Genomic DNA, 44,871 nt, shown 5'->3' with positions numbered 1-44,871 from the left:
TTGATGTAACCGGGCAAAGAACACCCGGTAACATCAATTTCACCACGACCATCAAGGCGCCTCTGTTGCGCTAACATTGGTCGTTGGCTATAACGATTAGGCCGTTAAATGGTCACCTAACGGATTCTACTTCAACGTGATAAGTTATCTTAATCATCGCAAAAGACCGCTTAAATCGCCTGAGAGGACGGTTTAAACGGCCTTTTGTGTCTCTTGAGATGGAAAACTGTCTACGAGTTCAATCATCCTCAGTGGGACAGACAACCAGAACCGGTCAAACCGAGATAGTTGCTTGGTTTGACCGGTTCTGGTGGGTTAAAGAACTGATTTAAGGGATGCTTGTGGGGTTGTCCAGTGGTGATGATGACTCTCGACGCGAGCGGTGTTGCCAGTTGCTCAATTTGGTGGGCGGATCACTAGTGAACCACCCGGAGGCGAGCAGGGGCTCAGCCAGCGAAATTATCCTTAGCCAGCGTCTTTTGCTGGCTTAGGATAAGGCCGAGTTTTGAAACGCGCGATTTGGGCGCGGTTCAAAATCGTGCCCGCAGGCGTCACGGCCCCTGAGCGCCGGAGGGTGACCAGCCTTATTCCAGCTTGTTCGCCGGCGTGCAGCGCCCATCAACGACCAGCTGAAAATTTAGCTGTCCGCCACCACCGTTGCCTTGTCCAGCTTAAAGTTGCGCAGGGCCAGGGCGTTGTAAGCAGCCTGGGTCATCTGGACCTCCTGGATGTACTGGATGTCGTTGTTCAGGATGCCCAGCAGGTTGCCCCGAATCTCGCCCTGTTCGTCGAACGGATTTTCGCAGAGCCGCAGGATGTTGTGCGACTTGGTGTAGCGCAAGGCCATCATCTCGACACCCATGTAGCAGACCGTGACCTGGTCTTGGACCGTCAAGAGGTTGGCGACCTGGCGGCACACGAACTCGTTTAAGTTATCGTAGTGCTCCAGAACTTCCTGGGTCTCGGGGTCCTCGATGGTGATGTAGTTCAGGACGTTTTCGTAGTAGTAATACCGGATGATTGGCTGGCCCTTTAGGTTCAAGAAGTCGAACTCCTGGGGCTGCCCCTCGTTATAGAACAGCTGGGTGTATTGCCGGCCGTCCGTGGCGTACTCTTCGATCAGGTCGTTGGTGCCGTCCGGGTTGAAATAGTCGATCTCCTTGACGGCCCGGTTGGTCCCGGGGTAGAGCTTCATTTGGCCGATGGGTGCGCCGTCGTATTCGAGCGCGAGAAAGCCATCGCTGTTCATTAAAATGTTGGTGCCGTCCGGAACCGGCGCCCGGTTGAAGAACAGGTAGTCGTCGGGGTCGTAGGCGGTCCGCTTGGTCAGCCAGTCGTACAGGTTGACGCTGTGTTTGATGGCTTCCTGCCGCATGGTGCCGGCGAAGTTCGGGGCCGACCCGATCGACAGAAGGTGCAGGTTATCGGCCAGCAGGATCTTTTTTTCCTGTTGCCAAACGTCCGTATTGGTGTGGACGCCGTTTACAAGTTCATAGCGCATCGATTAACTTCCTCCAATCTTCTGCAATCACGTGGTCCTGGTACCGTTCGACCTTGGCCTTGGTGTGGGCGACTAGGTCATGGTAATTGGCGGCCATGAACCGCTTGAGGGCCTGGTGCAGCTGCTCGACACTGTAGTCGGCGTCCGTCCGGTTGAAGTCGGCGAGGAAACCGTTTTGCCCCTCGTCGACCAGCTCCTGGGCCCCGAACCGGGCGTTGAACGTGACGATCGGCAGACCAGCGTTCATGGCCTCGATGTAGGTCAGGCCGAACCCTTCGGAGTAGGACCCGGAAATGTAGGCGTCGTACTGCGGGTAGAGCTTCTCTAGCTCGGCGGACAGGCCCTTGACGTGGATGTAGTCGCCGGCGTGGCCGTCCTCGATGGCGGTTTTGATGCGTTTCTCTTCCTCACCAGCCCCGTAAATGTCGAGGGTCAGGTTGACGCCGTCCTCGTCGTGCAGCTTGACGAGGGCCTTGACGATGAAGTCCACGTGCTTTTCGATGGCCAACCGGGACGCGGTGATGAACTTGATCGGGTCACCCGGTTGTTTGTTCGGATCGATCTGCGGGTTGTCGCGGACCCCGCCGACCGGAATCGTGACGATCTGGTCGCCGCGGTCGGGGAAGTCGACCAGCATATCTTGGCGCTGCCGCTCGGTGGCCACGACCATCTTGTCGACCTGGTCGAGGTGGGTCAGCAGGTACTCGTTGTAGTTGTTAAACAACGGGTAGCGGGGATCCTTGCGGTTGTTGAGCTGGTCGGCGTGAATCACGTCGATGACCTTCAACTTGTCGGAGTGCATCGCGAAGAGGGCGACTTCGGGGTCGATCCCCCGGTCGATCATGTAGACGTTCTTTTCGTGATAGGCGATGTTCAACCGCTGGAAGAAGTAGCGGATCAGCTGCATCCCGTTGCTGAAGAATAGGTGCCGGCCGCCCGCCTGGTGATACAGGTGGATGTTGCGGATGATGACCTTACGGTGGGGGTCATCGTAGAACTGGAAGTCGGCCATCTTGAGACCGGTGTTCATGTTGAAGAGCTCCACGTGATTGGAGCCGACCATCAAGATATTGGTCTTCTTATGTTTGTCGGGATGCTTGATCATGTGGTCGATGACGTGCAGGCCACTGACGGTGTAAGTATCGCGTTTGCGGTGGGTGTTGGTCGAGTCGATGACCAACTTGGTGCTGTGCTCATAGAAGGTCTGGACACCGTGCTTCAGGTAGTCCTCGCCCAGGGTGAAGTACTCCCACATGTTGATGACCTGGTCGTTCGCCAGGCCCCAGCGTTTCATGGGGGCTTGGAGGTCCCGGTTCAAGCGGTAAAAGAGGTAGCGGAAAGGCAGGCCGGCTTGGGTCAGGACCTTTCCCCGGTAGAATTCGGCGTGTTCGACCCCGGAATTGCCCATTCCGATGGTCCCGTTAACAAAAAATATCATTTTGGTTCCTCCCGAAGCATGAGTGATTGCCAGTGTGCGAGCTTGGCTTGCCAGGCGGCCAGTCCCGAGTCTTCCCGGGACGTGGCGGGGTGGTCGGCCAAGAAGGTCATCAGCTCTTGATTGATTTTATCGATCCAGTGAATGTTTCCCAGCTGGTGCGGGGTGACGTAGACCACCAGGTTATCCCGGTCGGGGGCCAGCAGTAGCGGCTTGGTCGCGCCCTGCCGGACGACCAACGCGACGTGCGGGGCCGTGGCGTCCTTGGCCGTCGCGGTGACGCTTCCGGCGAAGGGGTCCACGGAAAATTGGTAGGCCGCTGCCGTGGCGGCGTCCATCAGCAGGAGGTTGTGGAAGACGACCTGCTCGTGGTGGGTGTTGACCAGTTCGATCGTGTAGTCGGTCGCCTCCGGGGGCATGGTGAAGGTGCCCTCGGTGCCGTCGAGAATCGTGTTATCGAGGGTGTGGCCGTCCTCGTCCAGAAACTGGATGCGCAGGTAGACCCCGCCGCCGGTGACGCTGATGTGGCCCTGGAGAAAGTAGGGCGTGTTCGGCTGAATCACCGGTAGCTCGTTGGTCAGGTGTTGGGCGGCGAAGTTGCGCTTGGAGCGCCACTGGTGGATTACCTCGCCGGGCGGCATCAGCGGTGCCCGGTAGGTGACCACGCGCTCGGGTGAGACCGTGACCTGGCAGCCGTACTCGTAGGTGTTGCGCAGGTGCGTCGGCCAGAGTAGTAGGTAAGCCAGACTCATGACGACACCTCCTCAGTGACGAACTTGCGGTCGAATTCGGACGCAAGGATCATCTGGTACTGCTTGAAGAACCAGGCATTGACGGCCGGCGTATCGTCGTTATGGCGGCCCAGGATCCCCTTATGCAGGAAACGCACGTGGGGGAAGTGGGTGGTGGTCCATTCGAACAGCTGGTCGAAGGACGTGTTGTCGAAGTCGTCCTGGTACATGTGGGCGATGGCGAAGGTGGTGTGGCTGAAGTCGGCCTGGCGAATCTTTTCCCAGATGCGGTCGTTGAGCTGCTGCGCGGTGGCCGGCGTGTCGTCGCCGGTGTGGTACAACAGAAAGTCAAACGACGGCTGGAAGTCCTGGGTCCGCTTGATGCGGCCGTTGGTGGCGGTGGTCCCCAGGTTGATCAGGGGCTTGCCGGCCACGATGGCCCGCGGTTGCAGCTGGGCGCCGTAGTACAGGCACGCGGTGGTCCCTTCGGAGATCCCCGATAGGATCAGGTCGTCGGGGGCAAAACCCAGCCGCTTGAGCGTCAGGTCGATGACGTGGCGCATGCCGGTCTCGAAGGCCGGTGAGCCCAGGTAGAAGCCACCCCCGTTGAGCCGGGGATCGCTGACCAGCAGGAAGGGTGCGCCCAGCCGTTCCATCATGAAGTTCCCTTCGAAATGGTCGGCCATGTTGAACCCGCTGAAGTAGACGTTCAGGGGCGGTTTCATGTCGCCAGCGTCGAAGTAGTAGTAGAAGTTGTCGTTGAAGCTGGCGGGGGCGTGGAACAGGTGGCCGCCCGGAAAGAGCTTGCCGAAGTGTTCCCGGGAGCGGGAGATGTGAACCAGGCCGATATCGAGGTCACCCTGCCCCTTGGCCAGGACGCTCAAGGTGTAGTAGAAGTCGGTGTCCCCCAGGTGCAGGGTCTTGCCCTCCGGATAGTCCGTCGGGTCGAAGACGATGGTCCGCAGGGGCTGGGGCGATTGTTGATTGACCAGGGTCAGCTGGTAGCGGACCGAGACGTCGGCTGAGGGCAGACACTCGGCCTGAAAGGTCAGGTCGCGGTTGCGGCCGGCGTAGCCCTGGGTCTCCCAGATGGCGACGGGTTGAAAGTCCAAGCCGAAGTTCCCGGTCAGGTGCATCCGGTAACGGCCGTAGCGCTTGATCTGGCCGTCGAAGCTGGAGAGGATCCGCAGGCTGCCGTGATCGAGCTTGAAGGCGTCCTGCCCGGGGAACCAGTCCCGGTTAATGGTGGTGACCAGTGCCGCGGCGTCCGTCATGTCGACGGGGAAGGCTCCCTTGAGCGCGAACAGCTGTTGGGTGTCGGTGTCGAGGTCGACCCGCCGGTCATAGAGGATGTGGTTGGCCGGCAGGGCGGACAGGGTGGCGTAGTCGTTCCAGGTCGGATCGTCGTTGGGTAGCAGGAACAGGGCGTTGCGCCATTCCGGCGTGATGGCCCCGGTCGCTGTCAGGGTCAGTTGGGGTGCCGACTTTTCTTGCTGGTGGTCCGGATGGTAGACCCATTGATAGGCGTCGTCGAGGGCGGCCGGGTCGATGACCGGCTGGCCGCCGAGTTGCACGACCGGCATTTTACGCGTGTTCGCCATGGGTGATCACCCCTTTCCAATAAGCCAAAAGTTTCGGTTCCGCGAGGTCTTCGAGGTAGTTGATGCTCTTGACCAGGCTTTCGTTCCAGTGAATCAGGGTCGCCAGGTAGAAGTCGAGAGCGGCCGGTAGATCCGTTAAATGACTGACGATGAGGCCGTTCTCGTGGTCCGCGACGTACCCGGTGGCGACCCGGTTGATCTGCGGAATGCCGGCGCTGATGGCCGCAATCTGCAGCTGGAGGTTGGGAATCTCCCCCAGGTCGATCAGGAGCCGGGCGCCGCCGAGGATCTCCTGGCGGTCGTGGTCGGTCAGCCGGTAGCGGACCCGGACCCGTTGCAGACTGCCAATCACGGTCTGGATGGCCGCGGGAAGCTTGTCGGGCTGCATCAGGGCCTGGTGGTTTTCCAACTGGATCAGCAGGCCTTGGAGTAGCAGGTACTCGGGCGAGTCCTCCGCGATGTCGGCCGCGGCGATGATTCGTTGCCGGAACTGCTGAACCAGCCGGTCGGCGGCGACCTTTGAGGTGGCGATGATGGTGATGGTGTGCTGCTCGTCCTTGACCAGCCAATCGGTCAGTTGGCGGGTCACCAGCGCCTGCTCGTGGAGGGGCTGGTAGTTCACGGCCCAGACGATGGTGGTCTCCGGTAACTCGGTACTGTTCCCCAGGGACAGCGTGGTTGCGTAGGGCGAGACCACGTCGACGGGGACGTCCAGGTTGGCGTTGACCTGGCGGAATTTCTTGGCCATCTGCTGCGTCGGGGCGATGACCCGTTCCAGCGCGGCGAAGAGGTTGTCGGGCAACGTCGGGGCGACCCGGTTCGCCAGGAGATAGGCCACCCGGTGCTGTTGGGCGATGGGCGTCAAAATATCGGCGGTGACTGGGTCGGCGGCGCTGATGATCAGGTCGTCACGACCGGCCAAATGGGCCTGGACCCGCTCGATGATCAGGTCTTCTAAGGACGCGTAGGTCTGGGTGACCTGCCCGCCGGCCGCGAGCAGGTCGACGTGGTTGTCGGCGGCCCGGCGCATGACCGGTAGGGTGGCGGGGTTGAACCAGAGGGTCTCGACCCGGTTGTTGCGGTGGTCATAGGTTGTTTGTGTGGCGCAGAAGCCCCGGTCGTCGTAGGTCCGAATGACCCGGGTCCCGTCGGGGTTGGTCAGGGTGACCTGACTGACGAAGCCCGCGGCGTGGAAGGTCACCTCACCGGCGATGCGCTGACCCTGGACTAGCAGGACCTTGTCGGCCAGGTAGACGAACTGGGTGTCCCGGGGCAGGTCGAGGTCCTCGAGGCCTAAGGGCAGTCCCTCGGCCTGGTGGACCTGCTGGAGGTCGTCGAAGACGTTCCACCAGGGCAGCGTGGTCAGGTGATTGGCCTGCAGCTGATAGCGTAGCCAGGGCAGGGGTTGAAGTAAGAGCAGTTCGGCGCCCAATTGGTTGTGCATGAACAGCTGGGCCAACTTCACGATGGGATTATCGGTCAGTCGCAGGGCACTGCGGGACCACGCTGGAATAATGACAGTCATTGGGACATCCTCCTTAGTCAAAAATCTGGTACTGATTCTTGGTGATCAGGCCGCGGATCTGGTCGGCGACCCCGATCGTCATTCCCGCCAAAATCATCAAGGACCCTAAGTACAGGGAGTAGTTTGCGGCGACGGGCCAGATGAGCCCCACCAGCAAGGGACCGACCCCGATGATCAGGGTGATGATGCTGGAGATGAAGCTCAGACGGTTGAAATGTTGCATGATGGCGGCTTCCGTGGCGTCACCGGGATAGGTGCCCAGCAGGTAGTCGTCGCTTTCCTTGAGCGACTTGGTCTGCCGGGTCGGCTGCAGGTTGATGTAACCGAACGCGTAGTTCAGGAGCAACAGGACCACGGTGTACATCAGGATGCCCTGGGGCGTCCGGTAGGAGAACCAGGTGGCAATCAGGTGTTGCAGGGGAGTCGTCGGCCCGACCGTCTGGTTCACAAAGTACCGCGGCAGCATGAACAGCGAGCTGGAGAACATGAACGGCATCCCCGCCGAGGTCAGAACCTTGATGGGCAGGTAGGAGTTCGAGTGTTCCCGGTCGAGCATCGGCCGTTCGATGGGCAGCCGTAGTTCGGCGGCGTTGGTGATGACGCTAAATAAGAGGAAGACGGCGCCGATGACCACGGCCACGGTCAGGCTGGTGGCGGTGATCTTGAGCGGCACGGTCTCGGCGTCCCCGAACCCGCGAATCAGGTTGTTGGGGATGCCGCGGACGATGCCGGGGATGATCAGGGCGACGCTGCTCCCGATTCCGATGGCGGCGTTCATGTTGGCCAGCCAGGCGACGAAGAGCGCTCCGGCAATCAGAATCAGCATGGTGCCGATAAAGGTGATGTCAATCTGGGTCCCGGGCAGGTAGAAGGTGTCCAGCGAGCCGCGGACCAGGTAGACCAGCTGAAAGGACTGGGCGATGGCCAGCAGCAGGGTGATGCCGTACTTGCCGAAGCTGACCTGCCGCGGACTCAGGTGCCCGATGGCCTCGTCACCGATGGCTTGCACGGCCTGCCAGATGATCATGGCACTCATGAAGGGCCCCATCCCGACCGAGAAGAGCGTCTGGTTGGAGAAGTCACTCCCGGTCACGTTGCCGAAGAGCCGTAAAAAGGTCACGTGTTGGACGGCCGTCTCGGCGGACGTCAGGTCCACGTTCGGGAGGGGAATCGTTTGGCCAATAACGAAGACCGCGAGGATCAGGGCGGTCCAGCCCAGGCTGGTTAGAAATTCACGATAACGATGCACAACAAATCACCTTTCTAAGGATAGGTCACATCAATGCTCCCGTCCGCTTTAAATTGAAATTCCGATAAGAGGAGGTTCTTGACGGTCTGGTGGGCAAAGGATTGCTTCATCTCGGCGAAGGCCTTGCGACCGTCCTTCAAGTATTCCAACAGGGGGTCGTGCTGGGCCGTGCTCCGGCTGGTGGCGATCTGCCGCAGCTGTTGGAGCATGTCGACCTGGTCGATCCAGGCGTTGTCCAGCGACTTCAGTAGGCACATCCGCTCGAAGTACACCTGTTGGTCTTGGTTAATATTTTCGAATTTTTTCTGGAGTTGGTCAACCATCAGCTGTTGCAGGAACGGCGCCGTCTGCTTGGGCTGGTCGGGTCGCCAATCCTGGTCGATCACGTCGGCGACGACCAAGTGATTGTCGATGGTGTTCAGCACGTAGTCGGCCAGTTCACTTCTGGTCGGGTGGGGATGCTGCTGCATGAACGATCGGGTGGCCATCTTGAAGACGCTGGTCAGCTGGTCGTCGAGGGTCGGCGCCGTCATGATCTGCTGACGGGTGGCGTAGATGGTATCCCGCTGGACCCGCATGATCTCGGCGTACTGCAGCGTCTGGGTCCGCGACTGGCGGTCACTCTTCTCGGCGTTGTGCTGGGCCTGCGTGATGAGGCGGCGGAAACGGTACTTGCCCCAGAAGGGCATCCGGATGCGGGGATTGCCCGCGCCCGGGTGATCGCGCTTGTAGGCCGCGGCCCGACGCCGGTAGCGCCGCAGCCAGTTGGGCCCGTGTTCCAGCAGGATCGAGTCTTCGATGGAGACCAAAAAGACGGTCTTGCCGGGGGCGCCTTGGCGGCCGCTCCGGCCCCGGAGTTGGTTGTCGACCCGGGCGCTGTTCATCCGCTCGGTCCCGACGACCAGCAGGCCGCCCAGTTCCTTGACGCCCTTGCCCAGCTTGATGTCGGTGCCCCGCCCGGCCATGGAGGTGGCGACGGTCACGGCGCCGAGCTGGCCGGCTTCCTTGACGATGAGGGCTTCCTTGGCGGCACTCCGCGCGTTCAGGAGGTTGTGCGGGATCTCTTCACGCAGAAGGATCCGCGAGAAGAGGTTCGACAGGGAAACGGACCCGGTCTCGATCAGCACCGGTCGGCCCTGCTGGTACGCCTGCTTGACCAGCGCCACGGCGTGCTCGAGCTTCTCCGACGTGGAATTGTAGAGCTGGTCGGGCAGGTCGATCCGTTGCGACGGCTTGTTGGTCGGAATCGAGATGACCGACAGCCGGTAGGTCTCCTGCAGTTCGGCCGCGTCGGTCATGGCCGTCCCGGTCATGCCGCTCAGGTGGCTGAACATGCGAAAGAGGTTCTGGAAGGTGATCGACGCCATGGTCCGGGTCTGGTTGCTGACCGGCACGGCTTCCTTGGCTTCCAGGGCCTGGTGTAGCCCGGCTTCGAGCTTCATGCCGGCTAACTTCCGGCCGTTGGAGAGGTCCAGCAGCGACACGCCGTCCTCGTCGACCACGTAATCGCGGTCGCGCGTCAGCGTCTGGTGGGCCTTGAGGGCCAAGACCAGGTGCCGGTAAAGGGTCCGGTGGCGTTCACTCAAGAGGTCCTCGAGCCCGAGGTATTCTTCCATGTGGTCGATGCCGCAAGGGGTGAACCAGACCTTCTTGTGGTCGTTGCTGCGCTCGAAGTCGACGTCCTCACGCAGGAGGCAGATGACCTGGTCGGCAATCTCGAAAAGGTTGGACCGCACCCGCGGCGCCCCGGAGATGACCAGGGGCATCTGGGCCGAGTCGAGCAGAACGGCGTCGATCTCGTCCAGAAGGGCGAAGTGGAAGCCTTGGAGGAACCGTTCGTCGGCGGTCCCCGAGAGGTTGTCCATCAGGTAATCGAATCCCAGCGTGGAGTTGGTAGTGTAGACGATGTCGGCCTGGTAGATTTTATGTAAGTCGCGGTCGTGCGGGTCTTCCCCGGTCGCGGGGACCCCGGCCACGGCGGTCAAGCCCAGCCAGCGGTAGACCTTGCCCATCTCCTGGGCGTCCCGGTAGGCCAGGTATTCGTTGGCGGTGACCAGAAAGTTGCCGCTCCCGGTCAGACCGTTGAGGTACATCGGCAGGGTGGCCGTCAGGGTCTTGCCTTCCCCGGTCTGCATTTCGGCGACGTTGCCGTCCTGCATGACCAGGGCGCCCAGGACCTGGACGTCGAAGGGAAACATCCCGAGGACCCGCCGGTCGGCTTCGCGGGCGACCGCAAAGGCCTGGATCTTCAACGAATCCAGAGATTTACCGGCGGCGAGCTGCTCGCGGAAGAGATCGGTTTGTGATTTTAACTCCTCATCGGACATGTCCTGATACTTGGAAGCTAAGGCGGCCACGGCACGCATTTGGCGGACGTATCTCTCAGGAGTGCGGTGATGTGTGAACGGCATCCTTATCATTTCTTTCCTTAAAAATTGACCCAATTCATTGCTTTCGATTCTGATTGATGGTTATAATTATAGCATGACCAGTAAGACAAATAAGGAAATGTTGAAAAACGACATCTCCTCAAGAATGAAGCAGGAAGAGCACTATGTGCAGGTGCCACCGGTCGAGAAAAAGTCGTCCGGCAAGGCCCTGAACATCGTGATCTCGGTGACCATTGCCATTATCGTGTTAGCGGGAATCTTGTACCCGTTGGTAAATCTGTTTTAGGGGGAAACGGCGTCAAATGGGTCACCTTACAAGACCCCTGTAAACCGGTTCTTGAGGGGCATCCAACGGCCAAAACGGTAGCTGTAGCTGAAAAGCGGTGGGTCTGACCGACTGCCAATGCCAAGCTAGCGGCAATTTAGCCGTCTATACCGATTATACTTGTTCTAAAAGGTAAAGTGAAAGAATCAAGCAATTAAATGTTAAATATTATCGACTGTTTTGATGAGGAATCGAATCGACGGCGTCGTGACGCGGTCGGGGCGGTTCCTTTTGCGTAAGATGGTGATTGCTTTTCGGGGGGCAAGGTCGCTATAATTAAGCTATTAATAAGGTAAGTTACCAGAAAAACCAGTCGTTTTGGGAACGGTTCCGCGCGGGCAGGTCCCGTGGCGCTGAACGGGATGGGAGATTGTGTTTATGCAAAAATGGATTACGGATATTGTGCAGGGCCGGACGTTTGACGCGACCCGGCAGGCCAAGCAGGACATCGCCAACATTGGCGCGTCCATGGGCTATAAAGTCGCCAATATTTTTCGCTACAACGACGTCGGCGAGGATGACGACGCCATGCTGGCCCGCATCGACGGCATCACGGCCGCGGTCGACCGGGGCGACATGCTGGTCTACCAGTTTCCGTCTCTGAATAGTGGGCGCTTCGACGACCTGTTCGTCGACCAGATGCACCGACGCGGCGTTCGGGTGGTCTGCCTGGTGCACGACGTGGGGACCCTGCGGGATCAGCAGGCGCCGACCTGGATCGACGAGATCGGCTACTTTAACAAGTGTGATGTGCTGATCGTCCACAACCGGCTGATGGCCGACCGCCTACGCGAACTCGGCGTGACGACGCCGATGGTCAACCAGTACCTGCTGGATTACCTCGACGATAACCACGACGAGGACCGCTACGAGACCAAGCCGGAGAACTTCCAACGCGGCGTGGTCCTGGCCGGCAACATTCTCAAATCCCGCTACCTGGCCGACTGGGCCAACGAGACCCCGATTACCGTGTTCGGGGTGACCGACGCCGAGCTGGACAAGAAGCTCAACGCCAACCCGAAGATCGACTTTCGCGGGCAGCGGTGGCGCTGGGACCTGATCCAGGAGATGCCGCGCGAGTTCGGCCTGGCCTGGGACAGCGATACGTCGAGCTACAAGTACAACGACTACACGCGCTATAACCACCCGCATAAGGTGTCGATGTACCTGGCCCACGGGTTGCCGGTGATCATCTGGCGGCAGGCAGCGGTGGCCGACATCATCGTGGACAACGGCCTGGGCATCGCCATCGACAGCCTGGACCAGATCGATGACGCCATCCGCAGCATCTCGGACCAGGACCTGGCGCAGATGCTGCACAACGTCGGGCAGTTCGGCAAGTTGATCCGGGACGGCTGGTTCACCCGCCAAGGCCTGCAGGCGGCCGAGATGAAGCTGCTTTCACCGCAGTTCGAGATTCCGGATAAGTTGAAATAAGGGATTCTAAAAAGAGGACCCGCCGGTGACCTTTGTGGTCGTTGGCGGGTCCTTTTGCTATGAAAATCGTTATTTTATGCCAACAAGCTAACTGATAAAACTTGTATGCTAGCCGGCTATGCGCGCCTGGCCGGGCTTAGACGCCGGTTTAACAAGAAAGATTATATCGAATTGGGGGCCAACCATTTACGGTGTGACGAACCATGCTACTCTGAAGGTAGGTAACAGAGAACACATGGGATGGGGATGGTCTTTTTGAAGGGTTTGACGCCAAAGAAGTCGGAATTGGCTAAGGCAAATAGTCGCACACACTTTAAAATGTACAAGGCGGGCATTCACTGGGTCATCGCGGGCATTTCGACGGTCGGCGGCCTATTCGGTATGGGCACGATCGGCACGACGATCGCGGCCAAGGCGGACGCTCCCGCGGGCATTGCCCAGGAAGCGGACCCGCAGCAGGTCGCGGCCACGCAGACCAGCGGGGAGATTCCGGCGACCAGTACGTCGGTGAGTGAGAGTAGTTTGGCGGAAGAGTCGGATAGTGGGAAATCCACTTCGGAACAAGTATCGGAGACGAGTGAAAGTGAATCACGGCTGTCTGCCTCATCAGAGACAATTGATTCAGAAGACAAGGTAGTTGCCGAGAAGTTCAGTAAGTATGACCAGCCCTTACTAGTAAAATCTGGTGAGAATGGGCAGACATTGCAAAATCAGCAGCTTGAAAAAAATAAAGAAACGCCGGTATCTGGTCAAACAGTGGTGGCCCAAACCAGAAGCATGAAGAATCGGTCAATTGGTTCAACGCCTAACGTTTACCAGAGTCTTAATGACTATCAAAATGGGATTAAAGATGCCCAACAGGACCTCACCAAAATTATAAATAAGTGTTACGACAGTGGCAAAAATCTGGTGGGAGGGGCGATTGTGCAGGCTGGAAAGCATGCACTGTCAAAAATTCCGAATATTGGTTTAATTGGAAGTAATATAAAGAGAATCCCAAATACTAGTTCAATTGGAAGTAATATAAAGAAAATTTCGGATCTAATGGATAATTATTATCAAGACGATTCTTTACAGATAGACCAAGCAGATGGGAAACCAATCTGGCATGATAAACAGTATGATAACCACCCGAGTAAGCAAGGTCTTCAATTAAAAGATTACAATCAGGGATACGCCGATTACATCCGAAGTTTTGCTCAAGGAATTGCGAATTGGATAACTTCGATTAAAAGCAAGGCAACGAACACACAAACGGCGAACAGTTTAATTGATGGTGCTACCTATAACGCGAATAGTATGACGGGGGTTACCCCTGGCGGAGAAGTTGGGCTGGGAGTGGCATGGCTTATCGGTAGTAATGCGAATTACAGTAATGAGGTATTGGGATATCAACCCGATGGTAGCCCAGCCAGTGTAACAGTAGCCTTAGGTGTGAAGACCATCAACGACTACATTAAGCTGATTGCACCTAATATTATTGATGGCATTGCACATAAAGCGATGTCGGATATCCGGTCTTTGGGTGGTAGCATTCAGGATCAAGATTATGCACCAGCCACTTTGAGTGAAGCCACTAAGTTAAATGGAAACATTACTACGATGGTTCATAACTTGGGATTGGATGACGTACTAACGTCGTCACTGCTTCAAAAAGTTTATGAAGGCATTCGCGCGAACGCTATGACGGCCCTTGAAAACAACTGGACGCAAGGCGAAAACGAAGCCCTAGTGAGTTTATTAGGAGCGGGGACTTATAGGCCACAGGATTACAGTAAATCATTGAAGGCAATTAATGATCCGGGTGCGGCGTTTGACGAAGGTGGCGGTAAGCTATCGGTAATGGCCCATGATGCAGGGAAAAACTGGGCTTTAAAGGTTTTTGGCCCGTTGATTAACATGGCGAATGAAGATGCTTGGCAAGGTTCGTCTAAAAAATTAAGTGACATTGTGGAACAATTGCGACAGCAAAAAGAAATTTCGAACGATGAAGCTAACCAACTCATAATGGATAAGGGAGCAATCCACTTTTTTAACGGAAAGAGTTCGGGAATAACCTATCAACGTAATGCTTTAGGCGTTCAAGAAATGTTGGAATTGGTCTATCAGCAAGAATATAGAAATGCATGGGACGTGGTTAATGACATCCATAATTTACCGTTGTTAACACCGCAGCGGGTTCAGAATATCAGTGAAGGATTGTCGTTTAAAAGTCCAATCACTGAAAATCTCCAGGTGACACCGACGGAAATTCACATGGGAATCTATCAAAAAATTTGGCAGGACGTGTGGAGCTATGATCCCGGATATATGGGGATGCTGATGGCCGATTGGGATGCTCACAACGTAGTAGAAGGAAACTCGTCAGTATCCAGTCAAGACGCGTATCATAGTTGGGTTAAGGAAGAAACAGCTTGGATTGCGTATGGGTTTGCAATAGGGGAGCCAGAAAATATTTCGGATTTAATATTTGGGGTCTACCATGATGCGTATCAACAGGAATCAATAAAAACAAAAGCGGCCTTTGAAGCAGGTGTGGCGCTAGCCCGTTTAAATGCGCAAAAATCAGGCAATGGGACGGTAGTCTCTGTTAAGAACGCTGGCAGTTATCAACAATTTAATGCTGTTAGTGATGGTACGGGAACTGATTTTTCATCTTTCTCTGACGGAGAAGTTGCAAAAATGATGAAGTTTACCGAAGCTCCGCATCCAGGACAAGCGTTTACGGATGGTTATCAATCACAACTTCAACAAGTTCAAGTTGTAATGCAATCAGCTAGTCACAAAGACCAGGTAGCCTTTCAAAAGACCAATATGGCAATCAATAGTGGTGAAACCGTCAACGTCTTGAAGGATAAGCGGTTAGAGCTGACAGCACCGATTTTGCAATCTGGTTGGCACACTGTCGGCAAGGGTCAATGGTCAATGAATGGAAAAGTCCCGACCGTTACGTTTCAGTTTGCCTCCGATATTTCCTTTGTTAAAGGGAATTTAAGTGTTCCAACGGGAGAGTATGATGGTCGCTCAGTTAAAGAACACCTTACAACGGGCCAGTTAACGTTGCAGTGGGCTGACCATCGAGTCAATTCCCCAATTAGCATTCCAGCACAATGGTTGGAAGTTAGTCCTGACGATTCGCGCGTGGGGCGTTATACGGTACATTTGTCCCAGACTGGCGTACAACAGGTGTTACAAAAAATTAAACATGATTCAGCGTACGAGCAACCGTCAGCAAAGGATTTAAGCGCCATCGTGGGAGACTTCATTATGAAGGATTCCACCACGCGAGTCCCGATTATTCAGACGTGGCAGCCGCAAGTCATTGTAGGGCAGTCCCTTCAGACCAAAGATTTTGTTTTGAGCGCAACGGATGCGCTGGGTCATCGACTGTCGTCGGACCTTGTGACTAGCAATCTATCCCAAACGGCCATGGGACAACCGGGAAGTTATCCGGTGACCCTGACGCTGGTGGATCCGACGAGTGGTGAGACGGTCCATAAAACGGTTCAGGTGACTGTGATTAGTCAGGACACGGCCAAACAAATCGCTGATTCAGAGGCTAACTTGAATAAAGACTTGGTTAAGTCAATGACGACTCAATTCAATTTGGAATCGCAGAATGTGGCGCAGAATGATGAGCAATCTTTGACCGCGCTCGGAAACGATTTGTCATCATTATCTACTTGGATTAAGGAGACGGCATCAACGAACGATTTATTTGCTAGTGAAGCCAGTATTAGTGACTGGACCGATAGCGAAGATTCAGTCTCAACATCTATTTTGAAAGCCGAAGAAGCCTTTAGTTCGGAATCGGAGGTCTTAGAAAATGCAGACAATCAGGCATTTACGAGCTTGGGAATCGTACTAGCCACTGATTTAGCGGTTGCCAGCCAGCCTCATAAACCAAGTGGTCCGGCGACAGGCGTTATTGATGGAAATCAAGGTCAACTAAAGCCGGTCCAACCGACAACGCCAAATCAGCCGACAACCACTCACCAGTCACAAACTACGGGTGGTGTGGGTGATACTGGTCAATCGCGGCCCGCGGCTGATATTCACGGCCATCAGGGAGCCCATGTGGCACCAGTAGCGCCTGCGCAAACTGGAAATCAATACCCGGCTACTACGGGGCCAAATGCCCAGCAGAAACCGCAACCAGCGCCAACAACCAAACCGGTACCAACACCATCAGGTTCATCAACGACTGCGATTAAGAAACCGATTGATCAGGGTAATCCTTCAGTAGCGACCACAACCACGAAACCCGCGGGCCAGCCGCATCTGACAATCGATACTACAGATAACCATCAACCCCGGCCATCAGGTCAACCGGCCCCTCAACCGAGTCGACCAACGTTACCAGTTAAAACTCCTACGGATCAAGGAAAACAGCCTGCGCCAACGGCTGATCTCCACGACCATCAGGGAGCCCACGGGACACCAGTAGCGCCTGCGCAGACTGGGAACCAGCACCCGGCTACTACAGGACCGAATGCTCAGCAGAAACCGCAACCAGCGCCAACAACCAAACCGACACCAAGGAAAACAGCCTGCGCCAACGGCTGATCTCCACGACCATCAGGGAGCCCACGGGACACCAGTAGCGCCTGCGCAGACTGGGAACCAGCACCCGGCTACTATGGAGCCGAATGTCCCTCAGCAGCCGCAACCAACGCCAACAACCAAACCAGCACCATCGACGGGTTCGTCAACGTCTTCGATTAAGAAACCGATTAATCAGGGGAATCCTTCGGTAGCGACCGCAACCACGAAACCTGCGGGCCAACCGCACCTGACGACCGACACTGCGGGAAACCACCAACCCCAGCCATCAGGTCAGCCGGCCCCTCAACCGAGTCGGCCAACATCACCGGTTAAAACCCCTACGAATCAGGGAGACCGGCCAGTAACGACTCCTGTGACCAAACCGGTTGGCCAGCAACCAGGGACGATCGCAGTTGCTGGCAATCACCAACCGTCAGTTCAACCAACGCCGTCACCAGCTCAGCCAACCAGTCCTGCCGGTCATTCGGTAAGTGCGCAACCCGCAACAGGGTCCCACCAAGTACCGTCTGGAAGTCACCCAGATCAAGGGAAGGTGCCGGCACCGACGGCAGGTAGTCACCCAGCAACCACTACAGGCGCGGGCAATACTGGTCAACCAAAGCAACCAGCCGGAAGTTCTGCTGGACAGGGTGGTCAGACGAATAGTAACCAACCAGCTACAACGGTTAAGCAGCCTAATACGATAACTGGAGGCCACACAGTGCAGGGGAAGGTTCCAGCACCAACTGATCACCATTCCTCAAACACTGCGACTACGGGTAACGCCAGTCAATCGCAGCAACCAGTTCAACCAGTGATCCCTACACCGCAACCAATCCCAACAAGACCGGCGGGTCAGCAGCCAGGTCCTGCCGAGAGTGGCGGGCATGGTCAATCGCCCATTCGTCCAATCCGGCCAGTGAATCCGTTAGTGCCGTCACCAGCAGAAGGTAGTCACCCAGCAACCACTACAGGCGTGGGTGATACCAGTCAGCCGCAGCAACCAGCCGGAAATTCTGTTGAACAGGGCGGCCAAACGAGCGTTAGTCAACCAGCGACAACAATCAAGCAACCTGGCACGCCGACTGAAGTAACGGGTCATCATTCGTTACAGCCAGCACCAAGTCATCCGGCAACGCCAGGGACGCCGACAACTCACGGAAGCCATTCGGTAACGCCGATAACGCCGTTACCAGCCAACCCGGTTGGTGACCGGCAGCCCAAGCCAATGGGTCAAGTGGCACCGTCAACTGGAGGCCACGCAGTGCAGGGGAAGATCCCAGCACCAACTGATCACCATTCCTCAAACACCAGTCAACCGCAACCACCAGTTCAACCAGCGGTGCCTACACCGCAACCGATTCCAACCAGACCGGCGGGTCAGCAGCCGGGTCCTGCCGAGAGTGGCGGGCATGGCCAATCGTCTATTCGCCCAACACAGCCAGTGAACCCGGTAGGTACGCAACCAGCGGCGGGTTCCCAGCACCCAGCATCGTCTGGAAGTCACCCGGGCCAGGGGAAGATGCCGGCACCAACAGCAGGCAGTCATCCAACAACCACTACAGGCAGGGGGGATGCCGGTCACCCAGCAACGCCAGGTGAGACGCCAACAACTCACGGAAGCCATTCGGTAGCGCCAATAACGCCATTGCCGGCCAACCCGGTTGGAAAACGTCATCCTAAGCCAACGGGTCAAACGGAACCGTCAACTGGAGACCACGTAGTGCAGGGGAAGGCCCCAGCATCAACTGATCACCATTCCTCAAACGCTGCGACTACGGGTAATACCAGTCAACCACAACCACCAGTTCAACCAGTGGCACCCACACCGCAACCGACCCCAACCAGACCGGCGGGTCAGCAGCCGGGTCCTGCCGCGAGTGGCGGAAATGGTCAATCGGCCATTCACCCAACGCTACCAGCACACTCGGTAGCGCCGTCACCCGTTTCGCCAACCAAGCCAACTGGGCAGCCAACCAGCCCACGGCCAGCGACAACGGGGAACCAGCACCAGTCGCCAGCGGCAGTGCACCCGTCACTGGTACCGTCAACTGGGAAGCACCCAACGCAGGGCGGCACAGCTGGGGTAGGCAAGCCAACCGATCAGCACCAATCTCTGCTACAACCGGCCCAGCATCACGCGCCAGTGTCAAATCAGTCGACTGACTCGGGTCAGCAGCCGACGGATTCAGGCCATCCATCCGTCATCTCAACGCCGGGACAACCCGCTACTCATGGCAGTGCGGGTGGGCCTACGCAACCCGTTACGCCACATCCAAGCACGGTGGAGACGGACACGAGTCCTTCACGGCCAGCTGTTCCGGGTCAGGGGAGCCAGTCGGGAGCTCCGCAACCAACGGCGCACCACGAAACAACTAGCGGAAGCAATGCGCATCATCCAGCACCCGCGACCGGGCAACCAGCACACAATCGGTTGCCACACACAACGCCTGACGAGCAGGCTGGTCAGGGCAGCCACCTGGTAATCCCGCAGCCGGTCGCGCCGCAGCATCACGTGACTGACGGCAGCGGTCACTCCCAGCCGACGGTTCCCGCGCCTCAACCAACGCCTTCAACGGTCGTTCCGACGCCCGAGCAGCCCACAGTCCACGCTGGTCAGGGCAGTCACCTGGTACCGCGGCCAGCAACCCATCACCGGCCGATTACCGGTGCAACGTCTGTAACGCCGACGCCCGCAACACCGACCCCCGCGCCAATTCCGGCGCCTGAGCCGCTGCCCGCGGGTCCGGTGACGCCGGCGCCAAGTCCATCCAGTGTTGCCGCCCCAACGCCCGTTTCGACCAGTCCGCTGGCGCCGACCCCGCCGGTCCACCCAGTCGGTCAGTTTACGCCGGTCCTCAGTCAGGCCACCGTGGATGACGTCGTGGCCAGCCAGCAACGCGTACCGCAGCACCGGACCAAACCGGGTCACGATCACCAGACGACCCAGCGGCGGTTCCAGCGGTTTGACGTGAACGCCATTCGCAAGATTGGCCTCTACCGGACCGCGACCTTTAGCCCGCACCGGCGGATCGCGTGGTATCATCCGCAGGAGAGTGCGGTCCAGGCCCAGTTCATGGTCGTCGGCCTGTTCCTCTCCAAGCACGGGCGCCTGCGCTACAAGGTCAAGGACGTGAACCACGCCTCCAAGACCTACGGCGTTATGGGCTACATCACGGCGCGCTGGGAGTTCGTCCAGCCGACCTACTACCAGCACGTCCGCCGCGCGAAGATCGTGGTCGTAAACGCCCACGGCATCAACGGGTACCGGCGTCCCGACCTGACGGAGAAGCAGGCGCACTACGCTCAGGGCGAGCACCTGGTGGTTCGGCGGCTGGTTCATCACCGCCTGGCCATGCGCTTCCAGCTCACCAACGGGCAGTACGTGACGGCCAACCGCCACCTGGTCCGGCTCGCACCAAAGGGCCACGGCCTGGGTCTGACCGGCTTCATGACGTTTTTGCAACACCACTGGCGCTGGGCGACCACCCCGACCAACATCCCGCATTTTCTCACCGTGGGTAAGGTCCGGTCCCCCCGTCAGCGGTAAGTTTCTCCCTTATTTGTAATAAAAACGGCGTTCGTCGAACCACGACGGACGTCGTTTTTTGTTTGGCCAGCATTGGGGAAGTTTCCTTATGAAGTTAATCACCTTCATTGTTATTCGACTCATGGGCTCGGTATACTGGGGGCAACCTGAGCACAAACGAACGATTCGTGCCGGTGGGAGGAGCGACTGGCCGCCGATAGGGGAAACGGGTGGGGAACGGCGCACCGTTTGGAAGCCGCCAGTCCAGGATTCCGTCGCTGGAAAACGCAGATAATCGATGGTGAAATGGAGCGTTCATGATGAAAAAGTGGATTACGGATATTTTACAAGAACAGACCCACGATGCGACCCGGCAGGCCAAGCAGGACATTGCCCGGATCGGGCATCGCATGGGCTACCGGGTCATCGACCTTTTACGGTACGATGATTCGTACGAATCGGACGAGGCGCTTGACGCCAAGATCGCCGGTATCACGACGGGGGTGGCCCACGGTGACATCCTGGTCTACCAGTACCCGTCCCTGAATAGCGGGCGGTTCGAGGACTTCTTCGTCGACCAGATGCACCGGCGCGGGGTCAAGTTCGTGTGCCTGGTTCATGACGTGGAGACCTTCCGGGACCAGCACGCCCCAAAGTGGATCAACGAGTTCGACTTCTTGAACCGTTGCGACGTGTTAATCGTCCACAACGGGCGGATGGCGCGGAAACTCCAGGCGGCCGGGGTGACCACGCCCATGGTTTGCCAGTACCTGCTGGACTACCTGGATGATAACCACGACGCCGACTGTTACTACACGCAACCGGAGGACTTCCGCCGCAGCGTGATGCTGGCCGGCAACATCGAGAAGTCCCGCTACCTGGCCGAGTGGCACTACCAAACGCCGATTACGGTCTTCGGGGAGACCGACGCGGCCCTGGCCCGGGAACTTAACGCCAATCCCAAGGTCGACTTTCGGGGGCAACGCTGGCGCTGGCAGCTGATCCAGGAACTGCCGCGGACCTTTGGCCTGGCCTGGGACGGGGACACCTCGGTCTTTCGGTACAACGACTACACCCGGTACAACCACCCGCACAAGGTCTCGATGTACCTGTCGCACGGGCTGCCGGTGATCATCTGGCGCCAGGCCGCGGTGGCCGACATCATTACCCAGAATCACCTGGGCATCGCCATCGACAGTCTAGAGGACCTCGACGGCGCCATTCAGGGTCTGAGCGACGCGGACGTGAACCTGATGATTACCAACGTCAACCGCTTCGGCGAACTGATCCGGGACGGGTGGTTCACTCGCCAGGCGCTTCAGGACGCGGAAATGAAGCTGTTGTCGCCACACTTTGAGATTCCGGCGGATTTAAAATAATAGTGGTCAAAGGAGGTGCGAGCTCGCACCTCTTTTTGATATAGTTTGACCTTTTTGACGAAATACTCGCTTTTACGCGCAACGGTGTTAAGATGATGGTCAATAGTTGTTGACACATCGGGATAAAGAGCCCTGAATTAGCACTCTAAAAATCGAGTGCTAATTATTTGCTTTTCTGACCAATGCTGACTATTATAGAAAATGTAAAGAGAAACAAAGAACTTTGAAAGGGGTTATTGAGTATGACCAACGAAATGATGAACCGGAACGATGATTTGTTTAATCCAATGAATTTCTTTAATGAAGTGGGCAACTTGGGCCGCGATTTGTTTAACGGCGCCGATAACCCAATGAAGACCGACGTGGTCGAACACGACAAGGACTACCAAGTCACGGCGGAAATGCCTGGCTTCAAGAAGGACGATATCCACGTCGACTACCGGGACGATACGCTGCGGATCTCCGGAACCTCCAACGTTGACGAATCGACCAAGGACGACCAGGGCCGCGTCTTACGGCAAGAACGTTCTAGTCAAAACGTTTCCCGGGCCTTCTACCTACCAAACATTGACCTGAAGCACGTCAACGCCAAGTACGACAACGGTATCTTAACGTTGACCCTGCCAAAGGAAACCGAAGCGGAAGATAACCACAAGATTAGCATCGACTAATCAGCTGGCATTTAAAAAAATGGCGTTGCGTCCCAGTCTGTGAGCTGGGCGCAACGCCATTTTTTTAGTGTTCAGCAGCGGGCTGCAGGGCCAACTGTTGCGAACAGGTCGCGGTCAGGAAATGCTGGTCGTGGTCGATGATGATCAACGTCGGCTGAACCGTCTGGATTAGCGTGATCAGCTGTTCGCGAGCGACGATGTCCAGGTAGTTGGTGGGCTCGTCCCAGACCACCAGTGCGTGGGGGTGGCTGAGTGTCCGCGCCAGGGCGGCCTTCTTGGCCTCGCCCATGCTCCACTGGGCAGCCGGTGCTCGTAGCCGTTCCCGCGAGACGCCCAGTTGGTGCATCAGGTTCCAGACGCGTGTCCGTTCCTGAGCGTCACCCCAATCGGCCGGCGTCAACTGGCGAATCGGGGTGCTGAAGTCCTGGGCTAAAACGGCCACGTCGGCCGGCAACTGGTTGAGGAGGTAGCCGGTGTGGGGAAGGTCGATCTGTCCCAGCAGGACCTGAATGAGGCTGGTCTTGCCACACCCGTTGGCACCCAGAATGGCTAAGCGGTCACCCTGGTGAAAGTCGAGGTCGACGGGGGAAAAGAGGGGCTGGTGGTCGCGTTGGATGGTGACTTGACGCAGGCTGATCAGGAGGCGATGGCCCTGACCGGTCTGCAGGCTGGTCGTGAGCTCCCCGGATTGGTCGACGTCTTGCAGCAGGCCCTGGCGTTTGGCGACCACGGCCTGGGTCCGGTCCTCGAAGGCCTTGGCCCGGCGCATCAGCTTGGCAGCGGACCGGCGACTCGCCGCGTCGGAGCTCTGCGCTTCGCGTTGCTCCGCCCATTGGCGTTGGACGTTGGTGCGGGTCGTCAGCCGGTGAATGTCGGCTTGCAGCTGCTGGTTTTGGGCCTTGGCCCGGTGATCACGGTGGGCTTTGTCGGCTTTCCAGGCGTCGACGGTTCCGGCGACCAGGTCGACGCTGCTGCGGTTCAGGGACATCACGTGGTCCACGAAGCTGTTCAAAAAACTCTCGTCGTGGCTGACGCAGATGAATCCCCGTTTCTGCCGAAGATAGCGACCGACCAGCTGCCGCCCGGCGATGTCCAGATGATTGGTCGGTTCGTCGATCAGGGGAAAGTCGCGGTCGTTGACGAAGCCGCGGGCGAGCAGCACCCGGGTCTGCTCACCGCCACTCAGGCTGGTGAAGGGGCGCTGGGGGTCGAGGGTGTCCAGACCGATGCGGGCCAATTCAACGCTGGCCCGCCATTCCGGAGCCCCGGTCGCGGTCAGCACCTGCATGACGGTCGCGTGGCCCTGCGGCTGGTCGCTGGGAAAGTAGGTGAAGGGCACGCTGGCGTGCACGGCGCCATGGGCCTCCAGCTGGCCCAAGAGGAGCTTGAGAAAGGTAGTCTTACCCCGCCCGTTGCGGCCGATAAGCCCCAGCTTCCAGTGGTCGTCCAGGTTGACGGACAGGTGGTCGAACAATGGGTGATCGGCACCCGGATAGGTAAAGGATAAGTTTTGTGTTTGAATGGTTCCCATAAGCGATTCTCCTTAGTGTGTCCGCAAGCGGACGCGTGGTTCAAGGAAACGCGGTGTGGGGTGGGGACGCGGGAGACCCTAAAATTGGCCAAACAAAAAGGCGCCCACTCCCAACGACCGCGGGATGGCGCCCAAAAGGAGACTGGCAATGGCGCCAGTCTGAAAAAATGGTTGGGTGAGCGATCCCTATGCAATGTCGTCAAATAACGTGGTCGTCTTCAAGGGGTTCACCTGGCTTTCGTTTCGTATTATGAGAATCATTATAATCTTTTTTTAATGATTAGCCAATCAAAAAGTCCGGCCACTGGTGACCGGACTTCGTGAAATATCATTAGCGGGACGCATTTGGTGTTAAAGACGAGGACTGACTACCAGGAACCGGATTTAATACTGTTTCCCGGTTTCGTACACGATTTCGGGTTCGTTCCCGGTCCGCTGGTTCTTGTTCAGCAGGTCGATCATGCCCATCTCGTCTTCGGCCAGTTCGAAGTCGAAAACGTCCGTGTTTTCCTGAATCCGTTCGGCGTGCGTCGACTTGGGAATCGGGACCACGCCGTGTTGCAGCTCCCAGCGCAGGATGATCTGGGCGACCGTTTTCTGGTGGTGGTGCGCCATTTTAGCGATCATCGGGTCGTCCAGCACGGCCCGCCGTCCCAGGGGACTCCAGGCCTCCGTGACGATGTCCTTCTCCCGGTCGTAGTCGACCAGGGCCTGTTGGTTCAGGTAGGGGTGGTACTCGACCTGGTTGACCACCGGCATCTCCTTGGCCTGGGTGGCCAGCAGTTCCAAGTGCGCGATGGTGTAGTTGGAGACCCCGATGGAGCGGACTTTCCCGTCGGCCTTCAGCTGTTCGAGGGCCTTCCAGGTTTCAAAGAAGTGTTCGCGGACCGGCCAGTGGATCAGCAGCAGGTCTAAGTAGTTGGTCTGGAGCCGTTTCAGGGACCCCTCGACCGCCTTGAGCGTCTGGTCGTAACCCTGGACGATCTCGGCGACCTTGCTGGTCAAAAAGAGCGCCTCGCGGGGCAGCCCGAGTTTTTGAAGCGAGGTGCCCAGCAGGTCCTCGTTGCGGTAGAGCATGGCGGTGTCGATCAGGCGGTAACCTTGGTCCCAGGCCGCTTGGATGGTGTGGTCCATGGTCTCCTGGTCGCTGATCAGGTAGGTACCGAAGCCGAGGCCGGGCATCTGGTTGCCATCGGCGAGCTTGATGGTATCGGAAAGTTGGTTCAGTGTCATAGTTTGCGTCCTCCTTGGTGGCAACGCGCCACCAATTATCTTAACGTGGGCGGCGCATGCCGCCGCACATATAGCTTTAATTTTAGGCTATCTGGGGTGAAATGACAACGCTTACCGTCGGCGGAACTGGTCGTACAGGTTCACGCTGGCTTCGAACAGCATGCCCCCGGTCATCAGCCACATGGCGAGCATGCTGTGGTTGGTCAGCATGCACCCTAGTAAAATGAGGTACAGGACAAATAAAACGATCGCGGTCGATTTGTGATTCATCAAAAAGCCTCCCTTGAAAGTTTGGGGTCACCTCAATTTAACCACTCTTCGGCCGGCCTGTTAATGGGGGTGCCCCGGTGAACCGCTCGAGCTCCGCAGATTATGACCGGCTGTGGCGGCGGGTCACACGGGGCCAGGCCACCGTCCCGTAAGCGGCCCCGACCCAAGCCCTAGCGATTCGGTTAAGATGGTCAAAATTCAGACGGATTATAGGTGTCGTCGCCGAGTTTCTTGTACAATAAGACTAAAGCGGTTACGAAGCAAAAGGAGGAACGGGCCATGGCGCAGGAACCAAATTTAACGCCGTTAGACACGGGTTTAACGGCCGCCGATGTGCACGAACGGTTGGCCCAGGGATTGCAGAACGACCCCTTACCACCGCTCACCCGGAGCGTCAAACAGATCTTTCGTGATAACTTAATGACGCTCTTTAACCTGATCAATCTGATCTTAGCGGGGCTGGTGTTGTTCACCGGCAGCTATAAAAATCTCCTCTTCATCGGGGTCGTGGTGGTCAACACCGGCATCGGGATCTTCCAGGAAATTCGCTCCAAGCGCCAGGTCGATAAGCTGGCGCTCTTATCCGAGGGGCGGTTGCCGGTGCTGCGGGATGGCGTGGTCACCGACCGCAAACAGGAGGAGTTGGTCCAAGACGACCTCTTGACGGTGGGCCGGGGCGACCAGCTGCCCGTGGACGGGCTGATTCGGGTCACGACCGGCATCGAGGTCGACGAGTCCCAGATCACCGGGGAGTCGACCCCGATTGCGAAGCAGGTCGGCGACACCGTGGTCTCCGGCAGCGTCCTGCTGGGAGGCAAGGCCACCGTCCAGGCGACCCGGGTCGGGGCCCAGAGTTTTGTGGAACAGTTGGCCCACTCGGTCAAGCGGCAACGACGCACGGCCAGCCAACTGCTGGATATCATCAATCGCATCATTAAAAGCCTGACGTTTGCCCTGATTCCCCTGGGCATCGCACTGTTCATCGCCTCGCTGGTCAAGGGACAAAGCACCAACCGGGCCATCCTGGGGACCGTGGCCGCGGTCGGCGGGATGATTCCGCAAGGCTTGGTCCTGTTGACCTCCGTGGCGTTGGCGGCCGGGGCTTTGACCCTGGGCCGCCGTCACGTCCTGGTTCGGGAGCTGCCGGCCATCGAGGCGTTGGCCCGGGCCGACGTCCTGTGCCTGGATAAGACCGGGACCATCACCAGCGGCAAACTCAAGCTGGAACGGGTCGAGGCGTTGGGCACGGTCCCGGCAGCCCAGCTCCACACGATCCTGGCCGAGCTGGTCGCGGCGACCGGCGACGACAACGAGACGGCCCAGGCCGTTCAGGCCGTGGACGGGCATCCGACCGTGACGGCCAGCGAAGCCCTGCCATTTTCGTCCGGCCGTAAATGGAGCGGCGCGCGGTTAGCCGACGGAACGGCCTACGTGATGGGCGCCCCCGAGTTTATCTTTCGACCGGTGGCCCCCGCACTGCAGGCCCGCATCAAGGAACTGGCGGCCCAGGGCTACCGGGTCCTGGTTCTGGCGCGCGTGGACCAACTGACGACGCCGCAACCCGCGGCGCCGGAAGCCCTCGGGCTGCTCCTGATCACCGACGAGCTGCGGCCCAACGCCAAGGACACTTTCGACTTCTTCACCACCCAGGACGTGGCCCTCAAGGTCATCTCCGGGGACAATCCGGTGACGGTGGCCAGCATCGCCCAACGCGCCGGCATCCCCGGTTCCCAGCAGTTGGTGGACATGAGCACGGTCGGGGAAACGCCGGACTACCGGCACCTGGTCGACACCTACAACGTCTTCGGGCGGGTGACCCCCCAGCAAAAGGAGGGGCTCATCCGGGGCTACCAGGACCTGGGGCACACCGTGGCGATGACCGGCGACGGGGTCAACGACCTGTTGGCTCTGCGGCAGGCCGACTGCAGCATCGCGATGGCCTCGGGCAGCGAGGCCACTAAGAGCCTGGCCGACTTCGTCTTGATCGACTCGAACTTCGACGCGATGGTCAACGTTTTAAACGAGGGGCGGCGGGTGATCAACAACATCGAGCGGGTCGCCTCGCTCTTCCTGATCAAGACCATGTACTCGGTGGTTCTGACGCTGATTTTCATCTTCATGAGCCGCAGCTACCCGTTCGAACCGATCCAACTGACACCGATTTCCTCATTGATGGTCGGCATTCCGACCTTCTTCCTGGCCCTGCAGCCGAACTACGCGCGGATCACCGGGCGCTTCATGAAGCAGGTGATGGAGATCGCCGCGCCGGCCGCGACCTGCGTGGTGGGCTACATCCTGGTGATCATGGCGCTGGGGACCCAGTTCCAGTTGAGCTTTGCGACGACTTCGACGCTGAGCGTGTTGATGACCGGGCTAGTCAGCTTAAACGCTTTGACCATGGTCGCCCGGCCGCTGAACCGCTTTAAGATTGCGCTGATTGGCGCGATGGCGGCGTTGTTCGCGGTGATTTTCCTGTTCTTCGGCGACCTGTTTTCGTTGGTCGACCTCCTGAACTGGAAACTGGCGCTGATCTACATCCCCCTGATGGTCAGCGTGCAGCCCGTCTTTTACCTGGTCCAGGCCGGGTTGGGCAAACGCATTTTAAGTCGCATTCACTGGCGCTAAGAAATCCTTGCAATAAGTGGTTAGCTAGTCACTGTGACTAGCTTATATGCTACAATGTGGGTAAGAAATAGAAGGGCAGGGAATGAAATGGCTGATTTTAATCAATACACACGGTGGGAACACCAGATGCACGATATCAAACTTCCTCGGTGGGACGACTTACCGAGATTTGATTTATACATGGATCAGGTCACGGCGCTGATCAACGCTGTGTTGGGACCGCTGGGCGTCGACACCATCACGCCGGCAATGATCAACAACTACGTGAAGCACAAGGTCATCTTGGCACCGACGAAGAAGAAGTACCAGACCATGCAGTTGGCGGACATCCTGATGATCAGCTTGCTCAAGCCCATGTTCCAGACGGATACGGTCCGTTCGGGAATCGACCAGATCACCGCGGGCGACTACCCCAAGCAGGCCTATGATAACTTCATCGACCGCTTGGAGGACCGCCTCCACACGTTGGGGGAGGATCAGGTTCAGCCGGCGGCCAAGGACCTGAACGAAAAATTGATGCAGGTCGCCGTGGACGCCGTGGTCTCCCGGTTACAATCCGAAAAACTCCTGACGCTGATCAAGCGCCCCCTGCGCAAGGTCGAAAAGACCAAGTAAGCTAGTTAGACGAAATTAGCGCTTTCGGGGCCGGCAAAAATCGGGCTGGAACGGGATGGGCACGACTTTGAGCTTTTCACCAAGCCCGCGAAAAGCTCGGCCTTTCTGTAATCCGGGAAATTCACCCGGATAACAGAAACGAGGCTACTGAGCCCAATTCTGACCTCCCTCCCGGCTAACGACAACGTGGCTGATGAATTAAAATTTATCCATAAACAGCGTGGCTTCGTCTGATAGTAAACGGTCGTACGCATCCTGCCAGTTGAAATCAGTAGAAGGGGTCGATGGCTACCGATAATTGAAGCCAAGGTTTCTATGATTTTAGAACGGTCGTAGTTGCCAGCCTCATTCCGTTACGGCGCGGTGATTCTGCCAGCTAAGCGTCACAGAGGCGCCTTGTTGGTCGTGGTGAAATTGATGTTGGCGGGCGTTTTGGGCCCGCCTACATCAAGGCCGAGTTCTGGAGACCTGTGGGGGTTTCACAGGGCTTCAGAATCGTGCCCACTACGACCAGCATGCGCGCCGGCGTGGAGCGACCATTAACAACCAACTTAAACTAAAAACGTGAACCACTTGTTCCCAGCATCCATAGGGAATAGGCGGTTCACGTTTTTTTAGTTGGTCCCCGCAACTGAATAGGGTCAGTGGCGGGAAATGACCGTTATCGGGTTTAATTGAAGTGGGGTTATTGCATCTGGGTTTCGAGGCTGAGTTCGTTCATGAAGGTCAGGAGCAGGCTAGCGTAGCTCGGATGGTCCGTGTTGCTCTTGATCTCCTGTTGCATCTCGTGCAGGTTGTCGGTGATGATGCCGTTGACGCCGAGGAACATCATCTGGTCCAGCAGCGTCACGTCATCGATGTCCCAGGCATAGACCCGCTGGTGGTTCTTGGCCGCCTGGTCGATGAAGTTGTCGTTCAGCGTCGTGGCCTCCATGGTGTACGCGTTGGCGTCGGTGTACGGGAAGGTCAGGTTGTACGGCAAGATGTAGCTGACGAACTGTTGCGGGTCTTGGCGCTTGAGGGCGGTCATGATCCGGTAGCTCAGGGTGTGGACCTGCTCGTGGTTGGCCAGCAACTTATCGCCGTACTGGGCGATGAACCGCTGGGGCAGGTCGGCCGTGGTCGCCTTGTTAGTCTTGATTTCGACCAATAACTTTTGGTGGTGGGCGATGGCCGCGTTGAGGTAGGCCGTGAAACTCGGGATCTTGGCTTGGTGGCCGTTTTCGGAGACCGTGATGCGGGTCAGCTGCTTGAGCGTCAGGTCACCGACCGATTGGTTCAGGTTGGCCAGGCTCTTCAGGTTGGTGTCGTGCATCACCACGAACTGGTGGTCCTTGGTCTCCTGGATGTCCATCTCGACGTAGTCCGGGTGCTCGCGACTGGTCTTGATCAGCGCCGGAATCGTGTTTTGGACTCCGTTCCCGGCGTCGACGCCCCGGTGTGAAATGGTCAGGGGTTTACTGATGGCCATACCGTTAAGGTAGACCAGGTTAAAAGTCACCAGCAGGCCGCTGATGACGACCAGTCCCAGGGTGATGATCACCCGGGTCCGGCGTTTGGTGTGGGCCGGTTCCCGGAAGTTCAGCCGCATCATCGGCGTCGGCTCGTGGTCGACGTGGCTGCTCAGGATGACCGCCATGAACAGGATGGTCGAGTAGCAGACCACGAATTCGGTGATGACTTCCATCAGCAGCAGGTTCAGTGTGGCCGCCAGCAACGCGATTTTGGTGCCGTCGAAGTAGAGCTGCCCACAGTAGATGATGAGGTAGATGGCCGCGACCACCAGGGTGACCATGGCCAGGGTCACCAGGATACGACTGAAGTACTTCCAAAACTGGTGCCGGGTGGCCCGCCAGCTTTCCTGGATGGCGATGCGGCTGTGGTACCCGTCCAGCATCATCAGCGGTAGGACCCCGATCAGGCGGATGCCCAGGTAGATGGCGCCGACGTAGAACAGCACCAGCGCGGTCGCCCACAGGGGATTGGCCATCAGGTAGCTGGTGATGAAGGCCGGAATCTTGGCCTTGTTCAGCAGGGGCGTGGTAAATAGCACGCTGCCGAACGGGAGGACGACCAGGAAGTAGCCGATAAAGAACAGGAAGGTGCTGGGCGAGGCGCCGGTCAGACTCGACACGGTCGCCCGCAGGAGTTCCCGCGTGGTCCGGGGCCGGCCCATCCGGATGTTGCGAATCCCCAGAAGCAGAAACGCGAATTGCCAGTAGACCAGCAGCACGATGGCCAGGAGAATCGCCAGCAGGCCTAGCGCGGCCAGGGGATGCTTCAGCAGGATGTTGCCCACGTTGGTGTAGGACACGTAGGGAATCCGCTGCCACTTCAACAGGGTGGCGGTTAGCCAGCCGAAGACCGGGATGGCGCAGTAACTGATGACGATATTGGTCATGAAGACCAGGGACACGTAACTGCCCCAGTGTTGCCAGAAATGGCGGGTATTTTGCCGCCAGAAAGCCCAAGCTTGCATGTGACTCACTCCTCTATCTAGTCTAAATGTATCACAAATCGTACTGGCCGGGGGTCTGGGGAACGATGAGAACGCGGGACGGCTGGCTGGACAGCTTGAAAATAGTTATGATAGTGATTTATTTCACTTTTGATTTAATGGTGATCTTGACGAGATGGCAATGTATGCGCTTACATTAATTTTGTCAACAAATGCCGTTATATCAGGGCTAATGCCGTAAATAAAACTTTTGTGATTTTTTTAACATAAAGTTCTTGACGTTTGAAAAAAGCATGGTAAGATAGAACTCGTGAATAAGTTAACAAGACATTTCCAAGGCATAATGGAGGCATAGAGATGTTAAAAGAAACGAAACCAAAATCAAACGAACCAAAAGAAGAAACGGTTGACCAAATGATCGACCGGTTAGTTGACAAGGCCCACGACGCCCTTTGCGCCATGGACGACTTTACCCAAGAACAGGTTGACCACATCGTGCACCAGATGGCGATTGCGGGTCTGGACCACCACATGGAACTGGCCAAGGCAGCGTTCGACGAGACCGGCCGGGGCGTCATGGAAGACAAAGCCGTGAAGAACATGTTCGCGACCGAAGAAATCTGGCACACCATCAAGCACGACAAGACCGTGGGCATCATCAAGGACGATAAGGAACGGGAACTGATCACGGTGGCCGAACCACTGGGTATCTTGGCCGGGGTAACGCCGGTGACCAACCCCACGTCGACCACGCTGTTCAAGTCACTGATCGCCGTGAAGACGCGGAACCCAATCATCTTCGCCTTCCACCCGCAAGCCCAGAAGTCTTCGGCCATGGCGGCCAAGGTCGTGCGCGACGCAGCCATCGCCGCTGGAGCGCCTGAAGGGGTCATCCAGTGGATCGACAAGCCGAGCATCGAGGCCACGACGGCGCTGATGAACAACGACCGGGTCGCCAGTGTCTTGGCGACCGGGGGTCCGGGCATGGTCAAGGCGGCCTACTCGACCGGGAAGCCAGCCTTAGGGGTGGGACCTGGTAACGGTCCGGCCTACATTGAAAAGACGGCCAACATCAAGCGGGCCGTGTACGACATCGTCTTATCCAAGACCTTCGATAACGGGATGGTCTGCGCGTCCGAAAACAGCGCCATCATCGACGCCGACATCTACAACGACGTGAAGAAAGAGATGGAAGCCCGCGGCGTCTTCTTCGTGAAGAAGGCCGACCACAAGGCGTTGGCCGAAGCGATGTTCCGGCCACAAGGCGGGGTCAAGGGCCCGATTGCCGGGATGTCTGCCATCAAGATCGCGGAACTCGCTGGCATCAAGGTGCCCGCAGCGACCAAGGTTTTGGCCACGGAAATCACGGGCGTGGGGCCGAAGTACCCGATGTCTCAGGAAAAGCTGTCACCGGTCATCTCCGTTTACAAGTCCAAGGGTCACGCGGAAGCCTTCAAGCTGGCCGACGAACTCCTGCACTTCGGTGGGCTGGGCCATACGGCGGCCATCCACACCATGGACGAAGACCTGGCGACGGAATACGGCATCAAGATGAAGGCCAGCCGGGTGCTGGTCAACACGCCATCCGCACTGGGGGGCATTGGGAACCTCTATAACGAAATGATTCCTTCATTAACTTTAGGGACCGGGTCATGGGGCAAGAACTCCGTTTCCCACAACGTGTCCTCCTTCGACCTGTTAAACATCAAAACGATTGCAAAGCGGCGAAATAACATGCAATGGATTAAATTACCACGCGTTTACTTCGAAAAGACGTCCGTCCGGTACCTCGACGACATGCCCGGCATCAAGCGGGTCTTCCTGGTGACCGACCCGGCCATGGTCCAATTGGGCTACGTGGACACGGTCTTGAACGAACTGAAGCGCCAACCAAACGGGATGGAATACTCCCTGTTCTCCGACGTGGAACCCGATCCAACCACGGACACGGTCAACCGCGGGGTCGCACTGATGCGGGCCTTCAAGCCCGACACCATCATCGCTTTAGGTGGGGGCTCGGCCATGGACGCCGCCAAGAACATGTGGCTGTTCTACGAAGACCCCAAGGCCAGTTTCTTCGGCGCCAAGCAGAAGTTCCTGGACATTCGGAAGCGGGCTTACAAGTTCAACAAGCCGAAGAAAGCGCAATTCATCGCTATTCCGACGACTTCCGGAACCGGTTCTGAAGTGACGCCGTTCTCCGTCATCACCGACTCCAAGACCCACGTGAAGTACCCGCTGGCCGACTACGCGTTGACGCCGGACGTGGCCATCGTGGACTCCCAGTTTATCGAAACGGTGCCGAAGAAGACCGTCGCCTACTCCGGACTGGACGTGCTGACCCACGCCATCGAATCTTACGTCTCCGTCATGGCGTCCGACTACACGCGGCCATGGTCCTTACAGGCCATCAAGCTGGTCATGGACAACCTGACGAACTCATACAACGGCGACATCACCGCCCGGCAAGAGATGCACAACGCCTCGACGCTGGCCGGGATGGCCTTCGCCAACGCCTTCTTAGGGGTCGACCACTCCATCGCCCACAAGTTGGGTGGGGAATTCGGCTTACCACACGGTTTGGCGATTGCCATCACCTTGCCGCACGTGATCCGGTACAACTTCAAGGAACCGACGAAGCTGTCCATGTGGCCGAAGTACGAGTACTTCCGGGCTGACGAGGATTACGCCCAAATCGCGCGGTACCTGGGGCTGCCGGGGACCACGAAGGAAGAACTCAAGGAAGCGCTGGTCAAGAAGATCATCGACCTGGCGCACTCCGTGGGGGTTACGCTGAGCTTGAAGGCCAACGGGGTGGACAAGGCCCACTTCGACAAGGCCGTCGACCACTTGGCAGAACTGGCCTTCGAGGACCAATGCACGACCGCGAACCCGAAGGAACCCCTGGTTTCCGAATTGAAACAGATCATGATTGATGAATACGACGGCAAGGGTGTCGAAAAGTAACCCGGTTTGCCGACTGAAGAGCCTGGGACAAAAGTCTCAGGCTCTTTTCTAGTGTCTCCGAATATTTGGTGTCGAAACGTGCGCCCAAAGGCAGCTGGTTCCGCTTAACCCCGTAAGCCAAACAATCCAAGTTCAGGATTGTCCGTCTTACGACGTTAATGCTCACCAGCTAACCGCCTTTTGTCCCACTCTCTTTTTTATAAAAAAAATAGTCGTGAAGCTGAACGGTTTAATCCATATTCAGAAAAACGGTCGGCAATTTTGGCCGTTTGGTGGCAAAATCGGGCGGTTTTTCATGGAATTTTCATTTAAAGATGACAAATTTTACAAAAAAATGGCCGATTGTCACGGGCAAAACCGGGTAAAGATTCCGTAAAAGGGGCTAAAATGGTCCGATAAAAGCGGTTTATGTGACAGCGCCGTTACAAATATGACGAATTGTCATACTTTAAAGGTTTTCTTAACCCTGGCGTAACATCCTCCCAACTTTCGTGTAACATTCGTTGGTTATTCTGAGACCCGTTAAGCAATCGAAGGAGGATGTTCATTTTTATGAGTTTCAGAAAAGCTTTAGTCATGACGCTGGGCGCAGTTGCTGTCGCCGGCGCCGGTCTGTTCACTTCCAGTGAATCGGCCAACGCGGACACGCGGGTAACGGTCAAGCAGGGGGATTCTGTTTGGTCATTAGCCAAGAAGTACGATTCATCCGTTAAAGCCATCGAATCGGCGAACAAGTTAGCCAACAGTTCGTTGATCTTCGTCGGCCAAAACTTGGCGGTTCCAACCAAGACGGCCACGACCTCAGCGGCGAAGGTGGCGCATAAGCACTACCACCACACGGCAACGACCAGTCAGCCGGCGGCCAAGCAAACGACGACCAGTGCTGACACGGCAGTTTCCGGCTCCGAAGCCAGTGCCAAGTCCTGGATTGCCTACCACGAATCACGGGGCTCTTACACCGTGACGAACGGTCAATACATCGGTAAGTATCAGTTGAGCGCTTCCTACTTAAATGGGGACTACTCAGCCGCCAACCAGGAAAAGGTGGCCAACCAATACGTGGCTGACCGCTACGGTTCTTGGACCAAGGCCCAAGCCTTCTGGCAGGCCCACGGCTGGTACTAAACCAACCATAAACGTTTAAAGTTGAGAAGCCGTTCGGGTGCAGGTCCGAACGGCTTTTTGAGTTGGGATGCCAAACGAAACTGGTAATATGGCGGAAACTGGCGCAACGGGGCGCTGGCTCCATTTTTCCGTAGTGGACACGATTCCGAAACCTCGCAAAGGTCGCGAGTTTCCGGAAGCCGGTTTGATTGTAAGCAAGCTAAAGACGCTCGCTAACAATCATTTCACTACGGAAAAAAACGCCAGCGGCCCGTTGCGGGATGGAGAAGGTCCCTGACGGTGGCGGGTGTCTGGTAAATTGCCGATAGTCCGTTTGGTAATGACATCACCAGCAGCAACGAAGTCTCCCTTGTTTTGACGATACCCTGGTTATCGGCTATATTTTTAGATAGATAACGCGTCTTGCTAGTTGATCAGAAAGCAATGGTGGCCTTGACTGGTTGTTCTGCCAACTTTAACGAGCACTGCGCGGATAGATAGGAAAAGAGGCGTCCGTGATGGCAATGTTTATATTTGGGATTAGCATGCTGGTCCTGGTGGGACTCGACGGGGGGCTTCGGCCGTGGCTGGCGCGGCGCTGGCCGTCCCGGGTGGCCCGGATCGTGCGGTGGATGGACTTCGGGGTCATTCTGGTATCATCATTGGTCTTGCCACTGACGTTAGGCTGGACCTACAACGCCTTCTGGTGGCAGCTGGGCTACGTCCTCCTGTTCGGCGAAACCTGGATGCGGCTGACCGAGCACTCCTCCCACTAGCGCGCTACGGGCCAGCTTGCTGGTCGCGTCAGGGTTAGTTGCCACGTAAGGCGATGGGTTTCTACATATAGGTAAGGATACGATGGCAGCTGGCGCTTGCTTCCGCTCAGAGGGGCTGGTCACGACTGCGGGTATGACTTCAAGTCAAATAAAGGTTACTGTGTTTTGAAGCGCAGCTTTGTGGTCAACCAACTGAAAAACACTGATCAACCATCATTTCGTGGATTGGGTCCATTTGAGCTTTAGCAATTTGATAACCAACATTCGGCCTTAGTTTCACTGTAGCAGAGTGGGGGTCGTGAAGAGCGAAGATTGATACATCTCAATGTCCAGTTCCGTCAATCTAAGCTGGAGGGGGTGTCAAAAATGGGCTCAGGGGTGAAGTTTACCTTAGTCGGCGTTTTGGGCCGGCTTAGGTAAAGGTCGGTATTTGAGACCTGGGCTTTGGGCTCAAATCCGTGCCCACCCCGTTCCAGCCCGATTTTTGATGCCCCCGGAAGCGCTGAATCGGTGAGATAGTATTTGAGAGTAAGCGACGTGACCGTCATGGTGGCGTCGTTTTTGTCATATAAGGAGCGGAAAAAGCCGCGATGGCGGGGTTAGATTGCACGGGTGTTAAGCACGTTACGGCTTGTCACATAACCCGGTTTTTCTTAATCAGCCTGTCACCTAAGCTCAATTGGCGTGTAACGTCCCCACGGTATAGTAGTCATCGTTAAGTAATCGCGTCACAGACAAAAGATTCACCAACCAATGAGGAGGACATTTCACTTTATGAATTTCAAAAAAGCTTTAGTTTCGACCTTAGGAACCGCCGCCGTTTTAGGTGCCGGGATCTTCGCAGGAACCACTTCCGCTAACGCCGACGTCCGGGTAACGGTGCAATCGGGAGACACGGTTTCCAAAATCGCTAACCAATACAACTCGTCTGTTTCGGCCATTGAATCGGCCAACAGCTTGAAGAACGTGAACCTGATCTACGTGGGCGAATCCCTGGTCATCCCAAGTTCTGCTGCGACGAGCACCACGAGTGCCCAATCGACACAGGCAAGCCAGACCACGCAATCGGCAACGCCAAGCACGACCAGCAACACCGGTGCCACCACGCAAGCTACCACGCAAACGCAGGGCACTACCAGCAACAACTACAGCAACACCAACAACTACAGCACTACCAGCAACTCCAGCAACACGACTAGCGCCACTACGGGGACCACGAGCTCGGCTTCGACCAGCAGCTCATCGACGACCAGCAGTTCCGATGCCAGCGCTAAGGCCTGGATCGCGAACAAGGAATCCGGTGGTTCATACTCCGCTCGGAACGGTCAATACATTGGGAAGTACCAACTGAGCGCCTCTTACCTGAACGGGGATTACTCCGCCGCTAACCAGGAAAAGGTCGCCAACCAATACGTGGCTTCCCGGTACGGTTCTTGGGCCAAGGCGCAAGCCTTCTGGCAAGCTAACGGCTGGTACTAAACCAGCGCTGATCCGGTTGTTAAATCGCTGAACTTTAAAACGTCGCGCAAGGTGCGGCGTTTTTTGGCGTGGGCGGAAACGGCCACCTGGCGGGAATTACGCCCCATTCGGCAAAAAGTGGGGTGGGTTGTTACCGTTTCGTAACATTCTATCAATCGCCCTGTAACTTGGACGGGTTATGCTGGACGTATTCAATCACTAGGAGGTTATTCCCATCAAAGTTAAAAATTTATTCTTAGCCATTTTAACCGTTGTGGCCTTAGCTCTTCCTAGCGTCATGGCGGTCAAACCGGTCACGGCGGAAGCCAAGACTACGACCGTGTACGTCTGCAAGCTCTCCAAGAGCCAGCGGGCCGCCAAAGCCTGGATCGCTCAACGCGAGTCCGGCGGTAACTACCGCGCCCGCAACGGCATCTACTACGGCAAGTACCAGCTGACCATCTCCATGCTTCACGGGGACTACAGCAAGGCCAACCAAGAGAAGACGGCAGACCGGTACACCCACAGCCGCTACGGGACCTGGACCAAGGCCAAGCGCCACTGGTTGTCCCACGGGTGGTATTAATTCAATAATCTAAACGTGTCTGGGAGGTGCTTCCCAGACTTTTTTGTGCGCTCAATAGCGGTTAGTACCAGGTACGTTGGCAGGTTTCACGGTTCCAATGGGGTAAAGCCGGGCTAAAGTTGAAAATTTCATGAGAAAAGGCCAACTCTTCTTGAAAGCGGATACATTATTCTTTACACTAGGAGATAACCGACAAACATAGGATTGGGAGGAGAAGCACATGACCAAGATATTAGCTGTTAACGCTGGGAGTTCGACCCTGAAATGGAAGCTGTTTTCCATGCCTGAGGAGACCGTCATCGCCTCGGGGCTGGTCGACCGGTTGAACCTGCCCGGCTCCATTTTTAAAGTCAAACTGGCCGACGGGACCAAGCACGAGGAGACGCAGGACAACATCACCAACAAGTTGGCCGCCGCCATGGTACTGACGCGCCTCAAGAGCTACGGTATCCTCAAGCACCTGAGTGAAATCTCCGGGGTGGGTCACCGCATCGTAGCCGGGGGCGAGATTTTCAAGGATTCCGCTGTCATCACGCCGCTGGTCCTGAAGCAGATCAAGGCGCTGAAGGACTACGCGCCGCTGCACAATCCGGTGCAAGCCTACTACATCGAGGTCTTCGAACAGCTCCTCCCGGACGCCCAGGAAGTCGCCGTCTTCGACACCTCGCTGTACGCGCAGATGCCCGAGATGAACTACCTGTACGGGATTCCTTACGAGTACTACGAAAACTTTGGCGCCCGGAAGTACGGGGCTCACGGGACCAGTCACCGCTACGTGGCACACCGCACGGCCGAGATTTTGGGTAAGCCGCTCGACCAGCTCAAGCTGATTACGTTGCACCTGGGGTCCGGCTCGTCCGTGACCGCCTTTAAGGACGGCCACGCGCTGGACACCTCGATGGGCTTCACGCCGCTGGCCGGGGTCATGATGGGCACCCGTTCCGGGGACATCGACCCGTCGCTGGTGGCCTACCTGGCCGAGAAGCTGGACGTGAAGATGGACAAGATGATCGACATCTTGAACCACAAGTCCGGTTTGCTGGGCGTTTCCGGCCTGTCACCCGACCAACGGGACCTGGAACAGACGCAAGACGAGCGGCCGCAGTCGAAGCTGGCCCTCGACATGTTCGTGAACCGGGTCGTTCAGTACGTCGGCAGCTACACCGCCGAACTGGGTGGCCTGGACGCCGTGGTCTTCACCGCGGGCTCCGGGGAAAACGGAATTGCGATGCGTCAGGCAATCGCCGATAAGTTGGGCTACCTGGGCATCGCCATCGACCCGGCCAAGAACGACTTCCGGGGCGAGGAACACATCGTGAGTCCGGACGACAACCGGGTCAAGGTCCTGGTCGTGCCGACCGACGAAGAGCTGATGATTGTCCGCGACGTGATGCGGTTAAGCGCGCATTAAGGTTCGGTGACGGAAGATGTCAAACCCGTCACAAATATGACGATTTGAGATAAAGAACGACTTTCTTTAATGGAGGCGTCATCGACCGTTAACCGGTCTGTGACCTGGCAGCGGTAAGCTGGTCCCAATCAATAAGGAGGTCGTTTTTTTTATGACAATCAAACAAACCCTGGTGTCGACCCTTGGATTAGCAACGGTGCTCGCGGGACTCGGTGTCTCGACCGTGACGGCGAATGCGGCCACGGGGGCGCCTACGACCGCGGGGGCGCCGCGCGTGACGCAAACGGCACCGACCGCCTTTAGCCAGTCTGGGATTGCCCATCGTGGCAGCACCACGACCACCGCTACGACCAGCAGTGCCACAACCAGCACCTCCAGTACGACCAGCAAGGCCACGGGAGCCACGATTACCGAGGCTCAATTTGAGAGCCAGGGGGTCGTATACCTGAACGGCAACAAGTGGACCTACTACTCCGGGAGCCAAACCGCTGATGGGACCACCATCAGTTCGAACGGGTTAGACCCGAACGGTTACCGGGTCGTGGCGGCGCCGTCGAGTGTGCCGTTCGGGACCAAGATCATGACGCCGCTGGGCATGGGGGTCGTGCATGACCGCGGGACGGCCATCACCGGCAACCATTACGACGTGGTGATTCAGTAAATTTTAAACAAGACAGTCAAAAGCTGTCACCTTCGATCATGCGCGAAGGTGACAGCTTTTTTAGCTGGTCAGTCATCAGTTAGTTCATTCTCTAATGGGGTAAAGCTTTGATCGATGCGCTCAACGTCAGCGTTTAGTTTTTCGCCAGGCTGGAGCTGGGTGCCAAGGTCGGCGTACAAGTTGTTTTTTACCCGTGGAACCAACAAGAGTGCACCATTTTCTTTGGGAATCAGCAAGTATTCGTCAGCAAGGTTGGCTTCAGACGAACTTTCACGATGAATCCAATCGAGTTGTAGTGTGTTTCCTTTGCGATGAGCGCGTCCTTTAACCGTGTCCATGATTGGACCACCTCTCTAATAGTATGTTTCGTGTAGACATTGTAGCAGAAATCGGGGAAATCTTTATGATTTTAGAACGTAGGCTGATCGGCGAATAGCAAAAAGGCCTAACGTAAGGAGCGTTGGGCCTTTGGGGTTCACTAAATGAAATGATGATTTGAATGGGGGATGGCTGGCCATCCCGTTTGGTGGCAATATTCATACAATGTCAGCGGAACAGAGGCGACTTGATGGTCGTGGTGAAATTGATGTTGGTCGGGGTTCTTTCCCGACCTACATCAAGGCCGAGTTCTGGAGACCTGTGCGGTTTTCACAGGGCTTCAGAATCGTGCCCACCACGACCATCTTGCTCGCCGGCGTGAAGCGATGGCTACCGCTTGGTGTTAGTGGTATCGTTGCTTTTTTAACTTAACGCAATTGCAAGTCCCGCCGCGTGTAACGCCACCAGCCCAGCAGCGCCAGGACCGCGGCGAGGGCCAGGAGTCCGGTAAAGGTCGGCCAATCCACGGCGTGTTCCGGCACGGACTTGATCCAGCCGAACGGCGTCAGCTGCTTGGCCCAGTGCGGCAGGTGCAGCAGGTTGCCCATGTACTGGCTGAGAAAGCCGTACGCTAGGTACAGCCACACCGCGACCCGGCCGCGGGGCCACCAGCCGACCAGTAGGATCCCGAGGGCCACGAAGAGCCAGATCACGGGGAGCTGGCCCCAGAAGCCCTGCCAGAACTCAAAGGCGGTGATGCCGTCCTTGGCGTGGGTCAGGCTGGCGTTGCCCGTGAGGACCAGACCCGCCCAGCCGCCGAGAAACAGCGTGGTACTGGTGAGAAGTCCCAAGCCGCTGTAGGTCAGCAGCAGGCGCGTGCGGCTCACGGGCCGGGCGTAGAGGCTTTCCAGCCAGCCGCTGGTTTCGTCGGTGTAGAGTTTTAATACCAGTTGAAGCCCCGGGATCACGGCGATGGCCGCCAGGACCACGGTCAGCAGCGAGGAGAAGCCGACCAGCAGGTGGTGGTTGGCCGCGTGGACCATGGCCCCGCCGAAGACCTGCTGCATGGTCGGGTTGGTCTTGAGGATGTCGCCGATCGTGTTAAAGACGGTCCCGTAGGCCGCCCCCAAAACGATGACGCCCACCAGCCATCCCAGTAGGATGGTGCGCTGGCGCCGCCACAGCAGGGAGAGCGGGCCCCGCAACCAGGCACTGGCGGTCCGACGGCCGGGCCGCGTCGCAATTGCCCCGGCGCCAATGTCGCGGCGTTGGGCGATCAGCAGGGCGACTGCGGCCAGGACCAGGCCGGTCAGGAGCATCAGGAGCAGTGGCCGCCAATTGGGTGTCTGATAGGGTGTTAACTTTTCGATCCAGCCCAGCGGCGACCACCAGGTCAATCGGGGCCGTTGCACGTCGGTGATCATCCGGACCAGGTAGCTGAGGCCGAAGAGAGCGTAGGCCATGCCGGTCGCGCTGGCGGCGTGGTCGGCCAGTTGGCTGGTGACCAATCCCAGCATGCCGAACAGCCAGCCGGTCGCGGCGAGTCCCAGCCCAATCAGCCAGTTACCGGAAACGGTGGCGCCGGGCATGCTCGCCAGGTCAAGGCCCACGGCGTACAGGATGCCCAGCCCGAAGTTGACCAGGGTCAGCTCGTTGATGGCCGCCGTCAGGGGCGCCAGGGGGCCGACCGCGTGGGCGCGGACCAATTCGGTCAGCCCGCGGTCCTCCTCGTCCCGGGTGGCGTGGACGCTGAGCGCCAGGTTCATGATGACCTGCATCAGGGCCATGAAGACCAGCATCTCGTTGGCGAAGACCTCGGCGGTGGTCACGGTCCCGGTGAAGGTAAAGGCGCCGAACATGGCCACGATGGCCGGGCTCTTGAGGGTCCCGACGATGGCGTTGATTTCTTGGGGTGTGCCGTAGATGTCGACGAATTTGACGGCGACGGCACTCATCAGGCCGGCTAGGACCACCACCCAGATCAGGAGGCGGAAGCGGTCGCGTTTAAACCCGATGCGGGTCAGCAGAGCGGCCCGGGTCATTTTTCCAACCATGTGATCACTCCTTTCCGGCACCGTAATAGTGCATGAAGAGGTCCTCCAGGGTCGGCGGGGTGCTCTGCAACGCCACGATGCCGTGGGCCGTCAGGGTGGCCATGACGCTGGCCAGCTGCTGGGCCTCGACGGCGAACTGGTACTCGTGGGGGTGGCGCCCCGGTTGAAAGCTGTGCACGCCGGGCAGGTCGGCCGCCGCGAGTGGTTGCTCCGTGGTGACGGTGATCTCGGTTCGGGTCAGGTGGCGCATCTCGGCCAGGCTCCCTGTCTCGATGATGGTGCCCTCGCGGATGATGGCGATGCGGTCACACATGCGCTCGACCTCCGAGAGGATGTGGCTCGACAGCAGCACGGCCTTGCCCTGCTGCTTCAGGTGCAGGACGGCCTCCTGGAAGAGCCGTTCGTTCAGGGGGTCCAGGCCGGACGTGGGCTCGTCGAAGATGTAGAAGTCGGCGTCCTGGGAGAAGGCCGCGATCAGCGCGACCTTTTGCCGGTTCCCCTTGGAGTAGGTCCGGGCCTTCTTGGTCGGGTCGAGGCCGAAGCGCTTGATCAGCTCGTCGGTGTGCGCCGTGTGAGCCGTGCCGTTGAGCTTCAGCAGCAGGTCGATGGTCTCGCCCCCAGTCAGGTTGGGCCAGAGGTAAACGTCGCCGGGAACGTAGGCCAGCCGTTGGTGGATGGCGACGTTGTCTCGCCAGACGTCCTGGCCGAAGATGGTCGCGTGGCCACCGGTGGCGCGGATCAGGCCTAACAGGGTCCGAATCGTGGTCGACTTGCCGGCGCCGTTGGGTCCGATGAAGCCGAAGACCTCGCCGGAATTGACGGTGAAGGTGATGTCTTTGAGGGCCTGGAAACGGCCGAAGTGCTTTTGTAAGTGGTGAATCTCGAGTACGGGTTGTGTCATGGGAACTCCCTCCTATCAGCCTCTAAATCGCTATCATCGTAAGCCCCCGGTCGGGGAAAGTCAACAAAAACTGAACTATTTTTTTAAAATAGTTCACTAAATTTCATCGGGCGGATATGGTAAAATAAACAGGAGTTCTGGTGAAAATTGGCAGGAGGGTGACGGCAAAATGGCAACCAATCAACAACGCAAGCAGCACCAACGACAGCACATTCTGCAAGTGGCCCAGCAATTGTTTACCCGCGACGGGTTCAAGGCCACGCACATCGCCACGATTGCGGCCGCGGCCGACGTGTCGCAGGTCACGCTCTATAAATACTTTGATAGTAAGCTGATTCTGGGCCACCAGGTGGTCCTGGCCATGGTGACCCAGGGCTACGACGACTTTCAGGTCTACGTCGATGATCCGGACCTGTCCTACCAGGAAATCGTGCAGAAGATGCTGCTGGGGAGCCAGCAGATCACCGACGACCTGCATCCGGACTTCTACCGGTTCATCGTCGACGACATGCAGGGCAAGCACGGGACCGACGAGACCATGGTGACCTACCAGGCCCGCAAGCACCACTTCTGGGGCGCGGTCATCCAGCGGGGCCGCCAGGCGGGGATGATCACGGACCGGCTGTCCGACGACGCGCTGATGATGTACCTCGACATGTTCGTGACCTACGTCAGCTCGCCCGCCGGCCAACAGATGATCGACGTAACCAGTGACGACACCCATTTTCAGGCCATGACCGAGCAGCTCAATCACCTGTTTTTCTACGGCTTCATCGGGGTGCCACCAACGACGAAAGAGGAGACGGCACATGACAACTGAAGCAAGATTAACGGCGGTGCACGACTTCGCCCGCGGTAAGATGCGCGACGACGAGACGGGGCACGGCTTCGACCATATCCAACGGGTGGTGCGCTTGGCCGACCACCTTTTAACGGCGTACCCGCAGGCCGACCGCCTGTTGACGCTGACGGCGGCCTACCTGCACGACGTGATCGATGAAAAGCTGGTCGCGGATACGCAGGCGGCCAGTGACGAGGTCCGGCAGTTCTTGACGGCCCAGGCCTTCACCGCCGACCAGCAGGACACGATTTTCCTAATTATGGACAACATGTCCTTCCACAAGACCCTGGACGGCACGGCCAAGCCCTTGCCGCTAGAGGGCCAGCTGGTCCAGGACGCCGACCGGCTCGACGCGATTGGCGCCATCGGCATCGCCCGGGCCATTTACTTTGGCGGGCACTTCGGGGAGAGGATCTACGACCCCGCGGTGGCGCCCCGGACCAAGATGACCCACGCGGATTACCGCGATTTGGGCCACGAGACCATTATCAACCACTTCTACGAGAAGCTGCTGACCCTCAAGGACCTGATGAACACGGACGCGGCCAAGGCCTTGGCCGAGCACCGGCAACGGGTCATGCAGGACTTCTTGGCCGAGTTCAAGGACGAATGGCAGGCGAAGAAGTAAGGATGGTCGTTGATGGGCGCTTCACGCCGGCGAGCCAGCTGATCAAGGTGGGCACGACTCTGAAGCTTCGCCAAAACCGCGAATCTCCAGAGCTCACATCGTTAAGACATTAGTTG

At 57.6% G+C, this 44,871-nt stretch carries 32 protein-coding genes; 17 read left to right on the top strand and 15 right to left on the bottom strand.

Annotated features, from left to right (window positions below; translation table 11 throughout):
- Window positions 1–637 precede the first annotated feature (637 nt).
- Genes FD37_RS08500 through secA2 form a run of 7 tightly spaced genes read right to left on the bottom strand, consistent with a single transcriptional unit; the run spans window position 638 to window position 10,453 of the window.
- Window positions 638–1,501 (bottom strand): hypothetical protein, encoded by an 864-nt coding sequence (locus FD37_RS08500; protein ID WP_056964791.1) that lies wholly within the window; start codon window positions 1,499–1,501, stop codon window positions 638–640.
- Window positions 1,491–2,939, bottom strand: coding sequence for a glycosyltransferase (locus tag FD37_RS08495; RefSeq protein ID WP_045806924.1), 1,449 nt, complete (start codon window positions 2,937–2,939; stop codon window positions 1,491–1,493). Before FD37_RS08495 ends, FD37_RS08500 begins: the two co-directional genes overlap by 11 nt.
- Window positions 2,936–3,688, bottom strand: coding sequence for an accessory Sec system protein Asp3 (gene asp3 / locus FD37_RS08490; RefSeq protein ID WP_045806925.1), 753 nt, complete (start codon window positions 3,686–3,688; stop codon window positions 2,936–2,938). Before asp3 ends, FD37_RS08495 begins: the two co-directional genes overlap by 4 nt.
- Complete coding sequence (asp2, locus tag FD37_RS08485; protein ID WP_056964788.1) at window positions 3,685–5,268, bottom strand: accessory Sec system protein Asp2; 1,584 nt, start codon at window positions 5,266–5,268, stop codon at window positions 3,685–3,687. The genes asp3 and asp2 overlap by 4 nt, the downstream gene beginning before the upstream one ends.
- Window positions 5,252–6,793, bottom strand: coding sequence for an accessory Sec system protein Asp1 (gene asp1 / locus FD37_RS08480; protein ID WP_056964786.1), 1,542 nt, complete (start codon window positions 6,791–6,793; stop codon window positions 5,252–5,254). Before asp1 ends, asp2 begins: the two co-directional genes overlap by 17 nt.
- Before the next feature lie 13 nt (window positions 6,794–6,806).
- Window positions 6,807–8,042: a hypothetical protein gene (locus FD37_RS08475; protein WP_056964785.1), complete on the bottom strand. Its 1,236-nt coding sequence runs from the start codon at window positions 8,040–8,042 to the stop codon at window positions 6,807–6,809.
- Between the two features lie 14 nt (window positions 8,043–8,056).
- Window positions 8,057–10,453, bottom strand: a complete 2,397-nt coding sequence (gene secA2, locus FD37_RS08470; protein WP_056964783.1) for an accessory Sec system translocase SecA2 — start codon at window positions 10,451–10,453, stop codon at window positions 8,057–8,059.
- Between the two features lie 73 nt (window positions 10,454–10,526).
- On the opposite strand from secA2, the gene FD37_RS12825 reads away from it, so the two are divergent.
- The 3 genes from FD37_RS12825 (at window position 10,527) to FD37_RS08460 (ending at window position 16,760) form a co-directional block, all read left to right on the top strand.
- On the top strand, window positions 10,527–10,718 hold the full coding sequence (locus tag FD37_RS12825) for a hypothetical protein (protein WP_147007775.1): 192 nt from the start codon (window positions 10,527–10,529) through the stop codon (window positions 10,716–10,718).
- Between the two features lie 417 nt (window positions 10,719–11,135).
- The gene (locus tag FD37_RS08465; protein ID WP_045806929.1) at window positions 11,136–12,194 is read left to right on the top strand and encodes a glycosyltransferase; all 1,059 of its coding nucleotides are present in this window, start codon (window positions 11,136–11,138) and stop codon (window positions 12,192–12,194) included.
- A gap of 255 nt (window positions 12,195–12,449) precedes the next feature.
- Complete coding sequence (locus FD37_RS08460; RefSeq protein ID WP_235807867.1) at window positions 12,450–16,760, top strand: KxYKxGKxW signal peptide domain-containing protein; 4,311 nt, start codon at window positions 12,450–12,452, stop codon at window positions 16,758–16,760.
- 1,754 nt (window positions 16,761–18,514) lie between these two features.
- On the opposite strand, the gene FD37_RS08455 is transcribed toward FD37_RS08460, so the two are convergent.
- Complete coding sequence (locus tag FD37_RS08455; RefSeq protein WP_147007781.1) at window positions 18,515–18,790, bottom strand: hypothetical protein; 276 nt, start codon at window positions 18,788–18,790, stop codon at window positions 18,515–18,517.
- Window positions 18,791–19,173: 383 nt separating this feature from the next.
- On the opposite strand from FD37_RS08455, the gene FD37_RS12820 reads away from it, so the two are divergent.
- From FD37_RS12820 to FD37_RS08440, 3 genes are all read left to right on the top strand, one after another.
- Window positions 19,174–20,289, top strand: a complete 1,116-nt coding sequence (locus tag FD37_RS12820; protein WP_235807866.1) for a DUF5776 domain-containing protein — start codon at window positions 19,174–19,176, stop codon at window positions 20,287–20,289.
- Between the two features lie 299 nt (window positions 20,290–20,588).
- Window positions 20,589–21,647 (top strand): glycosyltransferase, encoded by a 1,059-nt coding sequence (locus tag FD37_RS08445; RefSeq protein WP_045806933.1) that lies wholly within the window; start codon window positions 20,589–20,591, stop codon window positions 21,645–21,647.
- A 242-nt stretch (window positions 21,648–21,889) separates the two neighbouring features.
- Complete coding sequence (locus FD37_RS08440) at window positions 21,890–22,318, top strand: Hsp20/alpha crystallin family protein (protein WP_045806934.1); 429 nt, start codon at window positions 21,890–21,892, stop codon at window positions 22,316–22,318.
- Window positions 22,319–22,382: 64 nt separating this feature from the next.
- Here the strand turns inward: FD37_RS08440 and FD37_RS08435 are convergent, their stop codons facing one another.
- From FD37_RS08435 to FD37_RS13005, 3 genes are all read right to left on the bottom strand, one after another.
- On the bottom strand, window positions 22,383–23,849 hold the full coding sequence (locus FD37_RS08435; protein WP_056964776.1) for an ATP-binding cassette domain-containing protein: 1,467 nt from the start codon (window positions 23,847–23,849) through the stop codon (window positions 22,383–22,385).
- 384 nt (window positions 23,850–24,233) lie between these two features.
- A complete protein-coding gene (locus tag FD37_RS08430) occupies window positions 24,234–25,082 on the bottom strand; it encodes an aldo/keto reductase (protein ID WP_056964774.1) in 849 nt (282 codons plus the stop codon).
- A gap of 111 nt (window positions 25,083–25,193) precedes the next feature.
- Window positions 25,194–25,352 (bottom strand): hypothetical protein, encoded by a 159-nt coding sequence (locus FD37_RS13005; RefSeq protein ID WP_170206972.1) that lies wholly within the window; start codon window positions 25,350–25,352, stop codon window positions 25,194–25,196.
- 279 nt (window positions 25,353–25,631) lie between these two features.
- Between FD37_RS13005 and FD37_RS08425 the strand changes: the two genes are divergently transcribed.
- Both FD37_RS08425 and FD37_RS08420 read left to right on the top strand, forming a co-directional pair.
- Window positions 25,632–27,977, top strand: coding sequence for a cation-translocating P-type ATPase (locus FD37_RS08425; RefSeq protein ID WP_056964772.1), 2,346 nt, complete (start codon window positions 25,632–25,634; stop codon window positions 27,975–27,977).
- 87 nt (window positions 27,978–28,064) lie between these two features.
- Window positions 28,065–28,592: a DUF1836 domain-containing protein gene (locus tag FD37_RS08420; protein WP_045806938.1), complete on the top strand. Its 528-nt coding sequence runs from the start codon at window positions 28,065–28,067 to the stop codon at window positions 28,590–28,592.
- A 685-nt stretch (window positions 28,593–29,277) separates the two neighbouring features.
- On the opposite strand, the gene FD37_RS08415 is transcribed toward FD37_RS08420, so the two are convergent.
- Window positions 29,278–31,071: a glycerophosphoryl diester phosphodiesterase membrane domain-containing protein gene (locus tag FD37_RS08415; RefSeq protein WP_056964770.1), complete on the bottom strand. Its 1,794-nt coding sequence runs from the start codon at window positions 31,069–31,071 to the stop codon at window positions 29,278–29,280.
- A 336-nt stretch (window positions 31,072–31,407) separates the two neighbouring features.
- Here FD37_RS08415 and adhE point away from each other — a divergent pair, with 336 nt between their 5' ends.
- The 7 genes from adhE (at window position 31,408) to FD37_RS08380 (ending at window position 40,013) form a co-directional block, all read left to right on the top strand.
- Window positions 31,408–34,017 carry a bifunctional acetaldehyde-CoA/alcohol dehydrogenase gene (adhE, locus tag FD37_RS08410; protein ID WP_045806940.1) on the top strand — a complete coding sequence of 870 codons (2,610 nt, stop codon included), beginning with the start codon at window positions 31,408–31,410 and terminating at the stop codon, window positions 34,015–34,017.
- A 552-nt stretch (window positions 34,018–34,569) separates the two neighbouring features.
- Window positions 34,570–35,142, top strand: coding sequence for an aggregation-promoting factor (apf, locus tag FD37_RS08405; RefSeq protein WP_056964767.1), 573 nt, complete (start codon window positions 34,570–34,572; stop codon window positions 35,140–35,142).
- 497 nt (window positions 35,143–35,639) lie between these two features.
- Complete coding sequence (locus FD37_RS08400; RefSeq protein WP_056964765.1) at window positions 35,640–35,897, top strand: hypothetical protein; 258 nt, start codon at window positions 35,640–35,642, stop codon at window positions 35,895–35,897.
- 774 nt (window positions 35,898–36,671) lie between these two features.
- Window positions 36,672–37,376: an aggregation-promoting factor gene (gene apf, locus FD37_RS08395; RefSeq protein ID WP_056964763.1), complete on the top strand. Its 705-nt coding sequence runs from the start codon at window positions 36,672–36,674 to the stop codon at window positions 37,374–37,376.
- A gap of 277 nt (window positions 37,377–37,653) precedes the next feature.
- On the top strand, window positions 37,654–37,941 hold the full coding sequence (locus FD37_RS08390) for an aggregation-promoting factor C-terminal-like domain-containing protein (RefSeq protein ID WP_225351216.1): 288 nt from the start codon (window positions 37,654–37,656) through the stop codon (window positions 37,939–37,941).
- A 220-nt stretch (window positions 37,942–38,161) separates the two neighbouring features.
- A complete protein-coding gene (locus tag FD37_RS08385) occupies window positions 38,162–39,352 on the top strand; it encodes an acetate/propionate family kinase (RefSeq protein WP_056964761.1) in 1,191 nt (396 codons plus the stop codon).
- 151 nt (window positions 39,353–39,503) lie between these two features.
- A complete protein-coding gene (locus tag FD37_RS08380) occupies window positions 39,504–40,013 on the top strand; it encodes a hypothetical protein (protein WP_056964759.1) in 510 nt (169 codons plus the stop codon).
- A 68-nt stretch (window positions 40,014–40,081) separates the two neighbouring features.
- On the opposite strand, the gene FD37_RS08375 is transcribed toward FD37_RS08380, so the two are convergent.
- From FD37_RS08375 to FD37_RS08365, 3 genes are all read right to left on the bottom strand, one after another.
- The gene (locus FD37_RS08375) at window positions 40,082–40,351 is read right to left on the bottom strand and encodes a hypothetical protein (RefSeq protein ID WP_056964757.1); all 270 of its coding nucleotides are present in this window, start codon (window positions 40,349–40,351) and stop codon (window positions 40,082–40,084) included.
- 408 nt (window positions 40,352–40,759) lie between these two features.
- On the bottom strand, window positions 40,760–42,385 hold the full coding sequence (locus FD37_RS08370) for an ABC transporter permease (protein WP_056964755.1): 1,626 nt from the start codon (window positions 42,383–42,385) through the stop codon (window positions 40,760–40,762).
- A 4-nt stretch (window positions 42,386–42,389) separates the two neighbouring features.
- Window positions 42,390–43,286 carry an ABC transporter ATP-binding protein gene (locus tag FD37_RS08365; RefSeq protein ID WP_056964752.1) on the bottom strand — a complete coding sequence of 299 codons (897 nt, stop codon included), beginning with the start codon at window positions 43,284–43,286 and terminating at the stop codon, window positions 42,390–42,392.
- A gap of 169 nt (window positions 43,287–43,455) precedes the next feature.
- On the opposite strand from FD37_RS08365, the gene FD37_RS08360 reads away from it, so the two are divergent.
- Both FD37_RS08360 and FD37_RS08355 read left to right on the top strand, forming a co-directional pair.
- Entirely contained in the window at window positions 43,456–44,106 is a 651-nt protein-coding gene (locus tag FD37_RS08360) for a TetR/AcrR family transcriptional regulator (RefSeq protein WP_056964750.1), read from the top strand.
- A complete protein-coding gene (locus FD37_RS08355; protein WP_056964748.1) occupies window positions 44,096–44,755 on the top strand; it encodes an HD domain-containing protein in 660 nt (219 codons plus the stop codon). Before FD37_RS08360 ends, FD37_RS08355 begins: the two co-directional genes overlap by 11 nt.
- Window positions 44,756–44,871: the final 116 nt, after the last annotated feature.

This window comes from Levilactobacillus spicheri DSM 15429, assembly GCF_001435095.1.
Taxonomy (GTDB): domain Bacteria; phylum Bacillota; class Bacilli; order Lactobacillales; family Lactobacillaceae; genus Levilactobacillus; species Levilactobacillus spicheri.
This window is presented reverse-complemented; position numbering and strand designations above follow the sequence as displayed.

What these genes read in the sequence shown, in the direction of transcription:
- FD37_RS08375 (WP_056964757.1), bottom strand. Translation starts at nt 40,351, where the DNA reads ATGGACACGGTTAAAGGACGCGCTCATCGCAAAGGAAACACACTACAA.
- FD37_RS08360 (WP_056964750.1), top strand. Translation starts at nt 43,456, where the DNA reads ATGGCAACCAATCAACAACGCAAGCAGCACCAACGACAGCACATTCTG.
- asp1 (WP_056964786.1), bottom strand. Translation starts at nt 6,793, where the DNA reads ATGACTGTCATTATTCCAGCGTGGTCCCGCAGTGCCCTGCGACTGACC.
- FD37_RS08380 (WP_056964759.1), top strand. Translation starts at nt 39,504, where the DNA reads ATGACAATCAAACAAACCCTGGTGTCGACCCTTGGATTAGCAACGGTG.
- FD37_RS08435 (WP_056964776.1), bottom strand. Translation starts at nt 23,849, where the DNA reads ATGGGAACCATTCAAACACAAAACTTATCCTTTACCTATCCGGGTGCC.
- FD37_RS08500 (WP_056964791.1), bottom strand. Translation starts at nt 1,501, where the DNA reads ATGCGCTATGAACTTGTAAACGGCGTCCACACCAATACGGACGTTTGG.
- FD37_RS08465 (WP_045806929.1), top strand. Translation starts at nt 11,136, where the DNA reads ATGCAAAAATGGATTACGGATATTGTGCAGGGCCGGACGTTTGACGCG.
- apf (WP_056964763.1), top strand. Translation starts at nt 36,672, where the DNA reads ATGAATTTCAAAAAAGCTTTAGTTTCGACCTTAGGAACCGCCGCCGTT.
- FD37_RS08495 (WP_045806924.1), bottom strand. Translation starts at nt 2,939, where the DNA reads ATGATATTTTTTGTTAACGGGACCATCGGAATGGGCAATTCCGGGGTC.
- FD37_RS08370 (WP_056964755.1), bottom strand. Translation starts at nt 42,385, where the DNA reads ATGGTTGGAAAAATGACCCGGGCCGCTCTGCTGACCCGCATCGGGTTT.
- FD37_RS08445 (WP_045806933.1), top strand. Translation starts at nt 20,589, where the DNA reads ATGAAAAAGTGGATTACGGATATTTTACAAGAACAGACCCACGATGCG.
- FD37_RS12825 (WP_147007775.1), top strand. Translation starts at nt 10,527, where the DNA reads ATGACCAGTAAGACAAATAAGGAAATGTTGAAAAACGACATCTCCTCA.
- FD37_RS08415 (WP_056964770.1), bottom strand. Translation starts at nt 31,071, where the DNA reads ATGCAAGCTTGGGCTTTCTGGCGGCAAAATACCCGCCATTTCTGGCAA.
- asp2 (WP_056964788.1), bottom strand. Translation starts at nt 5,268, where the DNA reads ATGGCGAACACGCGTAAAATGCCGGTCGTGCAACTCGGCGGCCAGCCG.
- secA2 (WP_056964783.1), bottom strand. Translation starts at nt 10,453, where the DNA reads ATGCCGTTCACACATCACCGCACTCCTGAGAGATACGTCCGCCAAATG.
- FD37_RS08400 (WP_056964765.1), top strand. Translation starts at nt 35,640, where the DNA reads ATGGCAATGTTTATATTTGGGATTAGCATGCTGGTCCTGGTGGGACTC.
- FD37_RS08390 (WP_225351216.1), top strand. Translation starts at nt 37,654, where the DNA reads ATGGCGGTCAAACCGGTCACGGCGGAAGCCAAGACTACGACCGTGTAC.
- FD37_RS08355 (WP_056964748.1), top strand. Translation starts at nt 44,096, where the DNA reads ATGACAACTGAAGCAAGATTAACGGCGGTGCACGACTTCGCCCGCGGT.
- asp3 (WP_045806925.1), bottom strand. Translation starts at nt 3,688, where the DNA reads ATGAGTCTGGCTTACCTACTACTCTGGCCGACGCACCTGCGCAACACC.
- FD37_RS13005 (WP_170206972.1), bottom strand. Translation starts at nt 25,352, where the DNA reads ATGAATCACAAATCGACCGCGATCGTTTTATTTGTCCTGTACCTCATT.
- FD37_RS08385 (WP_056964761.1), top strand. Translation starts at nt 38,162, where the DNA reads ATGACCAAGATATTAGCTGTTAACGCTGGGAGTTCGACCCTGAAATGG.
- apf (WP_056964767.1), top strand. Translation starts at nt 34,570, where the DNA reads ATGAGTTTCAGAAAAGCTTTAGTCATGACGCTGGGCGCAGTTGCTGTC.
- FD37_RS08430 (WP_056964774.1), bottom strand. Translation starts at nt 25,082, where the DNA reads ATGACACTGAACCAACTTTCCGATACCATCAAGCTCGCCGATGGCAAC.
- FD37_RS08365 (WP_056964752.1), bottom strand. Translation starts at nt 43,286, where the DNA reads ATGACACAACCCGTACTCGAGATTCACCACTTACAAAAGCACTTCGGC.
- FD37_RS08425 (WP_056964772.1), top strand. Translation starts at nt 25,632, where the DNA reads ATGGCGCAGGAACCAAATTTAACGCCGTTAGACACGGGTTTAACGGCC.
- FD37_RS08440 (WP_045806934.1), top strand. Translation starts at nt 21,890, where the DNA reads ATGACCAACGAAATGATGAACCGGAACGATGATTTGTTTAATCCAATG.
- FD37_RS08420 (WP_045806938.1), top strand. Translation starts at nt 28,065, where the DNA reads ATGGCTGATTTTAATCAATACACACGGTGGGAACACCAGATGCACGAT.
- adhE (WP_045806940.1), top strand. Translation starts at nt 31,408, where the DNA reads ATGTTAAAAGAAACGAAACCAAAATCAAACGAACCAAAAGAAGAAACG.